Origin of the sequence: Thiohalospira halophila DSM 15071, assembly GCF_900112605.1 — a bacterium.
Taxonomy (GTDB): Bacteria; Pseudomonadota; Gammaproteobacteria; order Thiohalospirales; family Thiohalospiraceae; genus Thiohalospira; species Thiohalospira halophila.
The window spans coordinates 1-55,580 of the sequence record NZ_FOMJ01000009.1; the positions used below are offsets into that span (position 1 = coordinate 1).

Annotated in this window: 50 protein-coding genes and 2 pseudogenes (1 of these 52 running past the window's edge); 30 read left to right on the plus strand and 22 right to left on the minus strand. The window is 71.2% G+C overall.

The genetic code is table 11. The features are described 5' to 3' along the window. The 4 genes and pseudogenes from BM272_RS11405 to BM272_RS11420 all read right to left on the minus strand — a co-directional run. Positions 1-584: pseudogene (locus tag BM272_RS11405) on the minus strand (heterodisulfide reductase subunit B); the annotation flags it as partial. Between the two features lie 50 nt (positions 585-634). Continuing rightward, entirely contained in the window at positions 635-1,300 is a 666-nt protein-coding gene (locus BM272_RS11410) for a 4Fe-4S dicluster domain-containing protein (protein ID WP_093428924.1), read from the minus strand. 293 nt (positions 1,301-1,593) lie between these two features. After that, entirely contained in the window at positions 1,594-2,064 is a 471-nt protein-coding gene (gene dsrE2 / locus BM272_RS11415; protein ID WP_093428925.1) for a sulfur carrier protein DsrE2, read from the minus strand. Between the two features lie 75 nt (positions 2,065-2,139). Then, positions 2,140-2,370: a sulfurtransferase TusA family protein gene (locus tag BM272_RS11420; protein WP_093428926.1), complete on the minus strand. Its 231-nt coding sequence runs from the start codon at positions 2,368-2,370 to the stop codon at positions 2,140-2,142. A 252-nt stretch (positions 2,371-2,622) separates the two neighbouring features. On the opposite strand from BM272_RS11420, the gene BM272_RS11425 reads away from it, so the two are divergent. The 5 genes from BM272_RS11425 (at position 2,623) to soxZ (ending at position 5,970) form a co-directional block, all read left to right on the plus strand. Then, positions 2,623-2,928 carry a hypothetical protein gene (locus tag BM272_RS11425; protein WP_093428927.1) on the plus strand — a complete coding sequence of 102 codons (306 nt, stop codon included), beginning with the start codon at positions 2,623-2,625 and terminating at the stop codon, positions 2,926-2,928. A gap of 4 nt (positions 2,929-2,932) precedes the next feature. Then, complete coding sequence (locus BM272_RS11430; protein WP_159433077.1) at positions 2,933-4,402, plus strand: M48 family metalloprotease; 1,470 nt, start codon at positions 2,933-2,935, stop codon at positions 4,400-4,402. A gap of 323 nt (positions 4,403-4,725) precedes the next feature. Further along, positions 4,726-5,088 carry a sulfur oxidation c-type cytochrome SoxX gene (soxX, locus tag BM272_RS11435; RefSeq protein ID WP_205407806.1) on the plus strand — a complete coding sequence of 121 codons (363 nt, stop codon included), beginning with the start codon at positions 4,726-4,728 and terminating at the stop codon, positions 5,086-5,088. A gap of 51 nt (positions 5,089-5,139) precedes the next feature. Further along, positions 5,140-5,604, plus strand: a complete 465-nt coding sequence (gene soxY / locus BM272_RS11440; protein WP_093428523.1) for a thiosulfate oxidation carrier protein SoxY — start codon at positions 5,140-5,142, stop codon at positions 5,602-5,604. Between the two features lie 42 nt (positions 5,605-5,646). After that, positions 5,647-5,970, plus strand: a complete 324-nt coding sequence (gene soxZ, locus BM272_RS11445; RefSeq protein WP_399349711.1) for a thiosulfate oxidation carrier complex protein SoxZ — start codon at positions 5,647-5,649, stop codon at positions 5,968-5,970. 104 nt (positions 5,971-6,074) lie between these two features. Here the strand turns inward: soxZ and BM272_RS11450 are convergent, their stop codons facing one another. Then, positions 6,075-6,458: a hypothetical protein gene (locus BM272_RS11450; protein WP_093428930.1), complete on the minus strand. Its 384-nt coding sequence runs from the start codon at positions 6,456-6,458 to the stop codon at positions 6,075-6,077. Between the two features lie 147 nt (positions 6,459-6,605). Here BM272_RS11450 and BM272_RS11455 point away from each other — a divergent pair, with 147 nt between their 5' ends. From BM272_RS11455 to BM272_RS11470, 4 genes are all read left to right on the plus strand, one after another. Continuing rightward, the gene (locus BM272_RS11455; RefSeq protein WP_093428931.1) at positions 6,606-8,084 is read left to right on the plus strand and encodes a sensor histidine kinase; all 1,479 of its coding nucleotides are present in this window, start codon (positions 6,606-6,608) and stop codon (positions 8,082-8,084) included. After that, positions 8,081-9,496 (plus strand): sigma-54-dependent transcriptional regulator, encoded by a 1,416-nt coding sequence (locus BM272_RS11460; protein ID WP_093428932.1) that lies wholly within the window; start codon positions 8,081-8,083, stop codon positions 9,494-9,496. Before BM272_RS11455 ends, BM272_RS11460 begins: the two co-directional genes overlap by 4 nt. A gap of 128 nt (positions 9,497-9,624) precedes the next feature. Then, on the plus strand, positions 9,625-9,990 hold the full coding sequence (locus tag BM272_RS11465) for a DUF4168 domain-containing protein (RefSeq protein WP_159433078.1): 366 nt from the start codon (positions 9,625-9,627) through the stop codon (positions 9,988-9,990). 139 nt (positions 9,991-10,129) lie between these two features. Beyond that, on the plus strand, positions 10,130-10,801 hold the full coding sequence (locus BM272_RS11470) for an alpha/beta hydrolase (RefSeq protein WP_093428934.1): 672 nt from the start codon (positions 10,130-10,132) through the stop codon (positions 10,799-10,801). Here BM272_RS11470 and BM272_RS11475 read toward each other — a convergent pair. Beyond that, a complete protein-coding gene (locus tag BM272_RS11475) occupies positions 10,798-12,399 on the minus strand; it encodes a methyl-accepting chemotaxis protein (protein WP_093428935.1) in 1,602 nt (533 codons plus the stop codon). The genes BM272_RS11470 and BM272_RS11475 overlap by 4 nt on opposite strands. 200 nt (positions 12,400-12,599) lie before the next feature. On the opposite strand from BM272_RS11475, the gene ubiD reads away from it, so the two are divergent. The 6 genes from ubiD to BM272_RS11505 all read left to right on the plus strand — a co-directional run bounded on the left by ubiD (position 12,600) and on the right by BM272_RS11505 (position 21,867). Then, positions 12,600-14,081 (plus strand): 4-hydroxy-3-polyprenylbenzoate decarboxylase, encoded by a 1,482-nt coding sequence (gene ubiD / locus BM272_RS11480; RefSeq protein WP_093428936.1) that lies wholly within the window; start codon positions 12,600-12,602, stop codon positions 14,079-14,081. Then, the gene (locus BM272_RS11485; protein WP_093428937.1) at positions 14,078-17,776 is read left to right on the plus strand and encodes a PAS domain S-box protein; all 3,699 of its coding nucleotides are present in this window, start codon (positions 14,078-14,080) and stop codon (positions 17,774-17,776) included. Before ubiD ends, BM272_RS11485 begins: the two co-directional genes overlap by 4 nt. After that, on the plus strand, positions 17,773-19,254 hold the full coding sequence (locus BM272_RS14240) for a sensor histidine kinase (protein WP_317622796.1): 1,482 nt from the start codon (positions 17,773-17,775) through the stop codon (positions 19,252-19,254). Before BM272_RS11485 ends, BM272_RS14240 begins: the two co-directional genes overlap by 4 nt. A 79-nt stretch (positions 19,255-19,333) precedes the next feature. Continuing rightward, positions 19,334-19,768 carry a response regulator gene (locus BM272_RS11495; RefSeq protein ID WP_093428938.1) on the plus strand — a complete coding sequence of 145 codons (435 nt, stop codon included), beginning with the start codon at positions 19,334-19,336 and terminating at the stop codon, positions 19,766-19,768. After that, entirely contained in the window at positions 19,765-21,054 is a 1,290-nt protein-coding gene (locus BM272_RS11500) for a GGDEF domain-containing response regulator (protein ID WP_240308119.1), read from the plus strand. The genes BM272_RS11495 and BM272_RS11500 overlap by 4 nt, the downstream gene beginning before the upstream one ends. Positions 21,055-21,108: 54 nt before the next feature. Beyond that, a complete protein-coding gene (locus BM272_RS11505; protein ID WP_093428940.1) occupies positions 21,109-21,867 on the plus strand; it encodes a hypothetical protein in 759 nt (252 codons plus the stop codon). 13 nt (positions 21,868-21,880) lie between these two features. On the opposite strand, the gene BM272_RS11510 is transcribed toward BM272_RS11505, so the two are convergent. Genes BM272_RS11510 through BM272_RS11520 form a run of 3 tightly spaced genes read right to left on the minus strand, consistent with a single transcriptional unit; the run spans position 21,881 to position 25,528 of the window. Further along, on the minus strand, positions 21,881-22,075 hold the full coding sequence (locus BM272_RS11510) for a hypothetical protein (protein WP_093428941.1): 195 nt from the start codon (positions 22,073-22,075) through the stop codon (positions 21,881-21,883). Between the two features lie 16 nt (positions 22,076-22,091). Further along, on the minus strand, positions 22,092-22,706 hold the full coding sequence (locus BM272_RS11515) for a DUF938 domain-containing protein (RefSeq protein WP_093428942.1): 615 nt from the start codon (positions 22,704-22,706) through the stop codon (positions 22,092-22,094). Between the two features lie 5 nt (positions 22,707-22,711). Next, entirely contained in the window at positions 22,712-25,528 is a 2,817-nt protein-coding gene (locus BM272_RS11520; RefSeq protein ID WP_159433079.1) for a class I adenylate cyclase, read from the minus strand. Positions 25,529-25,699: 171 nt separating this feature from the next. Here BM272_RS11520 and BM272_RS11525 point away from each other — a divergent pair, with 171 nt between their 5' ends. Both BM272_RS11525 and BM272_RS11530 read left to right on the plus strand, forming a co-directional pair. Continuing rightward, positions 25,700-26,488 carry a GGDEF domain-containing protein gene (locus tag BM272_RS11525; RefSeq protein WP_093428944.1) on the plus strand — a complete coding sequence of 263 codons (789 nt, stop codon included), beginning with the start codon at positions 25,700-25,702 and terminating at the stop codon, positions 26,486-26,488. After that, positions 26,485-30,954, plus strand: a complete 4,470-nt coding sequence (locus tag BM272_RS11530; protein ID WP_093428945.1) for a DEAD/DEAH box helicase — start codon at positions 26,485-26,487, stop codon at positions 30,952-30,954. Before BM272_RS11525 ends, BM272_RS11530 begins: the two co-directional genes overlap by 4 nt. Before the next feature lie 24 nt (positions 30,955-30,978). Here BM272_RS11530 and BM272_RS11535 read toward each other — a convergent pair whose 3' ends face one another. Next, entirely contained in the window at positions 30,979-31,233 is a 255-nt protein-coding gene (locus tag BM272_RS11535) for a Txe/YoeB family addiction module toxin (RefSeq protein ID WP_093428946.1), read from the minus strand. Beyond that, a complete protein-coding gene (locus BM272_RS11540) occupies positions 31,230-31,481 on the minus strand; it encodes a type II toxin-antitoxin system Phd/YefM family antitoxin (RefSeq protein ID WP_093428947.1) in 252 nt (83 codons plus the stop codon). The genes BM272_RS11535 and BM272_RS11540 overlap by 4 nt, the downstream gene beginning before the upstream one ends. Positions 31,482-31,566: 85 nt before the next feature. Between BM272_RS11540 and BM272_RS11545 the strand changes: the two genes are divergently transcribed. Continuing rightward, positions 31,567-32,232 (plus strand): DUF429 domain-containing protein, encoded by a 666-nt coding sequence (locus BM272_RS11545; protein WP_093428948.1) that lies wholly within the window; start codon positions 31,567-31,569, stop codon positions 32,230-32,232. Positions 32,233-32,338: 106 nt separating this feature from the next. Here the strand turns inward: BM272_RS11545 and BM272_RS14315 are convergent. The 3 genes and pseudogenes from BM272_RS14315 to BM272_RS11555 form a co-directional block, all read right to left on the minus strand. Then, a pseudogene (locus BM272_RS14315) lies at positions 32,339-32,434 on the minus strand (PIN domain-containing protein); the annotation flags it as partial. Then, a complete protein-coding gene (locus BM272_RS11550) occupies positions 32,435-32,887 on the minus strand; it encodes a helix-turn-helix domain-containing protein (RefSeq protein ID WP_093428949.1) in 453 nt (150 codons plus the stop codon). A gap of 67 nt (positions 32,888-32,954) precedes the next feature. Beyond that, positions 32,955-34,307 (minus strand): TrpB-like pyridoxal phosphate-dependent enzyme, encoded by a 1,353-nt coding sequence (locus tag BM272_RS11555; RefSeq protein WP_093429021.1) that lies wholly within the window; start codon positions 34,305-34,307, stop codon positions 32,955-32,957. A 74-nt stretch (positions 34,308-34,381) separates the two neighbouring features. Here BM272_RS11555 and BM272_RS11560 point away from each other — a divergent pair, with 74 nt between their 5' ends. Beyond that, the gene (locus tag BM272_RS11560) at positions 34,382-35,173 is read left to right on the plus strand and encodes a DNA-formamidopyrimidine glycosylase family protein (protein ID WP_093428950.1); all 792 of its coding nucleotides are present in this window, start codon (positions 34,382-34,384) and stop codon (positions 35,171-35,173) included. Between the two features lie 45 nt (positions 35,174-35,218). On the opposite strand, the gene BM272_RS13805 is transcribed toward BM272_RS11560, so the two are convergent. Next, on the minus strand, positions 35,219-35,380 hold the full coding sequence (locus tag BM272_RS13805; RefSeq protein WP_159433080.1) for a hypothetical protein: 162 nt from the start codon (positions 35,378-35,380) through the stop codon (positions 35,219-35,221). A gap of 270 nt (positions 35,381-35,650) precedes the next feature. On the opposite strand from BM272_RS13805, the gene BM272_RS11565 reads away from it, so the two are divergent. Genes BM272_RS11565 through BM272_RS11575 form a run of 3 tightly spaced genes read left to right on the plus strand, consistent with a single transcriptional unit; the run spans position 35,651 to position 40,612 of the window. Then, on the plus strand, positions 35,651-36,118 hold the full coding sequence (locus BM272_RS11565; protein ID WP_093428951.1) for a cytochrome c: 468 nt from the start codon (positions 35,651-35,653) through the stop codon (positions 36,116-36,118). 28 nt (positions 36,119-36,146) lie between these two features. Then, positions 36,147-37,508, plus strand: a complete 1,362-nt coding sequence (locus tag BM272_RS14215) for an efflux RND transporter periplasmic adaptor subunit (protein ID WP_093428952.1) — start codon at positions 36,147-36,149, stop codon at positions 37,506-37,508. Beyond that, positions 37,505-40,612 (plus strand): efflux RND transporter permease subunit, encoded by a 3,108-nt coding sequence (locus BM272_RS11575; RefSeq protein ID WP_093428953.1) that lies wholly within the window; start codon positions 37,505-37,507, stop codon positions 40,610-40,612. The genes BM272_RS14215 and BM272_RS11575 overlap by 4 nt, the downstream gene beginning before the upstream one ends. Positions 40,613-40,615: 3 nt before the next feature. On the opposite strand, the gene norR is transcribed toward BM272_RS11575, so the two are convergent. After that, on the minus strand, positions 40,616-42,166 hold the full coding sequence (gene norR, locus BM272_RS11580; RefSeq protein WP_093428954.1) for a nitric oxide reductase transcriptional regulator NorR: 1,551 nt from the start codon (positions 42,164-42,166) through the stop codon (positions 40,616-40,618). A gap of 119 nt (positions 42,167-42,285) precedes the next feature. Here norR and hmpA point away from each other — a divergent pair, with 119 nt between their 5' ends. The 6 genes from hmpA to BM272_RS11605 all read left to right on the plus strand — a co-directional run bounded on the left by hmpA (position 42,286) and on the right by BM272_RS11605 (position 47,974). Beyond that, positions 42,286-43,452: an NO-inducible flavohemoprotein gene (gene hmpA / locus BM272_RS11585; protein ID WP_093428955.1), complete on the plus strand. Its 1,167-nt coding sequence runs from the start codon at positions 42,286-42,288 to the stop codon at positions 43,450-43,452. A gap of 158 nt (positions 43,453-43,610) precedes the next feature. Continuing rightward, entirely contained in the window at positions 43,611-45,665 is a 2,055-nt protein-coding gene (prlC, locus tag BM272_RS11590) for an oligopeptidase A (protein WP_093428956.1), read from the plus strand. Between the two features lie 11 nt (positions 45,666-45,676). Next, positions 45,677-46,339, plus strand: coding sequence for a class I SAM-dependent methyltransferase (locus BM272_RS11595; RefSeq protein WP_093428957.1), 663 nt, complete (start codon positions 45,677-45,679; stop codon positions 46,337-46,339). Positions 46,340-46,460: 121 nt separating this feature from the next. Further along, positions 46,461-46,634 (plus strand): hypothetical protein, encoded by a 174-nt coding sequence (locus BM272_RS13810; protein ID WP_159433081.1) that lies wholly within the window; start codon positions 46,461-46,463, stop codon positions 46,632-46,634. A gap of 57 nt (positions 46,635-46,691) precedes the next feature. Then, positions 46,692-47,327: a class I SAM-dependent methyltransferase gene (locus BM272_RS11600; protein WP_093428958.1), complete on the plus strand. Its 636-nt coding sequence runs from the start codon at positions 46,692-46,694 to the stop codon at positions 47,325-47,327. 110 nt (positions 47,328-47,437) lie between these two features. Then, positions 47,438-47,974, plus strand: a complete 537-nt coding sequence (locus tag BM272_RS11605) for a macro domain-containing protein (RefSeq protein ID WP_093428959.1) — start codon at positions 47,438-47,440, stop codon at positions 47,972-47,974. Between the two features lie 15 nt (positions 47,975-47,989). Here BM272_RS11605 and BM272_RS11610 read toward each other — a convergent pair whose 3' ends face one another. Together BM272_RS11610 and BM272_RS11615 are read right to left on the minus strand one after the other, a co-directional pair. Then, positions 47,990-48,595: a hypothetical protein gene (locus BM272_RS11610; protein WP_093428960.1), complete on the minus strand. Its 606-nt coding sequence runs from the start codon at positions 48,593-48,595 to the stop codon at positions 47,990-47,992. 16 nt (positions 48,596-48,611) lie between these two features. Then, on the minus strand, positions 48,612-50,351 hold the full coding sequence (locus tag BM272_RS11615) for a S8 family serine peptidase (protein WP_143613258.1): 1,740 nt from the start codon (positions 50,349-50,351) through the stop codon (positions 48,612-48,614). Positions 50,352-50,495: 144 nt separating this feature from the next. On the opposite strand from BM272_RS11615, the gene BM272_RS11620 reads away from it, so the two are divergent. Further along, positions 50,496-51,467 carry a PDC sensor domain-containing protein gene (locus tag BM272_RS11620; protein ID WP_093428962.1) on the plus strand — a complete coding sequence of 324 codons (972 nt, stop codon included), beginning with the start codon at positions 50,496-50,498 and terminating at the stop codon, positions 51,465-51,467. A 4-nt stretch (positions 51,468-51,471) separates the two neighbouring features. Here BM272_RS11620 and BM272_RS11625 read toward each other — a convergent pair whose 3' ends face one another. Next, positions 51,472-51,789, minus strand: a complete 318-nt coding sequence (locus tag BM272_RS11625; RefSeq protein WP_093428963.1) for a DMT family transporter — start codon at positions 51,787-51,789, stop codon at positions 51,472-51,474. A 53-nt stretch (positions 51,790-51,842) separates the two neighbouring features. Continuing rightward, positions 51,843-52,727: an SDR family oxidoreductase gene (locus BM272_RS11630; protein ID WP_093428964.1), complete on the minus strand. Its 885-nt coding sequence runs from the start codon at positions 52,725-52,727 to the stop codon at positions 51,843-51,845. Between the two features lie 86 nt (positions 52,728-52,813). On the opposite strand from BM272_RS11630, the gene BM272_RS11635 reads away from it, so the two are divergent. Further along, a complete protein-coding gene (locus BM272_RS11635) occupies positions 52,814-53,824 on the plus strand; it encodes a CDP-6-deoxy-delta-3,4-glucoseen reductase (protein WP_093428965.1) in 1,011 nt (336 codons plus the stop codon). On the opposite strand, the gene BM272_RS11640 is transcribed toward BM272_RS11635, so the two are convergent. Together BM272_RS11640 and BM272_RS11645 are read right to left on the minus strand one after the other, a co-directional pair. Beyond that, complete coding sequence (locus BM272_RS11640) at positions 53,791-55,026, minus strand: heme biosynthesis HemY N-terminal domain-containing protein (RefSeq protein ID WP_093428966.1); 1,236 nt, start codon at positions 55,024-55,026, stop codon at positions 53,791-53,793. The two genes, BM272_RS11635 and BM272_RS11640, sit on opposite strands and share 34 nt — an antisense overlap. Next, positions 55,023-55,580 carry the final stretch of a uroporphyrinogen-III C-methyltransferase gene (locus BM272_RS11645; protein ID WP_093428967.1) on the minus strand. It continues 846 nt past the right edge of the window, so the window shows 558 of its 1,404 coding nt (coding positions 847-1,404); the start codon falls outside the window, past its right edge; it ends in the stop codon at positions 55,023-55,025. Before BM272_RS11645 ends, BM272_RS11640 begins: the two co-directional genes overlap by 4 nt.

The following is a 55,580-nucleotide window of genomic DNA, read 5'->3' on the forward strand; positions in this document are numbered from 1 at the left end:
TAGTTGCCGAAGGAGGTGCCGCAGTGCACCAGCGGGAAGAAGTGGCCGGCCTGGTGGCCGTGCTGCTGGCCGGAGACGTAGGCCTGGTGGAAGTTGCGCAGGAACACCGCCGACAGCGACTCGACGTTGCCGATGCCCGAGCCGTGGTAGTTCCAGGCGGTGCAGGAGGTCTGGTCGGTCTCGTCCAGGTAGTCCTTGCCCGGCTCGAAGCCGAACTGGTTCATGAACCACATCAGCGAGGCCGGGTAGCCCGGGATGTTGCCGCACTGGCCGCAGGACTTGTGGTGCCACAGCTTCTTGGTCGGCACCCGCTTGGTCCAGCCGAACAGCGTCTCCACCTCCACCGGTTCCATGTCGTCGGTGATGCGGTGGACAATGATCTCGCCGTCCTTCTCCAGCTCCCACATGTGCTCCCGGATGTCGTCCATCCGGTCACCCAGGTCCACCGTCCGGCGGTCCACCTGACGGCGCACCCATTCGGTCGCCGCCTCGGCCTCGTTGGCGTTGAGATTGGTGTCCTGAAAGAAGGAACCGTGACCGGCCACGCCCTCGGCGCCGGTGGTATTCGGATCGTGCTCACTCATGCCTGTTCTCTCCCGTTTTCTCGATGGCGCGCTTTCGGCAGGGCCGGACCTTAGTCCTCTTCCTGCTCCTCGAGCCACTCGTCGTACTCTTCGCGCTTCTCATCGATGAAGTCCTCGATGACGTCGAAGAGGTTCTCGTCCATCGTCTCCAGGGAGTCCATCACACCAGTCATTTCCCAGATGGTGTACATCTCGATGGACGTCTTGAGCGAGACCTCCCAGGCCGTGTCGGTGGTCTGGAGGGTCTTCACCGGGATGGCCTTGCGCAGGGTCTTGAGGTCGCCCTCGATCTTCTGGATGTTCGGGCCCCAGTCCGGGAAGTGGTCGGGCTGGATCATGTCCGGCGAGAGCTGGTTGCCGGTGGTGATGAGCTTGAGCATCACACGGCCGAAGGGGCGGAGCACGTCCTTCGCGGACTGCATGCCGTGCTTGATCGCGACCTCGCGCATGATCATGACCAGGCCGCCGGGGGAGTTCTTGAAGGGGCAGCGCGCCGCGCAGGTCATGCACTGGGCGCAGGCCCAGATCTTCTCCTGCATGGCGTCGTAGATCTGCTCAACGTTCTCGGTCCAGAGGAGCTGGACGATCTCCCGCGGGCTGTAGTCGTAGAACTGGGCGGACGGGCAGGTAGCCGTGCAGATGCCGCAGTTGAGACAGCCGTTGAGCTCGTGGTCGTAGCGGAAATCGTTACGGATGTCGTCGTAGATTTCCTGCATCTCTGCGTACGTAGCCATAGAGGACAACCTCGTTCGGATTGGGCGCGCCCGGCGCGGGCGCGTTGCTGCTTCGCCGTTCGTTGCGATCCCCCGGACTATAGTCCACCCCCGAGGGGTAATTAACGCCGTCGCATTGTGCGATTCGGGGCCAGCGGACCGCCGGGCTTGTCGTCACCGCGCCCGGGGCGCGCGCAGACGGCTCATTATTCGCCATCCGGCCCGCGGAAACCACCCCGACGGGGGGTCACGCCAACGCCGGGCCCCGGGCAGCCACTCCCGGGGCCCGAAGCAGATTACATGAACAGGGTGATATCGGCGTCGCCGGCGAATTCGAAGAAGGTAGCCGCCCCACCGAGCTCGATACCGTCGATGAAGTTGCCGGCATCCATCTCGAAGAGGTCCACCGTCATCTGACAAGCGACCATCCGGACCTCGGCATCCACGCAGAGCTGCCGCAGGTCGGCCAGGTCGGCCACGCCCTTGGACTTCATCTTCTTCTTCATCATGGAGGTCATCATGGCCTGCATGCCCGGGAGCGCCTGCGCCATCACGGGCATCGGCATCGGCATCGGCATGCCCGGATTACCCAGCGAGGTCACCTGCACGTCCAGCTTCTTCTCGAGGAGCTTGAGGCCATAGAAGGTGAAGAAGATCTCGGTCTCGTACCCCAGAGCCGCGGCCGTGGAGGCGAGGATGAAGGGCGGATACCCCCAGTCCAGGGAACCCTTGGTCGCGATGATCGCGAGTTTCTTGTCGTCCGACACGATCTTTCTCCTGATTGCGCCCCTCCGGGGAGGGGCGGCCTTGCGGAGGCGGCGGCCCGAGCCGCCGCTGCGGCTTTACGACTTCTTGATGAGGAAGTAGTACTTGCCGCCCTCTTCCTTGGACTCCAGCAGCTCGTTGCCGGTCTGCTTCGAGAAGGCCTCGAAGTCCTTGATGGCACCCGGATCAGTGGCGATGACGTGGAGGGTCTGGCCCGCATCCATCCCGGCCAGGCTCTTCTTGGCGCGGAGGATGGGAAGGGGGCAGTTCAGACCCGAGGCGTCGAGTTCCTGGTCAAAGTCGGCCATGCTCTCTCTCCTTACACAGATGAAACTCTTGTGGGCAGAAATGCGGGCTGATGCCCGCGTTGAACGCTCGAGTACAACGGCTCAAGCTTATATTCGACCCGCTTTATATGACAATCCAGTCACGGGCGCAACCAAGTATCCATCAAATCCTTGAACCCCCGGATAAGCCGACATGATGGGCAATTGTCGCCCCCGGGGGAGCGTGCTAGAGTCGCCGACGAACCGTAACCCGGACAAATGGAGGGGAGACCATTGGATAAGCAGGATTTTCAGGAACATACCCGCTACGTCGTGACCCGTCGGGACGAGAGTGGCAAGCTGCGTCCGGATACCATCTATGTCTACCGGATGTATGATGACTTCATGATCGTGCGGCGGACCAACAGCGACGGTCGGCTGCTGAAACTTGGGTACGAGGATGTGGTCAAGATCGTGAAGACCGTTCCCGTGGCCAAGGAAGACCGCTTCTATATCCCGGATGCCGTTCTTGAAGAGAAGACCTGGAAGGATCGTACCGTCATGGAGCGCTACTCCTCCTCGCCCCACATGGGCAAGTAGGAGGATGCGGGTCGGCGGCGCCCGCCGCCGACCGCTGCTGGCAGCGCTGACTGCACTGGCCCTCTGGACGCCAGCGCTGTCCGCCGTCGAGCTTCCCGATCTGGGTACCAGCGCGGATCGGGTGATGAGTCCCGCCGACGAGGCGCGCATCGGCGCCGAGTTCTTCCGCAGCCTGCGCCAGCACGTAGAGCTGGTGGAAGACCCCGAACTCCAGGCCTACATCCGCAATCTGGGCTACCGCCTGGCGGCCCACAGCGGGGCGAGCACCGACTTCCGCTTCTTCATCGTCAAGGATCCGCGGATCAATGCCTTCGCGGCCCCCGGGGGCTACGTCGGTTTCAATGCCGGCCTGATCCTGGAGGCCCGGAACGAGTCCGAGCTCGCCGGGGTGGTGGCTCACGAGATCGCGCACGTCAGTCAGCGCCATATCGCGCGCTCCAGCGAGGCAGCGGAGGACATGAGCCTGCCCATGGCGGCCTCCATCATCGCTGCCATCCTGCTGGGCGGACAGGACCCCGAACTGGGCCAGGCCGCCCTGGCCGCCACCATGGCCGGGGGAACCCAGTACCGTATCGATTTCACCCGAGCCAACGAGGCCGAGGCGGACCGCGTGGGGATCGACATGCTCGCCGCGGCCGGATTCGACCCCGAGGGCATGCCGCGCTTCTTTGAGCGGCTCCAGGCGCGGGACCGCCTGGGGGCTCCGGTGGTCCCGGAATTCCTGCGGACTCACCCCGTCACCCTCAGCCGGATCGCCGACTCCCGTAATCGGGCCGCCAGCTACGACATCGAGGCAACCGAGGACCACGGAGATTTCCACCACGCCCGGGCCAAGCTCCGCGTCCTTATACAAGAGGACGCGGAGTCCCTCATCGAACGCTACCGCACGATCCTCGGCGAACAGGACGGGGCCAGCTGGGCCCGGTACGGCCTGGCACTGGCCCTGGCCGAGGCGCGCCAGACCGAGGCGGCCCTGACGGAGATCGAGCAGTTGCGGCGCGAACACCCGCAAAGGCTCGCCTACCGCATCGCACAGGCCCGGCTCCAGCGCCTGGCCGACGACCCTGCAGCCGCCGTCGCCACTTACCGCGCCGCGCTGGAGCTCTATCCCGGCAACGCCAGCCTGGTTCGCTATCTCGCCCAGACTCTTCTGGATCAGGAGCGCGCGGACGAGGCCCGCACCCTCCTTCGGGACCACATGCGCCGCCACGACAGGGGGCCGGCCTTCTACCGGCTGCTGGCACGTGCCGAGGAGGGCGGTGGCCATGCAGCACGTCGGGATGCAGCACTAGCCGAGTTCCACTACCGCACCGGGCGCACTCCCGAGGCGATTCGCCTCCTCCGCCGTGCCCTGGATGGCACCGAGGACGAGGCGCTCATCCGGCGCTGGCAGGCCCGGATGGAGGAATACCGTCAACGTGCCATGGCCGATGAGCAATCCGGCGCACGCCAGGGATCCAGCCAGGCACGCTAGGAGAAAGTCGCTTTACCTCGATACCGGCAACGAAATGGGCGCTCGCGCATATTAGGAAAAACTAATACTCCCTTCACAAGGCCGGCTCCCATCCATTAAACATCCCCCGCCTACCCAAAACAAATCCAACAATTCAGGTCGTTGCAGTCTTTTAGTGTTTGCTTGAACAGTGAATTGGCGGGTACACCCTTGCCAAGCGCCACACCTTCAGTATTCTAGGTCTTGATTCGCCTCCCCACGGGGTGTGGGTGAAGCCGGCGGACCGGAAACACTTCCGGCCGCGCACGACACGATAAGATGAGGAGGAAGCAATGCGTACGCCCATGCGATTCCCGCTCGCCGCCACCGCCGTCGCGGCCATGCTGGGCCTTTCGGGCCTGGCCATGGTCCCCGGTTCCGCCGTGGCTGCGGACGAAGAGGTCATCGAGGAAGGCCGCGACCTGGCCTTCAACCGGACCAAGGGCAACTGCCTCGCCTGCCATCAGATCCAGGGCGGCAACCTGGCGGGCAACATCGGCCCGCCGCTGGTGGCCATGAGTTCGCGCCTGAGCAAGGAGGAGCTGCGTAGCCAGCTCGAGGACTCCACCGATCGCGACCCGAATACCATGATGCCCCCCTTCAAGAAGCACGGCATCCTGACGGACGAAGAGATCGACAAGATCGTCGAATTCGTCTACCAGCTGTAAGCGCGCTGGCTAATAACGGTATCTGGCATTCTTCCGGAGGAGCATAAAATCATGAACCGTCGCATTTTCCTCAAGGGCACCCTGGCCGGCTCGGCCATGGCCGCCGCCGTCGGCGCCGGCCTCGTCACCCCCGGCCGCGTCCTCGCCGCCTGGCCCAAGGAGGCCTTCGAGGCCGAGTCCGTCGATAACGCCCTCGACAACCTCTTCGGCGATACCTCCATGGAGGCCGCCGACAACATCAACATCAAGGCCCCCGACATCGCCGAGAACGGCGCCGTGGTCCCGATCACCGTCGATACCGACATGGACGGCGTCGAGTCCATCGCCATCATCTCGGAGAAGAACCCCACACCCCTGACCAGTAACTTCAAGCTGGCCGACAACACCCACGGGTTCGTCTCCACCCGCATCAAGATGGGCGAGACCTCCGACGTCATCGCCCTGGTTCGCGCCAACGGCACCAGCTACACCGCCCGCAAGGAGGTGAAGGTGACCATCGGCGGCTGCGGCGGCTAAACACACAGCCCGCGCAGACCCACCAGCAACCGAACGAGGTACATGACCATGGCCAGCAACACCATCCGTGCCCGCGCCTCCGTCCAGGGCGGCACCGCCAACGTCAAGACGCTGATCTCCCACCCCATGGAGACCGGCCAGCGCACCGACTCCTCCACCGGCGAGAAGATCCCCGCCCACTACATCGAGGAGGTGACCGTCACCCATAACGGCAACCAGGTCCTGGTCGCCCAGATGGGCTCCGCCGTCTCCAAGAACCCCTACCTCTCCTTCCGGTTCGATGGCGCCTCCTCCGGCGACACCATCTCCATCAGCTGGAACGACAACAAGGGCGAATCCGACTCCATGGAAACCTCCATCAGCTAGTCGTCGCGGCCGGCACCCGCACGGGTGCCGCCACACAAAAGGGGCCCCCGATGGCGACATCGGGGGCCCCTTCTCGATCCGGGCCATCCTGCCGGGCGCGGTCCCTACATGGGCTGACGGCTGCCCTCGATGACCCACTCCACCGAGTCCATGGCCTTGAGGTCCCGGGAGGTGAGGTAGAGCTCCTTGGTGACATCCTTGCCGCCGTTGGCCGGGATGAGGGAGACCACGGTGTACTGGGTCAGGACCTCGCCCTCGGCATCCACCATCTGCACGCTGAGGCGCAGGTCCACGGCGCGGTCGCAATCATTGCTAACCCGGGCCCGCCACTCGCCCTCGCCGAAGCCGAGCTCCGTCTCGTGGATCTCCAGCTCCTCGTCGCTCACCGAGATACAATCCTGCACCTGGCTATCGCCGTCTCCCTCCTGAGCCGGGGCGGCCAGGGGGAAGACGAGGAGGAGGGCCAGGAGGGGGATGAGTCGCTTCATGGTCTGATTCCTGCTTCAAGGGATTGGATACCGCCCATTCTGCAAGCCATGTGCCACGGCGGAAAGGCCATGACCCCGGCCGGCGACCCCGGTACGCGCCCATTCGGGATGTGTAATCATGACACATGAGCCACAGAGGTACGATTAATGCCCGATCGCATCCTCCGCAAGGTCTACACCCTGCGAGCCGCCGTCATGGGGTTCATCGTCCTGCCGGTCCTGCTGGTGGCCGGCCTGCTGGGCTGGTCGGCGCTGGCCAAGCTCGAGACCGAGATCGCCGAGCGCATGAAGGAGGACCTGGAACTCATCGCCCGCTCCCTGCAGGAGCCGGTGGGCCGCGCCCTGGACAAGGAACGCGAGGGAGCCGTGGCCGAGGCGGTGGAATCGGCTCTGGGCTTCTCCCGGGTCTACGGCGCCTACGTCTACGACGCCGAGGGCCATCGCATCGCCTCCTCCGGCCCCCGGGCGGGCCGGCTGGACGAGGGCCAGATCAGCGAGCTGGCCGAGGCCGGAACGGAGCAGGGCCGCTTCGATCAGCAGGGGGACGAGCGGCTCTACAACTATTTCGTCCCCCTGGTGGATTCGGGGGGCCGTATCGCCGGCCTACTCCAGCTCACCCGGCGCGGATCCGACTTCGACGCCTACATCCAGCAGATCCGCTGGCAGGGGGCCGCCGCCCTGGTGATCATCGCCCTGCTCATGGGGACCGTAGTCTTCACCGGCCACCACCGCGCGGTGGGACGCCACTTCCAGCATATCCGCACGGTCCTGGAGCGCGTGGGTGCCGGGGAGCGGGGTCTGCGCCTCAGCGAGGCGGGCCCGCGGGAGATCCGGGAGCTCTCCACCGCCTTCAACCACATGCTGGATCGCATCCACGCCTCCGAACGCGCCCTGGCCGAACAGCGCGAAAAGGAACAGGCACTGGAGGCGCGCCTGCGCCAGTCGGAGAAGATGGCCGCCATCGGCCAGCTCGCCGCCGGCCTGGCCCACGAACTCGGCTCCCCGCTCTCGGTGGTCCGCGGCAAGGCCCAGCGGGCGCTGCGCCATACCACCGACGAGGAGCAGGCACGCACCCTGCATGCCATCAACGAGCAGGTGGCCCGCATGGAGCGCATCGTCTCCCAGCTCATGGACTTCGGCCGCGGCCAGCGCAACGAACAGCGCCGGGAGCCGGTGGAGCGGGCGGTCCGCGCCGCCGTCCACAACGCCGAGGAGGAGGCAGGCCGGCGCGGGATCACCCTGGAGATGGACGGCCCGGTGCCCGGGCCGGTCCTCGCCATGGACCGGCTGCGCCTGGAGCAGGCCATGGACAACCTGCTGCGCAATGCCCTCCAGGCGGCCCGCAGCCGGGTCCGGACCCGCTGGGAGGCCGTCGGCGACGAGGTCCGCCTGCAGGTGGAGGACGATGGCCCCGGGCTGGATCCCGACGCCGCCGCCCGCCTGTTCGAGCCCTTCTACACCACCAAGCCGGTGGGCGAGGGCACCGGCCTCGGCCTGGCCGTGGTCCACGGCGCCGTGCGGGAGCACGGCGGCCGGGTCGAGGCCGACACCAGCCCCGACCTGGGGGGCGCCCGATTCACCCTGACCCCCCCCCGGGGGGGAGCGAGCGAGGAAGAGACACCATGACCGCCGGTACCCCGGGCCAGCCGAATCCCGCCACCATCCTCCTGGTGGAGGATGATAACGACCTGCGTGAGCTCCTCCACGACGAACTCGCCGACGCCGGCCACACCGTCACCGCCGTCGCCTCCGCCGAGGCGGCCCGGGAGCGGCTCGACCCGGTCCCGGAGCTGGTAATCACCGACCTCCGACTACCCGGCGAGGACGGCCTGGCGCTGCTGGGCCGCCTCCAGGGGCTGGGGGAGAGCCCGGCGGTGATCCTCATCACCGCCTTCGGCACCGTCCCCCAGGCAGTGGAGGCGCTCAAGCAGGGCGCCGACGACTTCCTCACCAAGCCCCTGGACCTGGACCACTTCCGCCTGGCCGTGGGACGCGCCCTGGAAACCCGGCGGCTGCGCCGGGAGGTGGCGCGCTACCGCCGGGTCCTGGACGAGGAGAACGGCTTCCACGGCATCCTGGGCCGCAGCGCCCCCATGCAGCGGCTGTTCGAGCAGATCCGGGCCGTGGCCCGGGCCGACGGGCCGGTCCTCATCATCGGCGAGAGCGGTACCGGCAAGGAGCTGGTGGCCCACGCCGTCCACGCCGAGAGCCCTCGGGCGGACCGACCCTTCGTGGCCGTGAACTGTGCCGGGATCCCGGCCGACCTCATGGAGAGTGAGCTCTTCGGGCACACTGCCGGCGCCTTCACCGGGGCCCAGCGCGCCCGTCGCGGCCTCTTTGCCGAGGCCGAGGGCGGCACCCTCTTCCTGGACGAGATCGGCGAGATGCCGCTGGAGATGCAGTCCAAGCTCCTGCGCGTCCTCCAGGACGGCGCCGTGCGCCCGGTGGGCGCCAACCGGGAGCAGCACGTGGACGTACGCATCGTCGCCGCCACCAACCGCGACCTGGAGGAGCAGGTGGCCCGGGGCGACTTCCGCGAGGACCTCTACTACCGGCTGGAGACCTTCGCCCTGACCATCGCCCCCCTGCGCCAGCGTGACGACGACATCGAGCGCCTGGCCGCCCGCTTCCTGGAGCGCTTCGCCGCCGCCCAGGGCAAGGCCATCCAGGGCCTGGAGTCCGACGCCCTGGCCCGGCTCAAGGCCTACCCCTTCCCGGGCAACGTCCGCGAGCTGGCCAATGCCATGGAGCGGGCGGTGACCTTCTGCAATGGCGAGACCATCCGCACCGACCACCTCCCCGAGCGCATGGGCAACACGCGACCGGAGGCCGCATCCGGCGGCGACGACCCCTGGGGGGACGACCCCGGCTCCCTGCCCACCCTGGCAGAGGTGGAGCGGCGCTACATCGACCACGTCCTGAAGGTCACCAATGGCAACAAGCGGCGTGCCGCCACCATCCTGGATATCGGCCGCCGCACCCTCTACCGGCGCCTGGAGGGGGAGGAGCCGAGTGCCGATCCGGCCGGCGGGGTGTGACACAGTGACACGAACGATGGCGCCGGTTTCGCACACACTGGGACCGACCACCACATAATCAACAACTTGCAAACATGGCATGCCCCCTGCAGAGCAGTGGGCGTCGCAACCCAACGGAGGAATTCCCCATGCAGTATCGTTCCACCATCCTCGCCCTCCTCGCCGCCGGTGCCCTGGCCACCGCCCCGGCCGCCTTCGGCCAGGCTCAGCAGCAGGGCCAGGGTGCACCGAACATGGAGATGAATGCGGAGACCCTGGACAGCTTCGCCGATGCCTACGTCGAGGTCCGGGACATCCAGTCCGACTTCGCCGACCAGCTCGGCAGCGTCGAGGATCGCGAGAAGGCCCAGAGCCTCCAGCGCGAGGCCCAGGAGGAGATGGTCTCCGCCGTGGAGGATGCCGGCCTCTCGGTCCAGGAGTACAACCAGGTCGCCTCGCAGATGCAGAACGATCCGGAGCTGCGCGAGAAGGTGATGCAGCGCACCGAGAACTAGGCCCCGACCACCCCGACCCCGACCGCCGGGGTCGCGGGAACCGTACGGGCCCCGCTTCGGCGGGGCCTTTTCATGTCCGGCCCCTGTACCTCCACGCTGCCGAGCGGCAGGATCGCGCCACACCCATCGGAGCCCGACCATGACCGAGACCACCGAGCCCGCCCCCGCCGCCGTCGTCGAGGCGGCCGAGCCGGCCAACGCCGCCGTGATCTGGTTCCACGGTCTGGGGGCCGACGGCCACGACTTCGAGCCCATCGCCGGGGAGCTGGGGCTGCCGCCGACGGTGCGCTTTGTCTTCCCCCACGCCCCCAGCCAATCGGTAACGGTGAATGGTGGGCTCGCCATGCCGGCCTGGCACGATATCGCCAGCGCCGATCTTACCGGGGACGTGGATCGCGAGGGGATCGCGGCCTCGGTGGAGACCGCCCGGGCCTTCATCGCCGCCGAGCGCCAGCGCGGGATCCCGGCGGAGCGGATCGTCATCGCCGGCTTCTCCCAGGGCGGGGTGGTCGCCCTCCACGCCGGGGTCGGCGCGGAAGAGCCCCTGGGCGGTATCGTGGCGCTGTCCACCTTCTTCCCCGACGCCGAGGCGACCCTGGCCCGGGCCCCCGAGGCGACCCGCGCAACCCCGGTCTTCCTCGCCCACGGCGAGGAGGACACCATCGTCCTCCCCGACTACGGCCGGGAGGCCGGTCGGGCGCTGGAGGGGCGGGGCCACCCCGTCACCAGCCGGACCTACCCCATGGCCCACGCCGTCTGCCCCGAGGAGATCGCCGACATCGGCCGCTGGCTGGGGGAGCGGCTGGGCTAGATCGCCCCCCGCGCCCAGCGGGTGCGGAACTGCTCCGCCAGCCGGTGGAGCTCCCGGGTACGCTGGCCGATGGTCCCGGCGGCCTCGTCCACGTGCGCGACGCTGCCGGCGGTGGCCTGGCTGGATTGCTGGATGGCGGTGACGCTGCGATTGACCTCCTCGGCGACGCTGCTCTGCTCCTCCGCTGCCGAGGCGATCTGGGCGTTCATGTCGTTGATGGTGGCCACCGCATCGTTGATGGCCCCCAGGGCGGTGTCGGCGTTGCGGGCCCCCTCGGCACCGGCCCGCGCCTGCTCCCGCCCGCTGCCCATGGTCTCCACCGCCTCCCGGGCGCCGCCCTGCAGCCCCTCGACGATATTCTGGATCTTGGTGGTGGACTCCTGGGTCCGCTGAGCCAGGGTCCGCACCTCGTCGGCAACCACGGCGAAGCCGCGGCCGGCCTCGCCGGCCCGGGCCGCCTCGATGGCGGCATTCAGCGCCAGCAGGTTGGTCTGATCGGCGATCTCGCGGATGGCATCCAGGATGGTCCCGGCCTCGTCGGCGTTGCCGGCCAGCCGTTCCAGGGCCGTGGCCGCCCGCTCCACCTCGTCGGCCATGCGCTCCACGGTGGTCGCCGCGTCGCTGACCACCGAACGACCCTCGCCCACCCGCTCGGTGGCACTCCCCGCGGCGTTGGAGGCCTCGCCGGCATTGCGCGCCACCTCCTCGATGGAGGAGGCCATCTCGTTCACCGCCGAGGCGACCTGCTCGGTCTGGTCGCCCTGCTCGTTCATGCTGCGCCGGGCCGTGGTGGCATCCTCCTCCAGGGAGTCCGTCGCCCCCTGGAGGACCTCGGCCGTGTCGGCGATCCGCCCGGCGATGGCCTGGGACTCCTGCTGGAGCATCTTGATGGCCAGCCGGATCTGGCCCAGTTCGTCCACCCGGCCGGTGTAGACATACTGCATCAGGGGATCATCGGCGATGGACTGGGTGGCGGCCACGACGGCACACACCGGCCTCATGGTCACCCAGACCACGCCCAGAGCCAGGCCCAGGGAGAGGAGGGCCGCCCCCACCGCCACCGGCCACGACTCCGCCGCCGGTGTCAGGGCCACCGCCATCTGGGGCAGCATGGCGACGACCAGGCCGGTGAACAGACGAGTCTGCAGTCCGAGCCACTTCCCCAGGCGCAGGGCCAGGGGGGTCCTGCCGGCCCAGAGCTTCTTGTAGACCGACTCGGCCCAGTCCACGTGCTCCCGCTCCGGCTTGGTCCGGACCGACTGGTACTCCACCACGTTGCCGGATTCATCGGCCACCGGCATGACGTAGGCATCCACCCAGTAGTGGTCGCCGTCCTTGCGGCGGTTCTTGACCATGCCCATCCAGGGCTGGCCCGCCTTGAGGTGGGACCACAGATCCTCGAAGGCCGCCGGGGGCATGTCCGGGTGGCGGACGACGTTGTGGTTCTTGCCGACGAGCTCCGACTCCTCGAAGCCGGCGATCTCGATGAAATCGCCGTTCACGTAGGTGATGATGCCCTTGAGGTCGGTGGTGGACAGGATGTTGGCCCGGGCGGAGTAGTCGTACTCCCGCTGGGTCACCGGTTCGTTTCGCTTCATGGGCTCCTCCCTCCCAAGCGGGTTGCCCCGCACTCCCCTCTTTATGGGGGATTTATTGAATGGTCACTTACCAATACTCCTTCATGACCATACGTTCAATGTAGTATTTGGACAATCTCTGCCCACTCCTGCTTGTGGCTTGCTCCATCACCCTCCCGTAGACTGACCCGCTGCTACGTCCCCGACCCCGCGAGAGACCCATGCACTACCGCGATCTGCGCGAATTCCTGGCCGGACTCGAGGAGCGCGGCCTGCTCCGGCGGGTGGACACCCCGGTGGACCCGAACCTGGAGATGACCGAGGTCTGCGACCGCGCCCTGCGCGCCGGCGGCCCCGCCCTGCTCTTCAACCATCCCAAGGGGTCGCAGATCCCGGTCCTGGGCAACCTCTTCGGCACCGTGGAGCGCGTGGCCCTGGGCATGGGCGCCGAGGACCCGGCTGAACTGCGCGAGATCGGCCGCATCCTCGGGGCGCTGAAGGAGCCGGAGCCGCCCAAGGGGGTGCGGGATGCCCTCGAGAAGTTCCCCCTCTTCCGCAAGGCGCTGACCATGGGGCCGAAGAAGGTTCGCAACCCGGTCTGCCAGGAGGTGGTCCTGGAGGGGGAGCAGGTGGACCTGGGGCAGTGGCCCATCCAGACCTGCTGGCCGGAGGATGCCGGGCCCCTCATTACCTGGGGGCTGGTGATCACCCGGGGGCCGGAGAAGCCGCGCCAGAACCTCGGCATCTACCGCATGCAGGTCATCGGCCGCAATCGCGTGATCATGCGCTGGCTGGCCCACCGCGGTGGGGCGCTGGACTTCGCCGAGCACCAGCGCGCCCACCCCGGCGAGCCCTTCCCCATTGCCGTCTCCCTGGGGGCCGACCCGGCCACCATCCTGGGGGCGGTGACGCCGGTCCCCGACGCCCTCTCGGAGTACGCCTTCGCCGGCCTGCTGCGCGGCTCGCGCACGGAGCTGGCCCCGGCCCTGGGTAGCGATCTGCAGGTCCCCGCGCGCTCCGAGGTGATCCTGGAGGGCCACCTCCACCCCGGCGACACCGCCCCCGAGGGGCCCTTCGGCGACCACACCGGCTACTACAACGAGGTGGACGAATTCCCGGTCTTCACCATCGACCGGATCACCCACCGCCGGGATCCCCTCTACCACTCCACCTATACCGGCCGGCCGCCGGACGAACCGGCCATCCTCGGCGTGGCGCTCAACGAGGTCTTCGTGCCGCTGCTCCAGAAGCAGTTCCCGGAGATCACCGACTTCTACCTGCCGCCGGAGGGCTGCTCCTACCGCATGGCGGTGGTGAGCATGAAAAAGCGCTATCCCGGCCACGCCAAGCGGGTGATGTTCGGCGTCTGGTCCTACCTGCGCCAGTTCATGTACACCAAGTTCGTGGTGGTGGTGGACGAGGATATCGACACCCGCAACTGGGAGGACGTGATCTGGGCCCTGACCACCCGCATGGACCCGGTGCGCGATACCACCCTGGCGGAGAACACCCCCATCGATTACCTCGACTTCGCCTCCCCGGTGCCGGGGCTGGGCGGCAAGATGGGGCTGGACGCCACCACCAAGTGGCCCGGCGAGACCGACCGCGAATGGGGCCGGCCCATCCGCCGCGACCCCGACGTGGTAGCCCGGGTGGACGAACTCATGCCCCATATCCTGGATGACAGCGGGGAAAAGCGGTGAGCACCGCCGCCTTCGAATACGCCCCGGTGGGGCTGGCGGAACTGGCCGCCGACGGCACCATTGCCGCCGCCAACCCGGCCCTGGGCGCCCTGGTGGGCAAGGCAGCGGATGCCCTGGTGGGCACCCCCGCCGCCGAGCTGACCACCGGCGAGGCGCGGGCGGCGATGGAGGCGGCCCTGGCGGCGCTGGGCCGGGGCGAGGAGCAGCGCCGGGACCTGCCCCTCGCCACCGCCGATGGCGGTACCTGCTGGACCGAGATGGCCGCTGCCCCGGCCGCCGATGGCAGCGGGGCCGTGCTCGCCTTCACCGACCTCCAGCAGCGGCGCGCCGACGAGGCCGAGCGCGACGAGGTGGAATCCTTCTATCGCCAGAGCTTCACCCACAACGTCGCCCCCAAGCTCCTCATCGACCCGGAGGACGGCTGCATCATCGACGCCAACCCGGCGGCGGAGCGCTTCTACGGCTACGACGTCGGCGAGCTGCGGAGCCGGCACATCCAGGAGCTCAACACCCTCTCCCCGGAAGAGGTCCGGGCCGAGATGGACCGGGCGGCGGCGGAAGAGCGCCTCTACTTCCGCTTCCGCCACCGGATCCGCGGCGGCGAGGTGCGGGACGTGGAGGTCTTCTCCGGCCCGGTCTGGCTCCACGGCCGGGAGTACCTCCACTCCATCATCCACGACGTCACCGAGGCCCGGCGCTACGAGCACCAGCTGGAGGTCTACCGCGACCTCTTCCGCACCGTCCCGGTGGGGATCTATCGCAACACCCCGGGCCCCGAGGGCCGCTTTCTGGAGGTGAACCCGGCCATGGTCCGCCTCTTCGAGGCCGGGGACGAGGCGGACCTACTGGCCACACCGGTGCGCGACCTCTACGTCGACCCCGCCGAGCGCGCCGCCGTTGCCCGGGCCATCCAGAAGCAGGAGAAGGTGGAGGGCCACGAGCTGCGCCTGCGGACCCTGGCGGGCAACCAGCGCTGGGTCCGCCTCTCCGCCCGCGCCACCACCACCGAGGCCGGCGATACCGTCCTCGACGGCATGGTCGAGGACATCACCGCCCAGCGCGAGGCGGAGCAGGCCCTGGAGGCGGATCGCGACCTCCTCAACCGCATCCTGGAGACCAGCGTCTCCGCCATCACCATGGTCGGCCGCGACGGCCGGATCCTCTACGCCAACGCCGCCGCCGAGTCCATCCACGGCCGCCGGCGCGACCGCCTCACCGGCCAGACCTTCGACGCCCCGGAGTGGCACGCCACCGACCTCGCGGGCCATCCCCTGAGGGCCGAGGAGCTGCCCTTCCACCGGATCCGGACCAGCGGCGAGCCGCTCCAGGGCTTCCGCCACGCCATCCAGTGGCCCGATGGCGAGCGGCGCATCCTCTCCATCAACGGCGCGCCGCTCTTCGACGCGGAGGGCGAGGTGGAGCGGGTGGTCTTCTCCATCGACGACATCACCGAGCGCTACGAGGCGGAGCAGGAGCGCGAGCGCCTCGCCGCCATCATCCGGGCGGCCCCCGACTACGTCGGCCTGGCCGACGCCGAGGGCCGCATCCTCTACCAGAACCCGGCCCTGGAGAAGGCGCTGGGCATGGATGCCGAGGAGCTGAACCGGCGTGGACTCACCGTGGCGGACGGCCACCCCGAGTGGGCCGCCCGCTGGCTGCGGGAGACGGCAATGCCGGGGGCCATCCGCGAGGGGATGTGGTCCGGCGAGAGCGCCCTGCGCAATGTGCACGGCCACACCATCCCCATCTACCAGACCCTCATCGCCCACCGGGACGGCCTGGGCCAGGTGGTGCGCTACTCCACCATCATGCGCGACCTCTCCGCCGTGCGCGCCGCCGAGGCCTTCCGCCGCCAGCTCCTGGACAGCCTCGCCGAGGGAGTCTTCGGCCTGGACACCGCCGGCCGCTTCACCTTCCTGAATCCGTCCGCCTGCAGGCTCTTCGGCTTCGGCAGCGAGGACGAGGCCCTGGGCGCCAATGCCCACGAGCTCACCCACCACCACGACGACCGGGGCAATCCCTTTCCGGAGGCCGACTGCCCCATTGCCCGGATCGCCAGGACCGGGGCTCCCCTGGACGCCTGGGAGGACTGGTTCTGGCACCGGGACGGCCACGGCTTCCCGGTGGAGAGCTACGCCGCGCCCCTGCGCGACATGGAGGGCCACCTCACCGGCGTGGTGGTCTCCTTCCAGGACATCACCCGCCGCAAGGCCGCCGAGGCGGCGCGCGACCAGGTCCTGGCCATCCTCGATGCCACCCCCGACTTCGTCTCCATGGCGCGGGCGGACGGGCGGATCACCTACATCAACCGCGGCGGGCTGCGGATGCTGGGCAAGGATCCGGAGCGTACCGGCCTGGAACAGCCCCTGCCGGAGGACATGCAGGGCGAACGCGCCGGCGCCCTGGCCCACCCCGAGTGGGCGCGGGCCGTGATCCGCGAGCAGGGTCTGCCCACCGCCGCCGAGCAGGGCGTCTGGCAGGGCGAGACCGCCTTCATGGACGCCGAGGGCCGGGAGGTCCCGACCTCCCAGGTCATCCTCGCCCATTTCGACGCCGCCGGCTCCGTGGCGCACTTCTCCACCATCCTGCGCGATATCTCGGAGCGCCGCGCCTTCGAGCAGCGCCTCCAGCGGGAGAAGGCCTTCAGCGACGCCATCCTCGACAACCTGCCCGGCATCTTCTACCTCATCGACGTTGATGGCCGCTTCGTGCGCTGGAACGAGCGCCTGGAGGCGGTGACCGGACGGGCGGGTGACGAACTGGCCTCCCTGCCGCCGCCGGCCCTCGTCCCCGAGGAGGAGCAGGCGGAGATCCAGCGGCGCGTCCGTGCCACCTTCGAGGAGGGGGCGGCGACCGCCGAGGGCCACCTCTGCCATCGCGACGGCACCCGGACGCCCTACTACCTCACCGGCTTCCGGGTGGAGCTGGGGGACCAGCCCTACCTGCTGGGAGTGGGCCTGGATATCAGCGACCTGGAGGCCACGCGCACGGAGCTGGAGCGCTCCAACGCCGAGCTGGAGCAGTTCGCCTACGCCGTCTCCCACGACCTCCAGGAGCCCCTGCGCATCGTCGCCAGCTACCTGGGACTGCTCCAGCGTCGCTACGGCGCCGAGCTGGACGATCGCGCCCAGCGCTACATCGGGACCGCGGTGGATGCCGGCGAGCGCATGCGCGGGATGATCGGCGACCTGCTGGAATACTCCCGGGTCAAGCGCATGGGCGACCCCTTCCAGCCCGTGGCCCTGGAGGAGGTGGTCGCCGCCGCCCGGGAGAACCTCGCCTCAGCCATCGACGAGGGCGGCGCCGAGATCACCGTCGACCCCCTGCCCACCGTCGCCGGCGACCGGGGCCAGCTCCTGCGGCTCTTCCAGAACCTGCTGGGCAACGCCATCAAGTACGGACCGGCCGATGACACCCCGCGCATCCGGGTCTCGGCACGGGCCGAGGGCGACCAGTGGGCCATCCGGGTCACCGACAACGGCATCGGCATGGACCCGGCGAATACCGACCGGATCTTCGGCGTCTTCCAGCGACTGCATACCCGGGAGGAGTACCCCGGAACCGGGGCCGGTCTCGCCCTGGCCCAGCGCATCGTGGACCGCCACGACGGCACCATCCGCGCGGAATCCGCCGGCCCCGGCTGCGGGACCACCTTCCACCTCACCCTCCCCGCCGCCCCGGAGGGCGAGGCGTGAGGGGTGAGCTGGGATCCGGCGACCTCCTAGCCGCCCTGCTGGACTCCGGGGTGGTGGCCGTGGCGCTGCTGGATGGCGACGGCGCCATCCGCGACGCCAACGCACTGGGCCGCCGGCTTCTGGGCCTCGCCGAGGGCGACGACGGCGAACTCCGCCCTCCGCCGTGGCACATCGCCCCGGCGGACCCCGACCGCGCGACCGCCGACGCCTTTCCCGTGGCCCCGGTGCTGGCCGCCCGGGCGCCGGTCCACAACGTCCGCCTCACCCTGGTCTGGTCCGACGGCGGCATCCGCCACATCGCCGTGGACGCGGCCCCCGTGGAGGGCACCACCGGGGAGTGGCAGGTCCTAGTCTCCCTGCGGGACGCCACCGAGCGCATCCTGGCCGAGCAGGCCCTGCGCCAGCGCGAGGCCGAGCTGGCGGAGGCCCAGCAGCTGGCCGGCCTGGGCAGCTGGGTCTCCGACCTCGATACCGGGAGCGTGCGCTGGTCCGACGAGGTCTACCGCATCTTCGGCCTCCGCCGAGAGGAATGGGGCGGCACCCACGAGGCCTTCCTGGAGCGGGTCCACCCCGACGACCGGGAGCGGGTCCAGGCGGCGGTGGACGCCGCCCTGGCCGGCGATGAATACGATATCGAGCACCGGATCATCCGTCCCAACGGACGGGTCCGCCACGTCCACCAGCGCGGGCGCGTGGACTTCGATGCGCGGGGCCGGGCCCTGCGCATGATCGGAACCGTCCTGGATGTCACCGAGCCGCGGGAGGCGGCGCGCGCCCTGGAGCACTCCCGGGCGGCCCTGGAGCGCCAGAACGCCGAACTCCGGCGCCTGGCCGAGGTGGCCGCCCACCACCTCCAGGAGCCGGTCCGCCGCGCCGCCGTCTACGCCCAGCGCCTGGAGCGCCATCCCGGCGCCGCCGACTGGTCCCACCTCCACGCCCAGCTCGCCCGCATGGGCAAGCTGGTGGGCGACCTCCAGCGCTACCTCGCCTACCAGACCCGGACCCCGGAACGGACCGCGGTGGCACTGGATACCGTCCTCGCCTCCGCCCGCGCCGACCTCGACCTCCCCGGCGCCGGGGCACTTACCATCACCACCGCCCCCGCCCCCCTGCCCACGGTGGAGGCCGACCCGGTGCAGCTGACCGAGGCGCTACGTCAGCTGCTGGACAACGCCGTCCGATACCGCCGGCCCGACGAACCGCCCCTGGTCCACGTCAGCACCCACTACGACAAGGGCACGTGGATCCTTACGGTGGCCGATAACAGCCAGGGTATCGAGGCAGCCTACCGCGACCGGGTGTTCCGCCTGTTCGAGCGGCTCGGCCCCGACGACGGCAGCGGCACCGGGGTGGGCCTCGCCCTGGTCCGGCGCGTGGCGGAGAACCACGGCGGTGAGGTCCACATCGAACCCCGGGAGCCGGGAACCGGGACCGTCCTCCACCTGACCCTGCCGGCGGAGCCGAGCCCCGGGGACTGATCCCGGAACGGCCGGAACCACTGATGATACGCCCCGGCTGTGTTAGGATTCGGGCTCGTTCGACCCGCACCGGAACTCCATGAGACCCATCACCATCCTGCTCGCCGAGGACTCCCCGGAGGACGTGGAACTCGTGCGCGAGGCCTTCGACTACCATCGCTTCGCCGCCGACCTCCACGCGGTGCGCGACGGCGTGGAGGCCATGGCCTTCCTGCGCCGGGAGGGCGAGCACGCCGAGGCGCCGGCGCCGGACCTGCTGCTGCTCGACCTCAACATGCCACGCAAGGATGGTCGGGAGACACTGGCCGAGATCAAGGCGGACCCCGAGCTGCACACCCTGCCGGTGGTGATCCTCACCACCTCCACCGCCGAGAGCGACATCGTCGAGTCCTACACCCGACACGCCAGTGCCTTCCTCACCAAGCCGGTGGACTTCGACGCCTTCCTGGAGCTCATCCGCCAGCTGGGCGAATTCTGGCTCACCGCCGTGCGCTATCCTCCCCGAGCCGGATGATGGCGGCCGCAAGCACTTACCGCGTCCTGCTGGTGGAAGACAGCCCGGCGGATGCCGAACTGGTCAACGACATGCTCGAGGAGTCCCGGGAACCCGCCCTGGATCTCACGCGGGTGGAGCGGCTGGCGGCGGCGCTACAGGCCCTCTCCCGGGAACGATTCGACGCGGTCCTGCTGGACCTGGGCCTGCCCGACAGCCAGGGGCTTTCCACCCTGCGCCGCTTCCAGGAGGAGACCGGCCCCGTGGCGGTGGTGGTCCTCACCGGCCAGGAGGATGTCGAGCTGGGCACCCGCGCCATCCAGCTCGGCGCCCAGGACTTCCTGCCCAAGGCCGAGCTGACCCCCGCGCTCATCGGGCGCACCCTGCGCTACGCCATCGAGCGCCAGCGCAGCGCCTCGGAGCTGCGGCTCATGGCCGCCGCCTTCGAGAGCGGCCAGGCCATCCTCATCACCGACGTCCGGGGGCGGATCCAGCGGGTCAATGATGCCTTTACCCGGATCACCGGCTACACCGAGGCCGAGGTGGTGGGCCGCAACCCCAACCTCCTCCAGTCCGGGGAGCACGATCGCGCCTTCTACGACCGCCTCTGGGGCGAGCTTCGGGTCCACGACCACTGGGAGGGGGAGATCTGGAACCGGCGCAAGAACGGCTACACCTATCCCGAATGGGAGTCCATCACCGCCGTGCGCAATGAATGGGGTCAGGTGGAGCACTACGTGGCCGTCTTCCACGAAATCTCGGAGCAGAAGCGGCTGGAGGCGGAGCTGGAGCGGGAGGCCTCCACCGATCGGCTCACCGGTACCTGCAACCGGCTGCGCTTCGATACCGAACTGGATAACGCTCTGGCCCGCTTCCACCGCTACGGAACGCAGACGGCGCTGATCATGTTCGATATGGACCACTTCAAGTGGTTCAACGACACCCGCGGCCACGATACCGGCGATCGCGTCCTGCGCGAGGTCACCGACCGGGTGGCGGCGGCCATCCGCGAGCCCGACACCCTGGCCCGCTGGGGCGGGGAGGAATTCATCCTCATCCTCCCGGAGACCGACGCCGACGGTGCCCGCGAACTGGCCGAGCGGCTGCGCCGTGCGGTGGGAGACACGCCGGTGGCCGATGCCGGCCACGTGACCATCAGCCTGGGCGTCACCCGCATGGGCACCGGCGACGACGCCGACAGTCTGCTCAAGCGGCTGGACAACGCCCTCTACCGGGCCAAGGAGCTGGGCCGCAATACCGTCTGCTATCTCGAGCCCGAGACCGATCTCGAGGATCGCGCCTGCTGAAGGGGCGCCTCGTCGTGCTAGACTCGCCCCGGCACGGAAGCCCAAGGAGGAATCATGAAACCGCTTCACCTCGCGGCCGCCGCCCTGGCCGGCGGCCTGCTCCCCCTCGGTAATGCCCTCGCCGCCGGCGAGGTCAACGCCTCCCTCGGCTACGCCCGCGTCCAGGACGTGGCCGAGGGCAGCGGCCCGCTCATGGGCGTGCATGGCGCCTGGGACTTCGGCGACGGGACCGCCTTCGGCCGCCTGGAGGGACGGCTCCTGGGCGGCAACGTGGACCGCGACTTCGACGACGGCGCCGGCGAGAGCGATCCCGTCGCCGAGGCCGAGTTCCGCGCCCTGATCGGCACCCGCCTGGAGGGCGGTGTGGGCCTCTACACCGGGATCGGCTACCGCCAGTTCGACGCCGAATACACCTCCCGGCCCGACGAGTACTTCACCGCCGACACGGGCGGCAGTGACCCGCGGGAGGAGTACACCAGCTCCCTACGGACCGCCTACGTCCCCGTGGGGCTGGTGGGCGAGGGCCGCCTGGAGGGCGGCTGGGAGGTCCGCACCCGGCTGGAGGCAGCCATGCCGGTGATCACACGGGAGCGCGTGGAGGGCTTCGAAGACGGAACCGAGACCTTCGACCGCACCGGCGGCGTGGGCGGCCGGCTCGCCATCACCTTCCGGCGGGACCGGCTCGGGATCACCCCCTACGTGCGCGCCTTCGACCTGCCGAAGGCCGACGCCGAGACGGTGAACAGCCAAGACCTCGCCCCCGATGACCACTACAGCGTGGTCGCCGGGATCCGGCTGGGACTGGTCTTCTAGCGAACGCCGTCCGTCACGGGCCACCCGGGGTATCGCGATCCCGGGTGACCAGGTAGACCCCCACCGCGGCCAGCACCATCCAGCCCACCAGCGCCCCGATGCCGAAGCGCTCCCACAGGGGGCCGAAGAAGAAGATCGCCAGCGCGGCCAGCGCCAGCAGGGCGTTGCCGAGGACGAAGTTGCGCTGCTTCTGCGGTTCCGGGGTCATGGCCCTCTCCTCCTTGCTACTGCCGCGCCGCCCGCCGCCAGACCAGCGTCCGGTTGTCCGCCGGCATGGGGTGCTCGGCGGCCAGGTAGAGGCCGTGCCGCGCCGCCAGTGCCTCCAGGTCGTCCAGGTCGCGTACGCCACTACCCCCGTCCCGCTGACGCAGGAAGGCGTCGAACTCGGCATTACTCGGGGCATTATGCTCGCCACCGCGACTGAAGGGTCCGTAGAGGCAGAAGGCGCCCTCCTCGCTCAGAAGCTGGCCCACGCCGGCGAAGAAGCCCTCCACCGCCGGCCAGTCCATGATGTGGACGGTATTGGCCGAGAAGATCCCGTCCATCGGACCGATAACCGCGGCCTCCCAGCCGGCCTCCCGGGTGTCGATGGTCAGGGGCTCGCGGGTGTTGGCCAGCCCGGCCTCCGCCAGCCACTGCTGGATCCCCGGATGGTTCTCCCGCTGGTCGCTGGTCTGCCAGGTGAGATGGGGCAGGGCGCCGGCGAAGGCCACGGCGTGCTGGCCGGTACCGCTGCCGACCTCCAGCACCGTGCCGGGGGCGGTGAAGACCTCGCGGATCACCGCCAGGATGGGTTCACGGTTCTGTTCCGCCGATTCGGCGTAGGGCTTCATGGGCATCGTTCCTATTGCTCCAGCGCCTGATTGAGCAGGCTCTCCAGGCGCTGTTTGTAGAAGAGGTAGTGGACCGTCTGGAGCTGTTCCGGGGGCTCGCCGACGATGGCCGGCGCCAGATCGAGGTCGGTAAGGTAGACCGGATAGTCGCCACCGCTGCGGCGCAGCCGCCGGACGCAATCGGCGACCACGGTAAAGAGATTGCGGCCGTGGTCGCGGCTGGAGAGCTCCTCATCATCACAGTAGACGGAGAAGACCGTCTTGCCGCCCTCCACCTGCTCCACGATGGCCTGCAGATCCAGGTAGCTACGCGTGCCCTCGCCGACGGCCTCCCGGGAGACCAGCTTCACCTCGCCGTTCTCACCGGCCGCCACGCGGTAGAAGGCCACCGTCCACTCGCCATCGGCCGGGTCTGCCGTTCCGCGGAGCTGGGTGAGCCGCCGGGAGACCGACTGCAGGAACCGCCCGAGATGGCTGATGAGCGCCTCGGCGGTATGGAAGGCCATGGTCTGCTGGAACAGGGAGCCGCGCTCGTCCAGGACCCAGATATCGGCCTTGTCGCCCCGGGCGCGGTAGAAGACCTGGACCACGCCGGGCCGATTCTCCCGGGCCAGCGCCGCCAGGGGGGAGCGCGGCAGGGCCTTCGGGTCCACGTGCAGCGGCGAGAAGGTCGGCCGTGCACGTCCCAGGTACTTCATCAGCGTGGTGCGCTCGGAGGTGCTCTCCTCCCGCACCTCTCCGTCGGCCCCGCGCTCGACCAGGTAGAAGCGGCCACCGGCGCGGAAGAGCAGCCGCCCCGCCCCCTCGCGCTCCAGGCAGAGGGGGCGGATCGCCGCCAGCAACTCCTCCAGCCGCTGGGTAATGGCCACCGCCTGGTCTGACTCGAAGGTGTCGGCCGCCAGCAGGTCGGGCTCGGCGCCGCCGTGGCGGGCCAGCTCCGCCAGCGCCCGGGCCACCGCCGCCGGCCCGCGAAAGGGGTGGCAGAAGGCCTCCCCCCAGGTATTCACCAGCACCAGGTCCACGGCGGCGGCCAGGTTGGCGTGGGTCCCGCCGTACTCCAGGGGATCGCCGCCCCCCTGGCCGCGGGCAGCGGCATTGATCCGCTCCGGGTCGGCGCCGACGTTGACCAGGAGCAGGGCGATGCGCACCCCGGCCGGGCGGGCCAGCTCGTCCACGTCCCCCTCGGGGGGCGGGGCCGGGAAGTCGGCCGCCAGGCGGCGCAGGGCGCGGGCCGTCTCCTCGGCGCGCCACTGGTAGCCGCCGCGGTAGAGGATGAGGTGGGTGGCCGAGGGATCCAGGACACCGTTGAAGTGGCCCCAGGCCAGCAGCTCGGCCAGGGAGCGACCGCGCTTGAGCGGGTTGGCCCCGCGGAGCTGGTCCGGCGGCACCGAGCCGCGGAAGAGCAGCCAGCGCTCGTTGCCGTCGCGGTCGGTGACCTGGTGCAGGGTGACCCGCGCCTCGTGGACGTCCCCGGCGAACTGGCCCAGCAGCTCCACCTTGCCCGCCTTGCGCTCGAAGGCGGTGAAGAGCCGCCGCCCCAGGATGTGCAGATCGCGCTTGCTGATCCGGGCATCGGCGCCGTGCTCCCGGGCGAAGCCGGAGAGGACCTGGTAGCTGCGGGTGAGCATCTCCACCACGCCCCGGCGCTGCTCGGCCACCTCTTCGATCCCCCAGTGGGACCAGGCATCCAGGACCTTGAGGTGATTGGGCTCCCAGCCCCACTCCCGGGTCAGGGCGTGCAGGGTCTCCCGGCGCCAGGGCTGGCGCTCGTGGACCGCCCCCGGACCCGTCGAGAGCGGTTCGCCCAGCTTGAAATAGAGGGCCTGGCGCGCCATCTCCAGGCGCGATTCCGCCCCGGCGGCGCGCAGGTAGGCCTCCACGCGGCGATAGAGGACCAGGTAGGGGTCCAGGGCGAGGACATCGTCCTCCCCGGCCTGGATACGACCCTTGTACTCCACCGCGAGCAGGGGGACATCGGGGTAGTCGGCGGCGTAGTTCTCCATGAGCAGGAGCTTCAGCGCCGACTTGAAGGGGGAACCCAGCCCCTTGGTGAGCTGCCACACCCCGGCGCCGAAGAGCTCCTCCGCCGGGACCCGCTCCAGGCCGCCGAGGTCGATGACCGAGTCGGGGTCCACGAAGCGTCGTCGGAGGATGGCATCCACCACCGCCGGGTACTCCGGCTCCCGCTCCGCCGGCACCAGCCACCAGGCCGGGTAGCGGCCGGCCAGCCACAGCCCGGTACGGTAGAACTCCTCCAGCAGCAGCAGGTGCTGGGCGGTCCCGGCGCTCTCCTTGGAGAGCTGCTCCACCGTCCCGGCGCGGAACGCCTCCGGGTTCACGAAGAAGATGTGGACCTCCAGCCCCAGGGAGTCGCCCCACGCCTCCACCCCGTCGGCCTTGGCACGGAGCTGCGAGAGGGCCTCCTCGTCCAGCTCCGGGTCGTGGCAGAGCCAGATGTCGAAGTCGCTCTTATGGGTGAAGGCGATGGTCCCCGCCGAGCCCATGAGGAAGAGCGCCTGGACGGCCGGCGCCCCCACGGGACGGCGGTACTGGAAGCTCCGCGCCTGGCGGCGCGCCGCCTCCTGGGCCGCCTGATCCGGCTGGTAACCGGCCACCCCGGCCGGGACCCGGTTGGAGGCGTAGCCGGGGAGGGAGGGGTGGTTGACGTCGAACAGCAGCGGCAGCAGGTGGATGAAGTCCTGCTGACGCTCGCCCAGCGCCTCCAGGATCTGCGCCCGCCGCCGGCCGTGCAGGGCCAGGAAACGGTCCCGTACGCCCTCGGGGTCCAGGGTATCGCGATCCAGGGTCAGGGGTTGGTCGTCGGCCATGGTGCCTCCGGCTGTGCGGCCCCCCATGATAAGGCAAAATCACCTTCTCGGCCCGACCCTGTCGGGCGGGCGCGCATCTCTCGCTCCGACCGACTATGATGGGCATGAAAAAGATGCACCTTGCGGCAGGAGGCCGCATCCGCGTCCCGGGAAACGTAGGGAGACCACCCAATGGCAGAAACCATCGCACCCTGGCCCCCCTGGCTGGACCATGCCCCCCTGGGCCTGCTCGCCCTCGGTGCGGACGGCCGTATCGGGGCGGTTAATACCACGCTCCTCCATCTGCTGGGAACCACCGGCGAGGCGCTCGTCGGTCAGCACCGGGACCAGCTGCCGCCGCCGGAAAGGCACCTCCTGGACGGGGCATGGGCGACCGTCCCGGTGCCGAGCAACGGCCAGCGCCCCCAGCGCTGGCTGCGCAGCCGGAAGGAGGCGGCGGGCGAGATGACCATCCTCCTCATCGAGGACCTCACCCGGGTGGAGGACCTGACCGCCGAACGCGATCGCCTGGCTGCCGAGTTCGAGCACGGCGTCAACGCCGATCGCGCCACCGGACTGCTCAATCGCGCCGGCCTGCTCATGCGCCTGGAGCCCCAGCTGGCGCGCTGCCGCCGTTACGGGGCGCAGCTGGCGGTGGTCAAGATCGCCGTCTCGCTCCCGGACCAGCCCAGCCCGGCACCGGCGGTGGCCCGAATCATCCATGACCAGCTCCGCTGGGCCGACATGGCCGCCCACCTGGAGCCGGGCTCCTTCCTCATTGCGCTGCCGGAGACCGATGCCGCCGGCGCCAACGAGATGCTGCAACGGCTGGCCGGACGGCTGGCCCTGGAGCTGGGGGCCGTGCCCGTGGTCGCCCACGGCGTGACCGAGTGGCAGCCCGGTGATGACACCGCCGCCCTGCTACGGCGGGCAGAGAACGCCATGATCCAGGGCGGCCTGGAGCAGACAGCCGGGGAATGACGCCGGGGGCGGACGAGGAAGGGCGCGGACCCATCGCGAATCCCGCCACCGTCGGGGATCCCGTGGGCGTCTTCCATCCCGTCACGGGCCAGTGGTTCCGGTCGGCCTTCGGCACCCCCACCCCGGTCCAGGCGCGGGGCTGGCCGGCCATCGGCGCCGGCGAGCACGCCCTGCTGGTGGCGCCCACCGGCAGCGGCAAGACCCTGGCCGCCTTCCTCGCCGCCATCGACCGGATCAGCCACCAGCCCGCCGCCGAGGCCGGGGTGCGCGCCCTCTACATCTCCCCGCTGAAGGCACTGGTCCACGACGTGGAGCGCAACCTGCGCAACCCCGTCAGCGGCATCGCCCGCACGGCGGAGGCGCGCGGGGAGACCGCCACCCCGCCCACGGTGGGGATCCGCACCGGCGATACCCCCCAGGCCGAGCGCGAGCGCCAGCGCCGCCGCCCGCCGGAGATCCTGGTCACCACGCCGGAATCCCTCTTCCTCATCCTGGGCAGCCGCGCCGCCGCCAATCTCGCCACGGTGGAGACCATCATCGTCGACGAGGTCCACGCCCTGGCCGGGACCAAGCGCGGCGCCCACCTGGCCCTCTCGCTGGAGCGGGTGGCCGCCCTGGCCCACGGCGACCCCCAGCGCATCGGCCTCTCCGCCACCGTGAATCCGCCGGAGACCGCCGCCCGCTTCCTGGCCGGCGACCGGCCGGTGACCACCGTGGACGCCTCGGAGCCGCCCCAAATCCGGCTCACCGTGAGCGTGCCGGTGCCGGACATGGAGAACCCGCCACCCCCGCCGGCGGAGGACCCCGATGCCGGCGGCCCCATCCTGGGCGAGGCCCACCGGCGCGCCGCCGGCCCCTCGCCGGGGGAGCAGGGGATCTGGCAGGCCCTCTACCCCCGCCTGGTCGCCCTGGTGCGCGAGCACACCGCCACCATCATCTTCGTCAACAGCCGGGGTCTGTGCGAGCGGCTGGCCCAGCGCCTCAACGAGCAGGCGGAGGCGACCGGTGACGAACCCCTGGTCCGCGCCCACCACGGCAGCCTGGACCACGAACGTCGCGCCGCGGTGGAGGAGGCCCTCAAGGCCGGGACCCTGCGCGGGATCGTCGCCACCTCCAGCCTGGAGCTGGGCATCGACATGGGGGCGGTGGACCAGGTGGTGATGGTGGAATCCCCGGGCACCGTGGCCAGCGGCCTCCAGCGCGTGGGCCGTGCCGGCCACGGCGTGGGCGAGGCCAGCCACGGCACCATCCTCCCCAAGCACCGCGGCGACCTGCTCCACGCCGGCGTGGTGGCCGAGCGCATGCTCGCCGGCGCCATCGAGACGGTCCGCATCCCCGAGAATCCGCTGGACGTCCTGGCCCAGCAGGTGGTGGCCACCGCCGCCGCCGGCGATACCCGCCGCGCCGACCTGCTGGCCCTGGCCCGGCGCGCCGCTCCCTACCGCCAGCTGCCCGAGGCGGCCCTGGACGGGGTGCTGGAGATGCTCTCCGGCGGCTACCCCTCCTCCACCCTGGCCGACCTGCGCCCCCTGCTGGCCTGGGATCGCACCGCCGATGCCGTCACCGCCCGCCGGGGCGCGGCCATGCGGGTGCGCCTCAACGGCGGCACCATCCCCGACCGCGGCGCCTACCCGGTCCACATCGCCCCCGACGGCCCCCGGGTGGGGGAGCTGGACGAGGAGATGGTCCACGAGACCCGGGCCGGCGAGAACATCGCCCTGGGGGCGAGCACCTGGCGGGTGGCCGAGGTCACCCGGGACCGGGTGCTGGTCACCCCGGCCCCCGGCGAACCGGGCAAGCTCCCCTTCTGGCGCGGCGACGGCCCCGGCCGCCCGGTGGAGCTGGGCCGCGCCCTGGGCGCCTTCACCCGGGAGCTGGCCGCCGCCGACGACATCGCCGCCGCGGTGAGCGAGCGCGTACCCACCGACGCGGGGGCGGCCGCCAACCTCGCCGCCTACCTGCGCGAGCAGGTCGAGGCCACCGGCGACGTCCCCTCGGACCGGACCATCGTCGTCGAGCGCTTCCGCGACGAACTCGGCGACTGGCGCATCGCCGTCCTCTCCCCCTTCGGCGCCCGGATCCACGCTCCCTGGGCGCTGGCCCTGCGCCAGCGCCTGGCCGATTACACCGGCGCCGAGACCCAGATCCTCCACACCGACGACGGCATCACCCTGCGCCTGGCCGACGGCGATGAACTGCCGCCGGTGGAGACGCTCTTCCCCGAGCCGGAGGCGGTGGAGGAGCAGGTCACCGAGGTCCTGGCCGATACCAGCCTGTTCGCCGCGCTCTTTCGCGAGAACGCCGGGCGCAGCCTGCTCATCCCGCGCCGGGGCGGAAAGAGCCGCACCCCGCTGTGGCAGCAGCGGCTCAAGGCCCAGAGCCTGCTGGCCGAGGTCCGCCGCTACCCGGCCTTCCCCCTGGTGCTGGAGACCTACCGCCAGGCCCTGGCCGACCACTTCGACCTGGCCGGCCTCACCGAGGTGCTCGCCCACGTGCGCGACCGCCGCATCCGGGTGCGCAACGCCGAGACCGACCACCCCTCGCCCTTCGCCCGCTCCCTGGTCTTCGCCTTCGTCGCCGCCTTCCTCTACGAGGAGGACACCCCGCTGGCCGAGCGCCGCGCCCAGGCACTTACCCTGGATCGCGGCCTCCTGGCGGAGCTGGTGGGCCAGGCGGAGCTGCGCGACCTGCTGGACGCCGACGCCGTGGCAGCCGTGGAGGCGCGCCTGGCCCACACCGATCCCGACCACCGCGCCCGGGACGCCGACGAGCTCCACGACCTCCTCCGCCGCCTGGGCGACCTCACCGGGGCCGAGGCCGCCGAACGCGCCACGGGGGACGCCGCCGCCTGGCTGGCCGACCTCCAGCGCCAGCGCCGCGCCCATGCCGCCACTATCGCCGGCGAACCGCGCTGGATCGCCACCGCCGACGCCGGCCTCTACCGCGACGCCCTGGGCGTGCCGGCCCCCAGCGGCCTGCCGGAGTCGGCCCTGGCCCCGGTGGAGCGCCCCCTGGAGCGGCTGCTGGCCCGCTACGCCCGCCACCACGGCCCCTTCACCACCGCCGAAGTGGCCGCTCGTTACGGCCTCACCGCCGGCCAGGTGGAGCCCGTCCTCCAGGGGCTCGCCGGGGCGGGGCAGCTGCTCCACGGCGCCATCCGCCCCGCCGGCAGCGGCGAGGAGTGGGTGGATACGGAGGTCCTGCGCCGGCTCAAGCGCGAGAGCGTGGGCCGCCTGCGCCAGGAGGCGGCGGCGGTGGACGGGGCGACCCTGGCCGCCTTCCTCCCCGGCTGGCAGGGCGTGGGCGAGGCCGGGACGCTGGAGGAGGCCATCGCCTCCCTGGAGGGGATCGCCCTGCCCTGGAGCCTGTGGACCACCGCCATCCTCCCCGCCCGGGTGCGCGGCTTCTCCCTGGACGAGCTGGAACGGCTCACCGCCGGCGGCGAGGTGGTCTGGGTGGGGGCCGGCAGCCTGGGCACCAGCGACGGCCGGGTGCGCCTGCTCTTCCGGGAGAACGCCGCCCGACTGCTGGAGCCGGAGGCGGCCGCCGGCGACCCGGCGGACTCGGAAGACCCGGTGGCCGCCGCCCTGCTAGCGGAGCTGGACCGGCGCGGGGCGGTCTTCTACACCGATCTGGAGAGCGCCGTAGCCCGGCGGCTGGGGGATGTGGCCCCGGAGGCCTTCCGCACCGCCCTCTGGGACCTGGTCTGGGCCGGCCGGATCACCAACGACACCCTGGCCCCGCTGCGCGGGCTGGGCGGGCGCGGGCGCAAGCGCACCCACCGCACCGCCGGCGGCCGCTGGACCCGGGTGGCCGAGCTGGCCGACCCTCGAATCACCGCCGAGGACCGCGCCCTGGCCCGCGCCGGCATGCTGCTGCGCCGCTACGGCATCGCCGGGCGCACCGCCGCCGGGGCCGAGGGGCTGCCCGGCGGCTTCGGACCGGTCTATACCGCCCTGGGCAGCCTGGAGGAGGCCGGCCGCGTCCGTCGGGGCCACTTCGTGGAGGGGCTGAGCGGCGCCCAGTTCGCCTGGCCCGGCGCCGTGGACCGCCTACGCGCCCACCGCGACGAGGCGGAGGAGGGCAACGGCCCCGCCCGCCTGCTCCCCGCCGCCGACCCCGCCAACGCCTGGGGCCAGCTCCTGCCCTGGCCGGCCGTGAGCCCCGGCGGAAGCCGCCCCCGCCGCGGCGCCGGGGACTGGGTGGTCACCGTCGCCGGCCATCCGGTCCTCTTCGTCGGCGGGGGCGGCAAGCGGATCACCACCTTCGATGAGGCCACCGGCGACGGCGAGGCCCTGGAGGCGGCCGCCGCCGCCCTGGCCGGCCTCACCGGCCGCGGCCGCCTGCTCACCGTCGAACGCATCGACGGCGAACCGGCCCGGGAATCCGGACACGCCCCCGCCTTCCGCAGCGCCGGCTTCTCACCGGACTACCGGGGGCTGGTTTGGGAGTCCTCGCCCCGCTGAGGGGCCGAAGAAGTCGAAAGCCGGCTAGTAGTGCAACCGCACCTGGGCAATCAGCAGGGCATCCCCGTCCACCTTGTAGACCAGGCGATGCTCTTCATTGATCCGCCGGGACCAGTAGCCGGATAGGGCGTGCCGGAGGGGTTCGGGCTTGCCGATCCCCGCGTACGGCTCGCGCTGGATGGCCTTGATGAGTTCGTTGATGCGCTTGAGGGTGCGACGGTCCGTGCGCTGCCAGTAAAGGTAGTCCTCCCAGGCTCGTTCGGAGAAGATGAGCCTCATTCCTCCAGGCTCCGCTCCTCACCACCCCCCTGCTCGAGTTCGGCGATGGATTCCAGCAGTCGACGGGCATTCTCCGGCGACCGCAGGAGGTAGGCCGTCTCCTCCAGGGCCTCGTAGTCCTCCTGGGCCATCATGACCACCGAGCCGGCGCCCTTGCGGGTGATAATGACCGGTGCGTGGTCCTCGCAGACCTGTTCCATGGTGCGCGCGAGATTGGTACGCGCGGCGGTATAGCTGATGGCATCCATGACGGCCACTCCAGAATGTACATGTACAGAATATTGTACGCTAAAGTGCCACCGCTACCACCCCGCGGAGTGCTAGGCTGACCTCATGCATCCGTCACGGGAACGCTACCTCCTCGGCATCGACCTCGCCGGCCCGGCCGCCCCGCAGCGTACCGGGGTGGCGCTCTTTGCCGCGGAGGGCGAGGGGATGCGCCGCCTCCCGGCGGGGTGCGACGGCTCCGACGAGGGGCTGCGCGTCCGGGTGGCCGAACGGGCGGAGGAGGCGCCGGTGGTGGTGGGGATCGATGCGCCGCTCTCCTACCAGCCCGGCGGCGGGCAGCGAGAGGCGGACGCGGAGCTGCGCCGGGTCATCCAGGCGTGCGGGATGCATCCGGGATCGGTGATCCCGCCCACGGCGCCGCGCATGGTCTACGTCACCCTGCGCGGGGTGGCCCTGGCCCACGCCCTCACCACCATCGACGCCGCCCATCCGGTTCGCGTGGTGGAGGTCCACCCCGGCGCCACGCTCTGCCTGCGGGGCGCACCGCTGGCGGCCATTCGCGCCTTCGCCACGGAGACCGCCGCCCGGGCCGAGCTCCTGCAATGGCTGACAGAGTACGGGATCGACGGCCTGGACCCGACGGCCACGGAGTCCGACCACGACGTGGCCGCCTGCGCCGCCGCCCTGGGCGCCCGGGACTGGTTCGCGGGCCGGCCCCGGTGGCTCCACCCGGCCCGACCGCCCTGGCACCCCTTCGACTTCGCCTGCTGATCTTCAGAGGGAGCGCGAAAACTCGGCCAGGCGGTCGGCAGTCACGACCAACCCCTGGGCATCCGCCCGGATTGCCGCCGCCAGGACGTGGGCATCATCGGGGTCCGGCGGCGAAGAGGCCGCTTACCGCCAGCCGGAGGAGGAAATCCCGCAGCGGTGCCGGATAGAGCACACAGGCGTCATAGACGACCACATACGCCATTCAATAGCCCATATCCTCGTCCTGAGCCTGCTCCACCAGGGCATCCAGTGCCTCCTGGCTGCGCGCCTCACATTCCTGTTTGTAGGCAATCAGATCCGCATACCGAATACGCCGGTGCGTACCGACCCGATGGAACGGGATGGTCCCCTCCTCCAGGAGCTTGATGACGTGGGGGCGGGAGACATTCAGGAGTTCGGCCGCCTGCTGGGTCGTGAGTTCCGCATGGGTCGGGACCACGGTCACGGCATTGCCCTGGGCCATCTCCACGAGAAGATCTCGCAACAGGGAGAGCGCCTGGCGCGGCAGCACCAGGTCGGTACCATCCAGCCTCACGCGGGCCCGCTCGGCATCCCCTTCGCGGGCCAGGAGGCGGCTCAGCTCCTCGGCACTGGACCGCGCCAGATCCGCGGTCTCCGGATCGAGGGGCGGGGTGCGGTCGTCGGCAACGCTCATGGGACCTCCTGTGGACTGGCTATTGAACTCTAGTCCAGCCCGCCCCTATTCGCAACAAACGAAACGCCTACTCCGCCCGGTCCAGCCCCTCCAGGGCGCGGTGGATCTCCGCCTCGGGATAGGCGTAGTCCTCCAGCTCGCCGCGGAAGTAGCGGTCGTAGGAGGTCATGTCGAAGTGGCCGTGGCCGGAGAGGTTGATGAACAGCGTCTTCTCCTCGCCGCTCTGGGTGCAGGCCTCGGCCTCGTCGATGGCGGCGCGGATGGCGTGGCACGACTCGGGGGCGGGGATGATCCCCTCGCTGCGGGCGAAGGTGACGCCGGCCTCGAAGGTGCCCAGCTGGGGCACCGCCGCCGCCTCGATGATGCCGTCGCGGTGCAGGCGGGAGACCAGGGGGCTGTCGCCGTGGTAGCGCAGGCCGCCGGCGTGGATCCCCGGCGGCATGAAGTCGTGGCCCAGGGTGTACATGGCCATCATGGGCGTCAGCCCGGCGGAGTCGCCGTAGTCCCAGGCGTACTGGCCCCGGGTAAGAGTGGGGCAGGAGTCCGGCTCCACCGCCACCAGCCGCACGTCCCTGCCGGCGGCCTTGTCGGCGACGAAGGGGAAGGCCGCACCACCGAAGTTGGAGCCGCCGCCGCAGGGGGCGAAGATGGCGTCCGGGTAGTCGCCGGCCAGCTCGAACTGCTGCTTGGCCTCCTGGCCAATGACGGTCTGGTGCAGGACCACGTGGTTCAGGACCGAGCCCAGGGCGTAGCTGGTGTCCGCCCGGCTGGCGGCATCCTCCACCGCCTCGGAGATGGCCAGGCCCAGGCTGCCGGGGTTGTCGGGATCGGCGGCCAGGGCATCGCGCCCCGCCTGGGTGCGGTTGGAGGGGCTGGGGACCACCGAGGCGCCCCAGGTCTCCATCATGGAGCGGCGGAAGGGCTTCTGCTCGTAGCTGATGGCGACCATGTAGACGTCCACCTCCAGCCCGAACATCTCCCCGGCCAGGGCCAGGGAGGAGCCCCACTGGCCGGCCCCGGTCTCGGTGGCCAGGCGCTGGATCCCGGCCTGCTGGTTGTAGTAGGCCTGGGCCAGGGCGCTGTTGGGCTTGTGGGAGCCGGCGGGGCTCACGCCCTCGTACTTGTAGTAGATCTTCGCCGGCGTCCCCAGGGCCGCCTCCAGGCGGTGGGCGCGGTAGAGGGGGCTGGGCCGCCACAGCGCCAGCCCCTGGCGCACCGGCTCCGGGATGGGGATCCAGCGCTCGGTCGCCATCTCCTGCTCGATGATCGCCTCCGGGAAGATGGCGGCCAGGGCATCGGGGCTCACCGGGTTGCCGTCCGGGCCGCGCGGCGCCTCCATGGGCGTGGGCATGTCGGCGGCGACGTTGTACCAGTGGGTCGGGATGGCATCCTCGTCGAGGAGATACTTGGTGCGCTGCATGGTGGCCCCCATCTCGGTTCGTTGTGGGGTTATTCTGCCGCGCCCGCGGGCGCGGCGCGAGAGGGGAGGTCGATTTGCCGGAAGGGGATACCATCCACAAGGTGGCGGCGGGGCTGCGGCCCTGGCTAGCGGGGGTGACCCTCACCGGCGGCCGGCTGCGCGACGACCCCGCCGCGGTCCTGGCCGGCCGCCGGGTGGGCGACCTGGTGCCCCACGGCAAGCACCTGTTCATCGAGCTGGGGGAGCGGGCGGCCCTGCGCGTCCACCTGGGGATGGGGGGGAGCTGGCACCGCTACCCGCCCGGGGGCGCGTGGCAGAAGCCGGCCCGCCAGGCCGGGGTGGTACTGACCACCGAGGCGGCGGAGCTGGTCTGCTTCAACCCCAAAGAGGTCGCGCTCACCGCCACACCCCGGCTGCAGCGCCACGCCGCCACTGCCCACCTGGGCCCCGACCTCATCGACCCGGCCACCGCCCCCGCGGCCCTGCCGACCCGGGCGCGGGAGCGGCTCCCGGCCGCCGCCCCGCTGGCCGACGTACTGCTGGACCAGACCGTGGCCGCCGGGATCGGCAACATCTACAAGTCGGAGCTGGCCTTCCTCCACGGACTCCACCCGGAGACGCCGCTGGCGGCGGTGAGTGATACCGCGCTGGCGGCGATCTACGCCGACGCCGCCCGCCTGCTCAGCCACAACACCGGCGACGCCCCGCGCACCACCCGCTTCGGCCACGACGGCCCGCGCCTGTGGGTCTACCGCCGCCGCCACCGCCCCTGCCTGCGCTGCGGCACGCCCATCACCTACGCCCGCACCGGCCGCGACCAGCGCGGCACCTACTGGTGTCCGATCTGCCAGCCGGCCCCCGGCTGACTCCCCCAACGAAAAAGACCCCGCCGAAGCGGGGTCCTTGGGGCGTTACGCGGCGAGCCCGCGATGCTCCAGGGCGGCCTGGGCGCGCTTGCGGTCCCGGGCCCGATGTTTGGTCTCGCCCTGGGCGATCTTGCGCAGCTCCTCGGGCTTCATCTCGGCGGTGTTGGTGGTGCGGTTCTGGGAACCGCGGGGGCCGATCCGGATCATGGGGCACCTCCTGACTGGTATGACACGACCGGCGGGGTCCGCCGGGCGGCGCATTCTGGCAACCAGGCCCGGGTACTGTGAAGGGGGAAACAGGAAAAATGGCTTATGGATTCAAATAGTTAGCGACCACTGCGGCGTTCGCTCCCGGCATGCCCGAGGTCAGAATTGAGGATGCCTTTCCCCGGATCGGTCCGCGCCCGCAAGCCGGATTGCCCCGCGCCATCAGCCGTGCCACGATTCATTCAGACCCCGAGACGACGAGGCCCCGCCATGCCCCCCTTCCCCCGCTGGTCCGCCGCCCTGCTGCCCCTGTTCCTGATGGCCGCCGTGGCGCGGGCCGCCGATCCGGTAACCCCGGAACTGACGCCGCGGCTGGACCAGCTGCTCACCGAGGAGATGCAGGCCGTGCAGGAGGCCATGCACGCCATCCACACCGGCATCGTCACCGGCGACCACGCCACCGTGGCGGAGCGCGCCGAGGCGATCCATGCGAGTTTCATCCTCAAGCGGGAGCTCACCGAGGCCGACCGGCGCGACCTCAAGGCAGCGGTCCCCGACGACTTCCTGAAACGCGACCAGCGCTTCCACGCCACCGCCGCGGAGCTGGCCGAGGCGGCCGAGGCCGAGGACACCGGCCAGGAGCTGCACCTCTACCGGCGCATGACGGATAGCTGCATCGCCTGCCACGGCGAGTACGTGGGCGACCGCTTCCCGGGGCTGAAGGGTCCGGAAGACTGATGGGGGCCACGCGAATGGGGGTGGGATAATGGCCCTGCGCGCCGGCCGCTGGGCTGGAGTCATCGTCGGGCTGGCCGCGGGGGGCATCCTGGCCGTGTGGCTCATTGCGGCCGGCCCGTCACCGGACCGGAACGCGGATGCGGGGCCGCCTCCCGCCCTCTCGGTCATCGAGGTCCAGCCCGTGGACTTTCGCGCCGTGGCCCGGGGCCACGGCACCGTCCGGGCCGCCCAGACCTGGCGCGCCACCGCCAGCGTCGCCGGGCGCATTGTGGAACGCCACCCCGAACTGGCCAGCGGCAACATCCTCCCCGCGGGCACCCGACTGCTGGCCCAGGACCCCACGCGCTACCGGCTGGCCATCCAGGAGGCGGAAGCGGAACTGGCGAGCATCCGGGCCGAGGAGCGCCAGCTGGAACGGGAAACGGAGAGCCTGCGGAAACAGCTGGCGATGGAGCGGGAACGTCTGGCGCTCACCGAACGCGAGCTGGAACGCATCCGCGAGGCCGCCGACGCCGGCAACATCGCCCGCTCCGAGCAGGACCGGCAGCTCGGCACCACGGTGGCCCGACGCCAGGCGGTGGCCCAGCTGGAGAACGAACTGGCCCTCCTCCCCGGCCGCCGCCAGGGGCTCCAGGCACGGCGGGATCAGGCACAGGCGCGCCTGGAGCGTGCCCGCGAGGACCTGGCGGATACCCGCTTCGAGGCGCCCTTCGACCTGCGCATCAGCGAGGTGGCCGTGGAGCGCCATGACCACGCGACGCCGGGGCAGCTCATCTTCCGGGCCGACAGCATCGAGAACGCCGAGGTGGAAGCCCACCTCCCCCTGGCCCGGTTGCGCCCCCTGGCGGCGCGGATCCTGGATTCGGGAGGGGGCGCCCTGGACCTCCGGCAGCTCCGGGAGCGAACGCCGCTGGAGGCGCTGGACGCCCGGATCGCCCTCGCCGGAGACAACGCCGTGCACTGGAAGGGGCGGGTAACCCGCGTTGCCAGCGGCCTGGACCCGGCCACCCGGACCGTCCGGGTGGTAATCACGGTGGATGAGCCCTACGCGAATGCCCGCCCGCCGGATCGCCCGGCGTTGCAGCCCGGAACCTACGTACGCGTGCGGCTGGGCACCCCCGGGGCCGAGCCGCGGCTGGTGGTTCCGGCCACTGCCGTCCATGACGGCGCCGTCTACCTCGCCGACGGCGACGACCGCCTGCGCCGGCGGCCGGTGACGGTGGCCTTCGAGCAGGACGACCTGGCGGTCATCACCGACGGCCTCGCGGCCGGAGACCGGGTCATCGTCGACGATCCGGTCCCGGCAGTGGACGGCATGGCCATCGCCCCGCAACGGGACGAGGGCCTGGAGGCAGAGATTCGCCGGCGCGCCGGGGGCACCGAGGGATGATCCGCTGGTTCGCCGGCCACCCCACCGCCGCCAACCTCCTGCTCCTCGTGCTCCTGGCGGCGGGCCTGTTCGCCGCCCCGGAACTCCAGCGCGAGACCTTCCCCGACTACCGCCCGGTGGAGGTGAGCGTCGAGGTGGCCTATCGCGGGGCCACCGCCGCCGATGTGGAGGACGAGGTCTGCCGCCGGATCCACGATGCGGTCAAGGGCGTGGACCGGCTGGACGAGCTCACCTGCACGGCCCGGGACAACCGGGCCAGCGCGGTGGCCACCATGGCCGAGGGTGGGGCTTCCCTCCGCTTCCTCAACGAGATCGACACCGAGGTGGCCGCCATCACCGACCTGCCCGAGCGGGCGGAGGAGCCGGTGGTGCGCGAGTTGCACCGCAGCGACCTGGTGGCGGCGGTGGCGGTGGCCGGCGACATGCCCCGGGACCGGCTGGAGGACTACGCCCACCGGCTGGAGGAGCGGATCATGGCCCTCTCCGGGGTGGCCGGAGTGGCCCTCCACGGCGTCTCCCAGCGCCAGTGGGAGGTGACGGTGCCGCGGGAGGTGCTCGGCCAGCACGGGCTGTCCGCCCGGGAGCTGGCCGCCCGCGTGGCGCGCCAGAACGTGAACATGCCCCTGGGCACCCTGGAGACCCCCGAGCGCGACATCCGGCTGCGCCTCACCGACCAGCGCCGCTCCCTGGACGAGCTGCGCGACCTGGTCGTGGTCTCGGATCCCGAGGGCGGCGAGCTGACCCTGGGCGACATCGCCACCCTGGAGCAGGTGGGCGAGCGGGCCGAGGAGAAGGTCCGCTTCGACGGGGAGCGGGCGGTGGTGCTGGAGGTCAGCAAGAGCCTGCGTGCCGACTCGCTGCGGGTGAAGGACCGCCTCGCCGACCTGCTCGAGGAGGAGCGCCGGCGCTACGAGGGCGGCGTGCGCCTGGCGGTGACCCAGGACATGACCAGTATCGTCCGCGACCGGCTGCAGATGCTGGTGGCCAACGGCATCATCGGCCTGCTGCTGGTGGCGGCGGTGATGAGCCTGTTCTTCCGGCCGCGGCTGGCCCTGTGGGCCGTGCTGGGGCTGCCGGCAGCCTTCGCCGGCGCCGTCTTCGTCATGGCGGTGACCGGGCTCTCCCTCAACATGATCACCCTGGTGGCGCTGCTCATGGCCATCGGCATCGTCATGGACGACGCCGTGGTCATCACCGACAACATCGCCGTCCAGGCCGCCCGACAACGCTCGGCCCTGGCGGCGGTGACCGAGGGCACCCGCCAGGTGCTGCCCGGGGTGCTGTCGTCCTTTTTGACCACGGTGGTGGTCTTCGCCCCCCTGGCCTTCCTCGCCGGGCAGCTGGGGGCGGTGCTGGAGGTGCTGCCCATCGTCCTCATCGCCGCCCTGGCCGCCAGCCTCGTGGAGGCCTTCTGGATCCTGCCCCACCACCTCAAGGGGAGCGTGCCCGGGCTGGCCGCCGGCCACGAATCTCGCTTCCGGAAGGCCTTCGAACGCGGCTTCGCAGCCTTCCGCGAGGGGGTGGGCCGCGCCGCCGACCGGGCCGTGCGCTGGCGCCACGCCGTACTGGGGCTGGTGGCCGCCGTCCTGCTCGGCTCCGGCGGCTATCTGGTCGGGGGCCACATCGGCAGCGAGGCCATGCCCGCCGTGGAGGGCGATGTGCTGGAGGCGCGCATCCTCCTGCCCCAGGGCACGCCCCTGGCGCGCACCGAGGCAGTGGCCGAACGGGTGGAGGCGGCGGCGCACCGGATCGACGACCGCCTGACCCCCGAACAGCCCGGGGGCACCCGGCTGGTGGAGGCCGTGCAGACCCGCTTCAACCACAACCCCAGCGCGGGCGAGGCAGGCCCCCACGTAGCCACCGTCATGCTGGACCTGCTCACCGCCGAGCGGCGGACGGTAGACCTGGACGAGCTGACCGCGGCCTGGCGGGAGGCGATCGGCACCGTCCCAGGCCTCCACAGCCTCACCATCCAGGAGCCGGGCTTCGGCCCCGCCGGCAAGCCGGTGGAGATCCGCCTGCAGGGCGAGGACCTGGCGGCGCTCAAGGCCGCCGCCCGGGAGGCCGCCGAGCACCTCGCCGGCTACGAGGCCACCTACAACGTCCTCGACGACCTGCGCCCCGGCGCCCCCCAGCGCAGTCTGGCGCTGGCCCCCGGCGCCCACGGCCTGGGCCTTACCGCCGAGGAGGTGGGCGCCCAGCTCCGCGCCACCTGGCTCGGCGAGATCGCCGACACCCGGCGCATCGGCGCGCGGGATGTGGAGATCCTGGTGCGCGGGCCGGCCGGTGACCGTGACAGCCTGGGGGACCTGGCGGAGCAGACCATCACCCTGCCCGACGGGGAACGGGTGCCGCTGGGGGAGGTGGTCACCATCCGCGCACAGCGCGCCTGGGCGCAGATCACCCGCGTCGATGGCCGGCGCACGGTGACGGTTGAGGCCAACGTGGACGCCCGCCAGAGCAGCGGCCAGAACATCGTCGACGACCTGCGCGCCGACTGGCTGGCCGGGTTCCAGGGGCGCCACCCGGCGGTGGACATCTCCTTCGAGGGCCAGGTGGCGCGCTCGGCGGAGACCGGCGCCTCCATCGCCCGGGGCCTGCTCATCGGCCTGGTGGGCGTGTTCGTGGTCCTCTCCTTCCAGTTCCGCAGCTACGTGGAACCGCTCATCGTCATGCTGGCCATCCCGGTGACCCTCATCGGCGCCGTCTGGGGCCACGTCCTCACCGGCTACTACCTCTCCATGCCCTCGCTCATCGGCGCAGCGGGCCTGGCCGGCATCGCGGTCAACGACGCCATCCTGCTGGTGCAGTTCATCAAGGCCAACCGCGGAGCCGGCCTGTCGGCGGCGGTCGCCGCCGGGCGGGCCAGCCGCGATCGCTTCCGGGCCATCCTCATCACCTCCACCACCACCATTGCCGGGCTGCTGCCCCTGCTGCTGGAGACCAGCACCCAGGCCGACTCCATCAAGCCCCTGGTGATCTCGGTGGTCTTCGGCCTGCTCACCATCACCGTGCTGGTGCTGCTGGTGATCCCGGCGCTGTACGTGCTGTTCGACGACTGGGGCTGGGCGCGGACTCCGGCGACGGAGGAAGAGGCGGACTAATCCTCACCCCATCCCCAACCGCCGCCGCAAACGAGTAAGGTTGCCCGGGTCCACCCCCAGCAGGCGGGCGGCGCCGGCCCAGCTGCCGGCGCGGCGGTGGGCCTCGGTGATGAGCCGGCGCTGGGTGGCCTCTACCCCTCCGCGCAGGGTGGGCAGGGGCGCCTCCGGCTCGGCCTCGCCGCCCTCCCCGGCGGGGAGATCCTCGGCCAGGTGGAGGTGGGGCGGCTCGATGGTGGCCACGGGGCCGTCGGTGCGGTGGCGGGCCAGCACGGCGGCGCGGTGGATGACGTGCTCCAGCTCGCGGACGTTGCCCGGCCAGTGGTAGGCCTGCAGCAGCGGCGTGCAGGCGGGATCCAGGCGCAGGGCGCGCAGCCCCAGCCGGGCGCGTACCTGCTCGGCGAAGTGGCCGGCGAGCAGCAGCACGTCGTCGCCGCGCTCATGCAGGGGCGGCACCACCACGGGATAGACGCTCAGGCGGTGGTAGAGGTCGGCGCGGAAGCGGCCGGCGGCGACCTCGGCGGCCAGGTCGCGGTTGGTGGCGGCGATGACGCGGACGTCCACCCGGCGCGGGCGCTCCTCCCCCAGGGGCTGGAGGTCGCCGTCCTGGAGCACCCGCAGCAGCCGCGCCTGCACCGCCGGCGCCAGCTCCCCCACCTCGTCCAAGAAGAGGGTCCCGCCGTCGGCCAGCTCGAACTTGCCGCGCCGGTTCTCGGTGGCGCCGGTGAAGGCCCCCCTGCGATGGCCAAAGAGCTCGCTCTCCACCAGCCCCTCGGGCAGGGCGGCGGCGTTGACGGTGATCAGGGGGCCATCGGCGCGCGCCGACTGGCGGTGCAGCGCCCGGGCCACCAGCTCCTTGCCGGTGCCGGTCTCCCCCTGGACGAGGACGGTGAGGTCGGAATCGGCCACCGCCCGGATGTGCTCATCCAGCTGCGCCATGGGGGCGCTCTCCCCCACCAGGCGGGGCTCGCCGGCGGGCGCGTGGGTCTCGGCCAGGGCGGCGTCGCGCTGGCGCTGGAGCCGCTGGACGGCGGAGCCGGCGGTGACCACCGCCTCCCCCAGGGCCACCAGCAGGCGCAACTGCTCCAGGCGGGTGGCGTCGAAGGAGCCGGCGGCCAGGGCGTCCACGGTGACCAGCCCCCAGGGCTCGCCGTGGCGGGTGAGGGTGGCCCCCAGGCAGTCGTGGACCAGCAGGTGCTCGTCGTGGAGGAGCAGGCCGTCCCAGGGATCGGGCAGCTCGGAGTCGGCGGGGAAGCGGGTAATCCCCTCGCCCTCCCAGATCGCGGCCAGCCGCGGATGGTCATCCAGCCGGAAGTGGCGACCCAGGGCGTCGCGCTGGAGGCCGTGCAGGGCCACCGGCACCAGGCGGCCGCCGCCCTCGTGGCGCAGCAGGGCCACGGCGTCGGCGGGGACGACGCTCACCAGCAGCTCCAGGTAGCGCTGGTAGAGGCGCGCGGCCGGGGCGCCGCCGGCCAGCTCCTCCAGGACCCCGATGAGGGGGCCCACGGGGAGGGCGGCCCGGCTTGTGGATTCAACAAGGTCTTGTGATAGGGACATGGTAAGGCTCTGTCGATCGGACAATAGCCTATCGTAATACCCTGATATTCGGTACCCCTCCACCTGGCACGCCCCTCGCAACGGGACCCGGCGAATCCACAACGACGGAGGGACCGACCTTGGCCCTGACCCCCGAACAGATCGAGACCGTCCAGGCCACCGTCCCGCTGCTGCGCGAGCACGGTGAGGCGCTGACCACCCGCTTCTACCAGCGCATGTTCGAGTACTACCCGGAGGTGCGCACCTTCTTCAACCAGGCCCACCAGGCCGACGGCCGCCAGCCGCGCGCCCTGGCCAGTGCGGTGCTGGCCTGGGCGGAAAACCTCCACCAGCCGGAGGTCCTGCAGGAGGCCGTGGAGGGCATCGTCCACAAGCACGTCTCCCTGAATATCCAGCCGGAGCACTACCCTATCGTCGGCAACAGCCTGCTGGCTGCCATGCAGGAGGTCGGCGGCGACGCCGTCACACCCGAGGTGGTGGAGGCGTGGGGCGCCGCCTACTGGGAGCTGGCCAACCTCCTCATCGCCGAGGAGGAGAAGGTCTACGCCGACCACGCCGAACAGCCCGGCGGCTGGCGCGGAAAGCGCGCCTTCCGGGTCAAGGAGAAGCGCCCGGAGTCGGCGGTGATCACCTCCTTCGTCCTGGAGCCGGAGGACGGCGAGCCGGTGATGGACTTCACCCCGGGCCAGTACATCGGCCTGCAGCTGGAAATCGACGGCGAGACCACCCAGCGCAACTACTCCCTCTCCGATGCGCCCAACGGTCGCACCTACCGGATCTCGGTGAAGCGCGAGGAGGGCGGCCACGCCTCCCGCTTCCTCCACGACCGGGTGGCCGAGGGCGATACCCTCCACCTCTTCCCGCCGGCGGGGGACTTCGCCCTGCAGGACAACGACCGGCCCATCAATCTCATCACCGGCGGCGTCGGCATCACCCCGGCCATGGCCATGGCGGAGTTCGCCGCCGGCCAGCGGCCCATCCGCTTCGTCCACGCCGCCCTCAGCCGCGACCACCACGCCTTCCGCGAGCGGGTGGAGGCGCTGGCAGCCGCCAACGACCTGGAGCCCTTCTTCATCTACGAGGAGGGGCGGCCCGGGGACGGCGCCCACGCCACCGGCCGGCTGGATCGCGACCGGCTGGCGGAGCAGATCGACCTCGACGGCGACGTCTACTTCCTCGGCCCCCCGCCCTTCATGCGGGCGGTGAAGGGGGCCCTGGACGACCTCGGCATCCCCGCCGAGCGCCAGCACTACGAGTTCTTCGGCCCCGCCGAGGCGCTGGCGTAGGCATCGCCCACCGCGGATGACCCGGGCGCCGGATCATCCGCCCCGGGTCTCCACCCCGTCATCCAACCCGCGACGTCGGTACCCACAGTCCGAGAATGGGTCCCTCCCCGGACCGGCATGCTAAGATGACGGGTTCCCGAGCAAGATCCGGAACTCCCATGGCCGACGGCGACAACCCCCTCCTGCGCGACTTCGATCTGCCCCCCTTCTCCGCCATCCGGCCCGAGCACGTGGAGCCGGCGGTGGATACGGTCCTGGCGGAGAACCGCCAGTGGCGTACCGACCGCCTGGCCGCCGGCGGGCCGTGGACCTGGGACAACCTCCTGGCCCCCTTCGAGGCGGCGGAGGATCGACTGGGCCGGATCTGGGCGCCGGTCTCGCACATGAACAGCGTGGTCAACGGCGAGGCGCTGCGGGAGGCCTACAACGCCTGCCTGCCCAAGCTCTCCGAGCACGCCACCGAGCTGGCCCAGGACGAGGGGCTCTTCGCCGCCCTCAAGGAGCTGGCCGCCTCCGAGCACTACCGCGAACTCGCGCCCGCCCGCCGCCGGGTGGTGGACAACGCCCTGCGCGACTTCCGCCTCGGCGGCGCGGAGCTCTCCGGCGAGGACAAGGCGCGCTTCAAGGCCATTGCCTCGGAGCTGGCCACCCTGTCGGCGCGCTTCGAGGAGAATGTCCTGGACGCCACCCAGGCCTGGTACAAGGTGGTCACCGACGAGTCCCGCCTGGCCGGCCTGCCGGAACAGGCCCGGGAGCAGGCGCGCCAGTCGGCCGCCGACCGGGACGAGGCCGGCTGGGTCTTCACCCTGGACTTCCCCTCCTTCTACGCGGTGATGACCTTCGCCGACGACCGCGAGCTGCGCCAGGAGGTCTACACCGCCTGGGGCACCCGCGCCTCCGAGCAGGGCCCCCACGCCGGCCAGTGGGATAACTCCGAGACCATGAAGCGGATCCTCGCCCTGCGCCACGAGCAGGCGCAGCTGCTGGGCTTCCGCGACTACGCCGAGTACTCCCTGGCTACCAAGATGGCGCCCAGTCCCGAGCAGGTCATCGCCTTCCTCCAGGACCTGGCCGACCGCGCCCTGCCCCGGGCCCGCCAGGAGCTGGACGAACTCACCGCCTTCGCCCGGGAGGAGCTGGGCCTGGACGAGCTCCAGCCCTGGGACATCGCCTGGGCCGGGGAGCGGCTGCGCCAGGCGCGCTACGACCTCTCCGAGGAGGACCTGCGCCCCTGGTTCCCGGAGACGAAGGTCATCCCCGGCCTCTTCGCCGTGGTGGAGCGGCTCTACGGCCTGACCATCCGGGAGGTGGAGGGGGCCGACGTCTGGCACGACGATGTCCGCCTCTTCGAGATCCACGACGCCGAGGGCGAGACGCGGGGGCTGTTCTATCTCGACCTCTACGCCCGCCGGAACAAGCGCGGCGGCGCCTGGATGGACGAGTGCCGCATTCGCCATCGCCGGGAGGATGGCACCCTCCAGGTGCCGGTGGCCTTCCTCACCTGCAACCTCTCCGCCCCGGTGGGGGACAAGCCGGCGCTCTTCACCCACGACGAGGTGGTGACGCTCTTCCACGAGTTCGGCCACGGCCTCCACCACATGCTCACCCAGGTGGAGGAGCCCTCGGTGGCCGGGATCAACGGCGTGGAGTGGGACGCCGTGGAGCTGCCCAGCCAGTTCCTGGAGAACTGGTGCTGGCAGCGCGAGGCCCTGGACCTCATCAGCGGCCACTACGAGACCGGGGAGCGCCTGCCGGAGGAGCTCTTCGAGCGCATGACCGCGGCGCGCAACTTCCACGCCGCGCTGCAGATGGTCCGCCAGCTGGAGTTCTCGCTGTTCGACTTCCACCTCCACCGCGACTACGACCCCGAGGCCGGCGGCCGGGTGCTGGAGACGCTGTGGGCGGTGCGCGAGCAGGTGGCCGTGGTCCATCCGCCCGAGTGGCACCGCTTCCCCCACAGCTTCGCCCACATCTTCGCCGGCGGGTACGCCGCCGGCTACTACAGCTACAAGTGGGCCGAGGTCCTCTCCGCCGACGCCTTCGAGCGCTTCGAGGAGGAGGGGATCTTCAACACCGAGACCGGCCGCGCCTTCCTCGCCGAGGTGCTGGAGGTGGGTGGCAGCCGGGACGCCATGGACTCCTTCATCGCCTTCCGCGGCCGGGAGCCCCAGGTGGACGCCCTGCTCCGCCACAACGGCCTGGACGCCGCCTGAGGTTGGCCGCCATGGAACGCATCCCCGAGCCCGAACTCATGGACAGCGAGGCGCAGGTCCGCGCCTACGCCGAGGCCGACTTCGAGGCGCCCCACGGCGCCTGCGTCGAGGACTTCTGCAACCGCTTCCCCAACGAGCCGGCGGCGGGCCGGATCCTGGATCTCGGCTGCGGCCCGGCGGACATCACCTGCCGACTGGCGCGGGTGCGCAACGGCACCACCCTCACCGCCGTGGACGCCGGCCCCAACATGCTCGCCGCCGCCGACCAGCGCATCCGCGACGAGGGGCTGGCCCACCGGGTGGAGCTGGTGGAGGGGCGACTCCCCGGCGTGGATCTGCCCGCCGCGAGCTTCGACGCCGTGGTGAGCAACAGCCTCCTCCACCACATGGCCGAGCCCGACGCCCTGTGGGAGACCATCGCCCGCGCCGCGCGGCCCGGCGCGCCGGTCTACGTCATGGACCTCATGCGCCCCGCCAGCCGGGAGGCCGCGGCCCGACTGGTGGGAGAGCACGCCGCCGGGGAGCCGGAGGTCCTGCGGGAGGACTTCTACAACTCCCTGCTGGCCGCCTGGCGGCCGGGGGAGCTCCGGCAGCAGCTGGCCGAGACCGGCCTGGACCACCTCTCGGTGGAGGCCCTCTCCGACCGCCACCTGCTGGTCTGGGGGCGGCGGTAGGCCCGCTTTTGAGAACCAGCCCACAGAACGTAATTCCCGTGTGGCAAACCGGTTAAAATTGTCCTACACGCTCGCCTAGAATCCGTCCAACAAAAATAGACCCGATTGGACGGAGTCAATCATGCACGCGGATCTCACCCTTCTCGCCCTCCTCTTCACCGGTCAGGGCGCCGTCAGCGCCGGCCTCCTCACCCTCGGCCAGCCCCTGCTGGCGCTGGCCGCACTGGGGATCCTCTTCCTGCTGGTATCGCCGGTCTGCGCCTCCTGCCTGCAAGAGCTGTTCGGCCGCGAATGAGGCGGGGGCGCACCCCCTGCTAGACTCCGGGAGAGGTAACGCCTCTCTGGAGTGACCATGCCGCGCACCGCCCCCTTCGAGGACCACCACCAGCGCTACGAGGCCTGGTTCCAGGCCCACGAGGCCGCCTACATCTCCGAGCTTCTGGCCCTGCGGCCCTTCGTTCCCTGGGAGGGCGAGGGGCTGGAGATCGGGGTCGGTAGCGGCCGCTTCGCCGCCCCTCTCGGGATCACCACCGGCCTGGACCCCTCGCCCGCCATGCTGACCCACGCCGCCGGGCGCGGGATCCGGGTGGTCGAGGGGCGGGCGGAGGCACTGCCGTGGCGAGAGGGGGCCTTCGACCACGCCCTGGTCGTCACCACCATCTGCTTCGTCGACTCCGCCGCGGCCATGCTGGCCGAGGCCTTCCGCGTCCTGCGCCCCGGCGGCCGCCTCAACATCGGCTTCGTCGACCGGGAGAGCGCCCTGGGCGCCGACTACCTCGCCCACCAGCACGAGAGCGTCTTCTACCGCGAGGCGACCTTCTTCTCCGCCGGCGAGGTGGAACGGCTCCTGGTGGAGGCTGGATTCACCCTCGATGCCTGGGGCCAGACCCTCTCCCGCCCCCTGCCGGCCATCGACTCCATCGAACCCCTGCGCCCCGGGCGAGGGGAGGACGCCTTCGTGGTCGCCGCCGCCCGGCGGCCGGGCTGATCCCTGTACCCTCCGCCGTTCGCCTTTGGCAGAATCCGGGTGGACCCGGTGATCGGGAGCCGCACCGGGCAGGAGGACAATAATCCGGTGGACACCGGAAGGAGTGAACCATGCAGGCCCGGTTCGGCGAGGTCGTGGTGGAGGTGGTGCGCGGGGATATCGCCCACCAGGAGGATTGCGACGCGGTGGTCAACGCCGCCAATGCGGAACTCATGCCCGGGGGCGGGGTGGCGGGGGCCCTCCACCGCGCCGCCGGGCCGGGGCTGGCCGACGAGTGTCGCCCCCTGGCCCCCATCGAGCCCGGGGAGGCGGTGATCACCGACGGCTTCGACCTGCCCAACGACTACGTCATCCACTGCCTGGGCCCGGTCTACGGCCGGGACGAGCCGGCGGACGAGCTGCTCGCCACCTGCTACCGCAACGCCCTGGACCTGGCCGAAGAGCGGCGGCTGGCGTGCATCACCTTCCCCGCCATCTCCACCGGCGCCTTCGGCTATCCCATGGAGGAGGCGGCGCGCATCGCCTTCGCCACGGTCCAGGAGAAGGCACCGGAGCTGGAGGCGGTGCGGCGGGTGCGCTTCACCCTGCGAGGCAGCGACGCCGCCGCCACCCACGAGGGCATCCTCAAGGAGATGGGCGGGGCCTGAGGCCGCCCACCGGGGTCAGCGCGTCTCCAGCGGCTGCCAGAGGTTGGGGCTGGCGCCGGTCACCGGGACCTGGTCGTGGAGGGCCCGGGCCACCTCGGCCGCCTCCGCCCCGGCCGGCGTGGCCACCAGGAAGCGGTTGCCGAAGCGGTATTCCCGCTCGATGGTGTAGCCCTCCGCCTCCAGCCAGCGCCGGGCGCGCTCGGCGGACCAGTCCTCGCGCAGGGTGACCAGGACGCCGCCGGCCAGGGCCATCTCGGCCCCGCCGTCCGGCGCGGTGCGCAGCAGAGGGGAGAAGCGCGCGTCGCTGCCGGCGGCGCGCTGGAGGTCGGTGGCCGCGCGGGTACCGACGCCCCCCTCCGGTACCGACCAGATCCGGGCGCCGCGGTGCTCGGCGGCCACCTCGGCCCCGGGCCGGGCGCTGCGTACCGCCGACTCCGCTGCCGCACTCCCGCGTCCGAGCTCCACCACCCGGCCGGGGACCACGTAGAGGGTCCGCCGCTCGCCGTCCTCGTACCAGTGGACCGTCTCGCCCCCCTCGTCCGGGGCGGCGGGTTCGGCGGCCGCGCAGCCCCCGGTGGTCAGGAGGACCGCAAGCAGCGGGATGAGCAGTCGGATAGGCATGGGGCGTTCCTCCGTCTCAGTGGCCGTGGAAGGTCAGGGTCCAGGAGCCGAGGCTCCCGTCCTCGCCGCTGGAGCGGTTATCGGTGATCTCCAGCCGCCAGGTGCCGTCGGCGGCCTCGCCCAGGTGGTGGGTGGTGGAGAAGGTCCAGGACTGGCTGTTCAGGGCGGCACAACCGGTCAGCGAGTAGCTTCCGGCGGAGACCTCGCAGAAATGCTCTTCGGCCAGGAGGCTGCGGCTGAATTCGTTCCCCGAACCGTCCTCGTGGACGAGTTCGATATCCAGCCGGTTCCAGTCGTCGTGGGACCAGCCGTCCAGGGTCACCTCCACCGCCTCGAGGGTGTCGATACCGGAGCCGGCAATACTCACGGTCTCCGAATGTTCGGCGGGAGCATCAGATGAACCCGCCGATATGGACGAGATACCCGCTCCCGTTTCGCTCTCTTCCTGCAAGGCCCCTAGCGATCGGGCCTGCTGCGCCCACGATTCCGCCTCCGCCACTGCCGCTCCGGCATCCACCAGACCGTGGCCAAAGGCGTGGCTCACCGTCTCGCCAGCGCCGTTGGTTGCCCAGTCATCGGCCGGGGCCAGGGGATCGGCGTCAGCCGCCTGGAAGTCATCCCGGGCGGTGGTCGCCAGGATCCAGCGCACCTCCCGCCAGGAGAGATCGGGGTTGGCCTCCAGCACCAGGGCGGCCACCCCGGCCACGCCGGGGGCGGCGGCGGAGGTGCCGTTGAAGCAGCGGGTGTAGGCGGGCCGGTCGGTGTAGTCGCGGGTCCAGTTATCCGGCCGGTCGAAGCCGTCGGGGAAGGTAGTGGTCACGGCCAGTTCACCGTCGGTACAGAAGCGCCCGCCCGGGCCGGCCACCAGGACATTGGCCCCGCGCTCGCTGTAGACGGCGGGGCGCCCGCGGGCATTCACCGCCGACACGGCCAGCACCCGCCAGTAGTTGGCCGCGCCGTCGTAGTTGGAGTCGTCCACCGGCTCGCAGTTCTTGGTGTCATCCCCCTGCACGTTCACGCAGCCATAGCCGTTGCCGGCGGCCCAGAGATAGACGGTACCGCGCCCATCACGATTCACCTCGGTCCCTCCTAGGACCGAGTCCTGCCAGCCGCCTCCCCTTAGTTCCCCGGTGAGATCCTCGGGTCCCCAGCTATTGTTGGTAACAGCCACGTCCTGCTCCAGGGCATCCTTGATATCGATAACCTCCTCGGTGGCGAGGATGTTGAACCCCGCCACCCCCGCCCGCGGGGCCACCCCGCGACCGCCGCAGCCGTTGTCATCCCGGGCGGCGGAGATACCGGCCACGGCGGTGCCGTGGAAGAGTCCGGAGCCGTCTTCGGGGGAGGGGTCATCGCCGCCATCCGTGTAATCGACGCTCCGGCCGTCCAGCACGTTGGCGCGCAGGTCCTCGTGGCCGATGTCCACAGCGTCGTCGAGGACGGCGATGCCGACCCCGCTCCCGCGGTAGCCGGCCGACCAGGCCCCGTCCACGCCCAGGTCGACGCCGGGGGTGGCGGCCACGGAGCCGTCGAGGGCGGTCTGCCCGGTGTTGTCCAGGTGCCACTGGTCGACGAAGAGGGGATCGGGGCCGCCGGGGCAGGCCACGCTGCCGCCGCCGCCATCGCCACCGACCAGGGGATCACAGCCGGCCAGGAGCAGGGCGGCCCCCGGCAGTGCCAGCCGACGGGCCCGCACGCACCAGGTCAGTGCATAACGGGCGGTGGTGGCACATACTCGGTGCACGGCCACGCCCATCACGTCGCCCCCGGCCCCGCAGAGTGGCCCGGAGGATGCTGGCACGACACCTGCACGGGAGTGAGTGCGGACGGATTCCGCCATCTCTCATCTCCTGCAGTCTTTCGGGGTGCTTCGGCACCCCGCTCTTTTTCGGGAGCTACCATGAGTACCCTCAGCTACATCGCCCTGATGGAACGCTTCCAGGAACACCGCGCCACGGTCCGCGACCTCCTGACCTCCATCATAACCGGCCTCTCCGATGCGCGCCTGCTGGAGGATGCCAGCATCCGCCGGCGGGCGCTGCACGATATCCGGCAACACTACCCCTTCGTGAAACTCCTTTACACCCTCGATACGGAGGGACGGCAGACCAGCGACAACGAGGTCGAGGAGCGCACCGGGGACGAGGAGCAGGCCCGCGGTCGGGACCGCAGCCATCGCCCCTACTTCACCGCTGCCCGGGAGTCCGGGGGCCCCGCGATCACCGATCCCTATCTCTCCAGCGCCGACCACCACCTCTGCCTGAGCGCGGCCACGCCGGTCTACACCGAGGAGGGACAACCCGCCGGCTACGTGGTCATCGACTGCGACCTGGCGGAGATGGTCGCCTTCCTCATGGGCGACGGGGGCCGGCGGCGCTTCCAGCCGCTGTTCAAGGGGATCTACGGGCTCATCGTCGGCGGGCTGATGGCGGTGGTGGCCGCCCTGCTGGTCGCCGCCGGCCTGGAGGTGGCCGCCATGGTCCAGAACGGGAGCGAGGCCGGCATCGACCGCCACCTGCGCCCCTTCACCGCCATCATCTTCCTGACCCTGGCGCTGGCGGTCTTCGACCTGGGCAAGACCATCCTCGAGGAGGAGGTCCTGATGCACAAGGACATCTTCCGCCACTCCTCCACCCGGCGAACCATCACCCGCTTCGTCGCCGCCATCCTCATCGCCGTCTCCATCGAGGCGCTGCTGATGATGTTCAAGGCGGCCCTGGGAGATGGCAGCGGGATCATGGGGGCGGTCTGGATGATGTTCACCGCGGTGGGGCTGCTGGTCGGACTCGGGATCTACGTCTACCTGGGTGCCCGGGCGGAGACCATCCTCCTGCGCACCGCCCGCCAGGGCCGGCGGGAAGGCGCGGAGTAGGCGTTCACCCCTGGGCGGCGTGGAGCACGGCGACGCCGCCCACCACCAGGAAGATCCCCAGGAGCTTGAGGCCGGTCATCGCCTCGCCGAAGGCGGCCACCCCGATGAGGGCGATGAGCACCGTCCCCGCCCCGGCCCAGACGGCGTAGGCGATGCCCACCTCGATGTGGCGCAGCGCAAAGGTCAGCAGCACGAAGGAGGCGCCGTAGAAGACGAAGATGAGGACCGAGGGCACGGGGCGGGTAAATCCCTCGGCCAGTTTCATGCTGGTGGTACCGGCCACCTCCAGGAGGATGGCGGCGGCGAGCAGGAACCAGCCCATGGGGGCCTCCGGGGTGCCGAAACGAACCCCATGGTAGCAGCGACTTGCCGGGGTCAGGACTCGGCGGCCATGGCCGCCAGGCTGGCGAGGATACCCTCGATGTAGTCCGGGTAGTTCAGCTCCACCGCCAGTTCCTGCCGCAATCGGGTAGTGTCCAGCCGCCGGGACTCCAGCAGGAAGTCCAGCATCCCGCGGGAGATCCGCCGATGGGCCTCGGCCAGTCCCACTCGGGGTGGCCGGGGCAGGCCGGCGGCGTCGGCCACGGCATCGAAGTACTCCGCCATGGGGCAGGGCACCCCGTCGGCCACATTGTAGACCCCCGGCGGGGCCCCGACCTCGCCGGCGCGGGCACAGGTGGCAGCGAGATCCTCGGCGTGGATCCGATTGGTCACCCCGCTGTCGGCCGGCTCGAGGATGGGCTCACCGCGCTGCAGCCGCTCCAGCGGCAGCCGATCGGGGCCGTAGATCCCGGAAACGCGGAGGATAATGGTCTCCACGCCGCGTTCCCCGGCCCAGTCGGTAAGCGCCCGCTCCGCGTCCAAGCGGCGGTGGCCGCGATCACTGGTCGGTCGCAACGGCGCGGTCTCGTCCACCCACTCGCCACCGCGATCGCCGTAGACCCCCGAGGTGGAGATGAGGACCACCCGCGCCGGCTCCTCCCCTGGGGCGATGGCGGCCAGGTAGTCGCGCAGGCGCGGATCCTGCCGGCCCCGGGGCGGCGGCGGGGCGAACCAGTAGAGGGTGCCACCGGGCTCCGGGCGCTGGGCATCACCACCGCGATCCAGGTCGGCGGCCACGGCGCGGCACCCATCGGCCGTGGCGGCCGCCGCGCTGGCCTCGGAGCGGACCAGGCCGACCACCTCGTCACCGCGCTCAACCAGCCGCCGCCCGGTGCGGCGCCCGATGTCGCCACAGCCGACGATGAGCACACTCGCCATGCCTTTTCCTCTCCCGCGCGGCTACCCGATAATGGCTCCCAGTTGAATTAGTCTAGTAGAGTCAGCCCCTGCGTCGAGGAGCCCCCATGTCCCATCAGGTCCGAGTGGAACCCAGCGGCCACACCTTCGAGGTGGCCACCAACGAGACGGTGCTCAATGCCGCCCTGCGCCACGGTCTCGCGCTACCCTACAGCTGCCGCAACGGCACCTGCGGCACCTGCAAGGGGCGGCTGCTGGAGGGGGAGGTGGCCTACGCCGGCCAGCCGCCGGCGCTCACCGACGAGGATGAGGCCAACGGCCTGGCGCTCTTCTGCCAGGCCGAGGCCATCAGCGACCTCACCATCGAGGTTCGCGAGGTGGGGGCGCTCACCGAGATCCCGGTGCGTACCATGCCGGCCCGGATCCAGCAGATGGAGCGGCTGGCCGACGACGTCATCCGCCTGGGCCTGAAGGTGCCGCAGAACGAGCGGCTCCAGTTCCTCGCCGGCCAGTACGTCGATCTCCTCCTGCGCGATGGCCGCCGGCGCAGCTACTCCCTGGCCAATCCGCCCCACGACGACGCCCTGCTGGAATTCCACGTCCGCCACATGCCGGGCGGGCGCTTCACCGACGCCCTGTTCAACGGCGACTACAAGGAGAAGGACATCCTCCGGCTGGAGGGCCCGCTGGGGAGCTTCTTCTGGCGGGAGGAGTCGGAGGGACCGGCGATCCTGGTGGCCGGCGGCACCGGCTTCGCCCCCATCAAGGCCATCGTGGAGCACGCCCTGGCCGAGGAGACCGAGCGCCCGCTGCACGTCTACTGGGGGGTCCGCGCCCTGCGGGACCTCTACCTGGGCACCCTGGCGGAGCAGTGGGCCACCGAACACGCCAACGTCACCTTCACCCCGGTCTTCTCGCAGCCCGAGGGCGACAGCGGTGGCGCGCGCACCGGCTACGTCCACGAGGCGGTCCTGGCCGACTTCCCGGACCTGTCCGGTTTCGAGGTCTACGCCAGCGGGCCGCCGGCCATGGTGGAGGCGCTACGGGAGAGCCTGCCCGGGCAGGGGCTGGACCCGGAGCGGCTCTACGCCGACGCCTTCGAACCGGCGGGGGACTGAGCCGCCAGGTCGTCACTGCCGGTGGCCAGGGCGGCCTCGACCCCGCGCCGCCAGTGCTTGATGGCCGCCTCGTTCTCACCCAGGCGCTCCAGGAGAACAGCGAGCTCGCGGTGGGTCTCCACCCGGGACTCTGTGTCGAGGCTCGTCTCCAGGTAGTGGCGCGCCTTGCCCCAGAGCTCCCGGCGGAAGGAGAGCCGGCCCAGGGTCAGCAGCAGGTCCGCCTCGCCCTCGTGGCCGCGCAGCCACTTCTCCGCCACCGAGAGCTGGTGCGCCGGGTCGGCGCCGTGGACCAGGCCGTAGAGCCGCACCACCGCCGGGTCCCAGTGGTGCTTGAGCCAGCGCCGCAGGACCACCTCGGCGTCACCACCGCCGCCCAGGCGGTGGAGGGCGGCGGCATAGCGCCCCACCAGCGCCGCCTCGCTGCGCCGCTGGCGCGGGATGGCATCCCAGACGTCCAGTAGCTCCTCGCGACGCCCCCCGGCCTCCGCCCTCTCCAGGCGGTGGGCCCAGGTGGTCCGCTCCAGCTCCACCAGCTCCTCGTTACCCAGCGCCTGGCGCTTGCGCAGCTCCGGCAGCAGGTCCGCCAGCTCCGTCCAGGCCCCCTGGGCCCGGTAGAGGCGGGCCAGGAGGGCGAGGACGTAGCGGTGGCGCGGGGCGATGGAGCGCAGATGGAGCAGGGAGGCCAGGGACTCCTCGTACTGGCGGTGGGCGAGCTGCAGCTCGGCCCGGGTGAGCAGCACCGCCAGGTCGGCATCGGGCTCGCTGCGGTGGGCGCGGTTGAGGTAGTCGTCCCGCCGCTCGTGGGCGTGCTGGCGCTGAGCAGCCCGGGCGGCCCCGATATAGGCAGGCAGGGAGTGGCTCCCGCGCCGGGCGGCCCGCTCCAGGTGCCGCTCGGCGGCCGGCCAGCGCCCCTCGGCGAACTCGATCTCCCCGCGCCGGAGCAGCCCCATGCCGCGCAGGGTCCGGCGGCGGCGGCGCCAGTGGCGCAGCGTGCCGGGGGCATCCAGGAGGTTGGCCGCCAGCCGCACCAGGGAGTAACCGACGATGAAGGCGAACAGCGCCGCCACCACCGCCACCGTGAGCGACATCTCCACGCTCCACGGCCCCCGGGCCAGGAGGAGATAGCCGGGATCGCGGTGGGCCCAGATCGCCACCGCCGTGGCGCCGGCGATGACCAGCAAAAGCAGCAGGAGGCGCCTCATGGCGCGTCACCCCCCTGGATCCCGTCCAGAACCTCCAGCGCCCGGCCGGGGTCGGGGCGCTCGTACTCGAGTTCGGCACCCGCCAGCTCCTCCAGGCTCGCCAGGGCCGCCTCGGTGGCCGCGGCGCTGGTGTCGAAGTAGCGCTCCACCCACATCCGGGCCTGCTCCAGGGTGTCGCGCCAGGTCCCGGTCTCGCCTCGCAGCAGGGCGACCCGGGCGCTCTCCAGCTGGAGCTGCAGGTTCAGGCGCAGGTTCTCCTCCTGCTCCGGTGCCACCAGGGGGCGGACGTCCTCGTCGTGGCGGCGCACCACCACCAGCTCCGAGAGGGCGTCGCCCACGGCCGCCACGGCCCCGCGCCAGCCGGAGACCGGCTCGGTGGGACCGTTGGCCTCCGGCCGGGGTGCGCCGCCAGGGCGGCGCAGGGGGAGATCGTCCACGGCGGCGCTGACGCCGGTGAGCCGCGCGGCGAGCCCCGGGACGTCCGGCGGCTCCACCGCGGCCACCTCCTGGCGCACCGTGGCGATGGCCTCGCGCAGGGGCTGGTAGCGCGCACC

Bases quoted from the DNA above. Each gene is read 5' to 3' on its own strand.
- BM272_RS11410 (WP_093428924.1), bottom strand. From the start codon at position 1,300: ATGCAGGAAATCTACGACGACATCCGTAACGATTTCCGCTACGACCAC.
- BM272_RS11420 (WP_093428926.1), bottom strand. From the start codon at position 2,370: ATGGCCGACTTTGACCAGGAACTCGACGCCTCGGGTCTGAACTGCCCC.
- BM272_RS11430 (WP_159433077.1), top strand. From the start codon at position 2,933: ATGCGGGTCGGCGGCGCCCGCCGCCGACCGCTGCTGGCAGCGCTGACT.
- soxX (WP_205407806.1), top strand. From the start codon at position 4,726: ATGCGATTCCCGCTCGCCGCCACCGCCGTCGCGGCCATGCTGGGCCTT.
- soxY (WP_093428523.1), top strand. From the start codon at position 5,140: ATGAACCGTCGCATTTTCCTCAAGGGCACCCTGGCCGGCTCGGCCATG.
- soxZ (WP_399349711.1), top strand. From the start codon at position 5,647: ATGACCATGGCCAGCAACACCATCCGTGCCCGCGCCTCCGTCCAGGGC.
- BM272_RS11450 (WP_093428930.1), bottom strand. From the start codon at position 6,458: ATGAAGCGACTCATCCCCCTCCTGGCCCTCCTCCTCGTCTTCCCCCTG.
- BM272_RS11455 (WP_093428931.1), top strand. From the start codon at position 6,606: ATGCCCGATCGCATCCTCCGCAAGGTCTACACCCTGCGAGCCGCCGTC.
- BM272_RS11460 (WP_093428932.1), top strand. From the start codon at position 8,081: ATGACCGCCGGTACCCCGGGCCAGCCGAATCCCGCCACCATCCTCCTG.
- BM272_RS11465 (WP_159433078.1), top strand. From the start codon at position 9,625: ATGCAGTATCGTTCCACCATCCTCGCCCTCCTCGCCGCCGGTGCCCTG.
- BM272_RS11470 (WP_093428934.1), top strand. From the start codon at position 10,130: ATGACCGAGACCACCGAGCCCGCCCCCGCCGCCGTCGTCGAGGCGGCC.
- BM272_RS11475 (WP_093428935.1), bottom strand. From the start codon at position 12,399: ATGAAGCGAAACGAACCGGTGACCCAGCGGGAGTACGACTACTCCGCC.
- ubiD (WP_093428936.1), top strand. From the start codon at position 12,600: ATGCACTACCGCGATCTGCGCGAATTCCTGGCCGGACTCGAGGAGCGC.
- BM272_RS11495 (WP_093428938.1), top strand. From the start codon at position 19,334: ATGAGACCCATCACCATCCTGCTCGCCGAGGACTCCCCGGAGGACGTG.
- BM272_RS11500 (WP_240308119.1), top strand. From the start codon at position 19,765: ATGATGGCGGCCGCAAGCACTTACCGCGTCCTGCTGGTGGAAGACAGC.
- BM272_RS11505 (WP_093428940.1), top strand. From the start codon at position 21,109: ATGAAACCGCTTCACCTCGCGGCCGCCGCCCTGGCCGGCGGCCTGCTC.
- BM272_RS11510 (WP_093428941.1), bottom strand. From the start codon at position 22,075: ATGACCCCGGAACCGCAGAAGCAGCGCAACTTCGTCCTCGGCAACGCC.
- BM272_RS11515 (WP_093428942.1), bottom strand. From the start codon at position 22,706: ATGCCCATGAAGCCCTACGCCGAATCGGCGGAACAGAACCGTGAACCC.
- BM272_RS11520 (WP_159433079.1), bottom strand. From the start codon at position 25,528: ATGGCCGACGACCAACCCCTGACCCTGGATCGCGATACCCTGGACCCC.
- BM272_RS11525 (WP_093428944.1), top strand. From the start codon at position 25,700: ATGGCAGAAACCATCGCACCCTGGCCCCCCTGGCTGGACCATGCCCCC.
- BM272_RS11530 (WP_093428945.1), top strand. From the start codon at position 26,485: ATGACGCCGGGGGCGGACGAGGAAGGGCGCGGACCCATCGCGAATCCC.
- BM272_RS11535 (WP_093428946.1), bottom strand. From the start codon at position 31,233: ATGAGGCTCATCTTCTCCGAACGAGCCTGGGAGGACTACCTTTACTGG.
- BM272_RS11540 (WP_093428947.1), bottom strand. From the start codon at position 31,481: ATGGATGCCATCAGCTATACCGCCGCGCGTACCAATCTCGCGCGCACC.
- BM272_RS11545 (WP_093428948.1), top strand. From the start codon at position 31,567: ATGCATCCGTCACGGGAACGCTACCTCCTCGGCATCGACCTCGCCGGC.
- BM272_RS11550 (WP_093428949.1), bottom strand. From the start codon at position 32,887: ATGAGCGTTGCCGACGACCGCACCCCGCCCCTCGATCCGGAGACCGCG.
- BM272_RS11555 (WP_093429021.1), bottom strand. From the start codon at position 34,307: ATGCAGCGCACCAAGTATCTCCTCGACGAGGATGCCATCCCGACCCAC.
- BM272_RS13805 (WP_159433080.1), bottom strand. From the start codon at position 35,380: ATGATCCGGATCGGCCCCCGCGGTTCCCAGAACCGCACCACCAACACC.
- BM272_RS11565 (WP_093428951.1), top strand. From the start codon at position 35,651: ATGCCCCCCTTCCCCCGCTGGTCCGCCGCCCTGCTGCCCCTGTTCCTG.
- BM272_RS14215 (WP_093428952.1), top strand. From the start codon at position 36,147: ATGGCCCTGCGCGCCGGCCGCTGGGCTGGAGTCATCGTCGGGCTGGCC.
- BM272_RS11575 (WP_093428953.1), top strand. From the start codon at position 37,505: ATGATCCGCTGGTTCGCCGGCCACCCCACCGCCGCCAACCTCCTGCTC.
- norR (WP_093428954.1), bottom strand. From the start codon at position 42,166: ATGTCCCTATCACAAGACCTTGTTGAATCCACAAGCCGGGCCGCCCTC.
- prlC (WP_093428956.1), top strand. From the start codon at position 43,611: ATGGCCGACGGCGACAACCCCCTCCTGCGCGACTTCGATCTGCCCCCC.
- BM272_RS11595 (WP_093428957.1), top strand. From the start codon at position 45,677: ATGGAACGCATCCCCGAGCCCGAACTCATGGACAGCGAGGCGCAGGTC.
- BM272_RS13810 (WP_159433081.1), top strand. From the start codon at position 46,461: ATGCACGCGGATCTCACCCTTCTCGCCCTCCTCTTCACCGGTCAGGGC.
- BM272_RS11600 (WP_093428958.1), top strand. From the start codon at position 46,692: ATGCCGCGCACCGCCCCCTTCGAGGACCACCACCAGCGCTACGAGGCC.
- BM272_RS11605 (WP_093428959.1), top strand. From the start codon at position 47,438: ATGCAGGCCCGGTTCGGCGAGGTCGTGGTGGAGGTGGTGCGCGGGGAT.
- BM272_RS11610 (WP_093428960.1), bottom strand. From the start codon at position 48,595: ATGCCTATCCGACTGCTCATCCCGCTGCTTGCGGTCCTCCTGACCACC.
- BM272_RS11615 (WP_143613258.1), bottom strand. From the start codon at position 50,351: ATGGGCGTGGCCGTGCACCGAGTATGTGCCACCACCGCCCGTTATGCA.
- BM272_RS11620 (WP_093428962.1), top strand. From the start codon at position 50,496: ATGAGTACCCTCAGCTACATCGCCCTGATGGAACGCTTCCAGGAACAC.
- BM272_RS11625 (WP_093428963.1), bottom strand. From the start codon at position 51,789: ATGGGCTGGTTCCTGCTCGCCGCCGCCATCCTCCTGGAGGTGGCCGGT.
- BM272_RS11630 (WP_093428964.1), bottom strand. From the start codon at position 52,727: ATGGCGAGTGTGCTCATCGTCGGCTGTGGCGACATCGGGCGCCGCACC.
- BM272_RS11635 (WP_093428965.1), top strand. From the start codon at position 52,814: ATGTCCCATCAGGTCCGAGTGGAACCCAGCGGCCACACCTTCGAGGTG.
- BM272_RS11640 (WP_093428966.1), bottom strand. From the start codon at position 55,026: ATGAGGCGCCTCCTGCTGCTTTTGCTGGTCATCGCCGGCGCCACGGCG.